This is a genomic window from Wolbachia endosymbiont (group A) of Andrena hattorfiana, assembly GCF_947179565.1.
In the GTDB taxonomy this organism is placed as follows: domain Bacteria; phylum Pseudomonadota; class Alphaproteobacteria; order Rickettsiales; family Anaplasmataceae; genus Wolbachia.
On the sequence record NZ_CAMXBT010000003.1, the window covers coordinates 286,640 to 344,310 of the forward strand.

Below are 57,671 nucleotides of genomic sequence, written 5' to 3' on the forward strand. Positions count from 1 at the left end.
ATGACAAAATTCAGTAAAAAACTTAGGGTATTTTTTGGCTGATTACATAAAATTATAGCGGCTGCATGTCTTTTAAATTTTTTCTACATTCAGCCAAACCGCGCTTAAGCTAAGCGTCAGCACATTATTACAGCGCCAATTTAAAGTATTAGAGGGTCAAAACTCGCACTACGGGATTTTTTTGCCTTTTTTTTTATTTGGTAAATTTCTTAATATTTAGATTAGTTGCAATTTAAGAGACCAGAAATGGTCAGTGCTTGGCACTGTCCTCCTTTGTCATCCCAGTGCCTAGACACTGGGATGACAAGAAAGGGGGCACTGGGATGATAAGAAGAGGCTACTTGAATGACAAGAAAGGGGTACTTGGATGACAAAAAATAGGCACTGGAATTGCAAAGAGTTTGCAAATATTAGTTATTACCTGTAGAATACAGAGAAATTAGTAAGGATTTTAATAGGAATAATATGCCATCTGTTACTTTTGTTTTACCTGATGGGAGTAAGAAAAGCTATGAAGCTGCAGAGGGAGAAACTCTGCTTAATTTAGCCCACAGAAGTGATCCAGATCTGCTTGAAGGTGCATGTGAAGGCTCTCTTGCTTGTTCTACATGCCACGTGATTGTTGATCCAGAATTTTATGATGCTGTAGAAACGCATAATCCCATATCTGATGAGGAAAACGATATGTTAGATCTAGCCTTCGGCTTAACAGAGACATCAAGACTTGGGTGCCAAATAAAAATCACAAAAGATATCGACGGTTTGTGTGTAACCATACCAAGGGGTACAAGAAATATATCATTGGATAAACAGGGGAATAATTAGCTATGCGTAAGATTTTTATCTATATTATCATCTCTTTACTTTTGTTTATTCCTGTAGCGTATAGTGGTTTTTGGTATTTTTCTGCATGTAAGGTAAAAAATCTTTTAGCTGAAATAATACTATACATTAACGGCGAAAAGTTTGATATTTCACATGATTTCAGTGGACTTCCTTCTAACCTAATTTTCCGTGTGACAAACCCAAAATTTTCCAATAAGCAATTAACCATCTCATCTGATGCTTTATTGATAAAAAATAGATTATTTGATAAATCAGTATATATCTACATACCAAGCAATGAAGTCAACATTGTTGTTCATGGTGATGAGAAAAAGAATATAAAATGCCACACAAACGATAGCAGCCACTTTGTTGTTAGACTAAATGATTTACCATCTTCATTGCGATTCAACAGAAATAGTACCGTGATAGACTATATAGATACACTTCGTTACGAAGATTATGGATTAAAATGTGATGTTTCAGAAAATCAGCAAAGTGTTATAACTGAAGTGAATGATAAAAGCAATTACATTCAATTTCACCTCGATAAAGAACCAAGTGGAAATACTAAACTAGGATTTGATTTTTATACTTATCGGTATAAAAATACTGCAAGTCCTGAAAGTTACCTTAGTATCGACACTAAATTTGATTACGAATTTGTAAACCACATCTCAGCTTCCAGAGTTAATTTCAACATAGAGAAATTTTTAATTCAAAGTAATAATTTTTCTCTTGCTGCAGATGGTGGAATGCAAAATTATAATTTGGTTACGTCTTCATTTAAAGACAAAATCAACGTGGCTATATCAAATTATAAAGAATTAATCTCGTTTATGATTGGTGACTCAAAAACTTCAGATGCGTTTGAAAAATTAATGTCTTCCTTATCAGAAAAAACAACTGATGACAGCGTTCAATTTTCAATAAAGTACGATGATGATGTAGGGTCAAGCTTTATTGGAAAGTTATCCACCACTGATTTTATGAACCAACTCAGTAAAATAACCCAATTAACCAAGGATGAGAGCAGTAGTTAGTTTACTTTTCATATTGATATTTCACTCAGGCGTAAACGCTTTTACTCTGGATAATAAACTCAGAGATAAAAGCATGGAAAAACGAGCAACCAGTTTATTTGAAATAATAAGGTGTCCAATATGTTCTGGCGAATCATTGTCTGAATCTGGATCTCAGATTGCGTATGATATGCGAGAAGCAATTCGTAAAAAAATCAATGATGGATACACAGATGAAGAGATAATCTCAGAGTTAAAAAATTCTTACGGCAATTCAATTATAACTACCACACCTAGCACTTACATTTTGTGGTTTATTCCACTCACAACTCTGCTTATTGGGTGTTTTCTAATACAAAGATACATCAATACAACCACTTAAACCTTTTATATATAGCTAAAGTAACTTAGGTTTACCAACAACCGTCATCCCGCTGCTTGTTAGCGGGATCTAGAGATACCGCGGCGGTATGACGTACTGACTTGCATTAGCTATAATTCTTTGGTTTTCACTTTTCTTTTAACCTTGCAATGATATTTTCTTTGCCGATAAAAATTAATAATTTAGCGAGCTCTGGTCCTTTTTCTGTTCCTGTTAAAGCTGAACGCAACTGCATAAATAAGTCTTTTGCCTTTATATCCACTGTCTGTCGAATAGCTTTTACCCACTCTGATAATGTGTTTTTGTTACAATCGCCTTGAGGAAATGCATTGAACGCAATTTTTATAAGCTCCTTATCAAGAATCACAGGCTCTATATCAGATTTGCATATTTTCCACCACTTGGCCACCTCAGAAAACCTTTCTATATTGTTCCTTATAAAATACCAAAACTCTGAGGAGCCCACTCCAATTTGATTTAAACGTTCTTGTACAATTTCAAATGACATTTGTTGCAGCACTTTGCTATTTAGCTTGTATACTTCACTCAAGCTAAATTGTGCAGATGCTGAGCTAAATTTTTTAATATCAAATGAGTCAATTAAAGACTGTATGTCAACATGAGCTTCTATCGGATCAGATGTTCCAAGTTTTGCTAAATAGCTAGTTAGCGCCATTGGTTCAGTCTCATCTTCTCTTATGGACTTGATGTCCAGCCCGCCTTTCCGTTTCGATATCTTGCTATCATCAAAATGTAGTAGAGAAAGGTGAGTAAATATAGGGATTTTCGCTTTTAATGCTTTAATCATTTGGATCTGAACTGCGGTATTAGTTACATGATCTTCCCCACGTACAACATGGGTTACATTAAAGTCAACGTCATCAATAACAGAAGGTAGCATGTATGTATAAATTCCATCTTCTCTTTTTACCACAGGATCGCTGATGTGACTTGTTGCAATATTTATTTCACCTTTAATTTCATTATTCCATTTAACAACTTCATTTCTATCCAATTTAAACCTGAAATGTGGTCTTCGTCCTTCTTGCTCATAATGGATTTTTTCTTGTTCAGTTAGAAGCAATGCACTTCTGTCATAAACAGGAGGAAGTCCTTGTTTTAATTGCAACTTTCGTTTAATTTCTAACTCTTCTCTTGTTTCATAGCATGCATAAATATGCCCTTCTTTTATTAACTGCAAGAACACCTCGTTATAGTGCTCAAAGCGCTCTGATTGCTTAAAACTTGCATCCCAATCGATACCAATCCATTTTAGGTCTTCTATGATATTATTTATATATTTGACATCTGAACGCTGAAGGTCAGTATCATCAAAACGGAGTAGAAATTTTCCATTTTGATTACGTGTGTACATCCAACAAACCAAAGCAGTTCGTACGTTTCCTACGTGGAGATAGCCAGTTGGGCTTGGAGCGAATCTTGTTAGCATTTAAATAGCAATATTGTAAAATAATAACTTATTTACTCTAATTTATTTTAATTTTATATAAATATAAGGCTAAAGCAAGTGAGATCTGCTAATACAATTGAGCAAGAGAAGAATAAGTATGGCTATAGCATTGTGGCACCTTTGATATTTGATGGATTAAGACCATATGATAAATTCAAGAAAATTCACAACTTGACGACAAAGGCTAATGTAGCATTATATTGATATCATGACTAACTTAGAAAAGATGAGAGAAAAACTGCAAGATCAAATAAATTATCATAATGTTTTGTATCACCAAAAAAATAAGCCAGAAATAAGTGATGCTGAATATGATGAACTGAAGAAAAAGTTAGCTGAAATAGAGGCACAATTTCCAGAAATTTATGCAACACAAGATAGTGTTGGTGCTCCACCTGATGAGAGGTTTTCTAAGGTGGAACATCAAGAACCTATGCTTTCTCTTGAGAATGCTTATGATGAACAAGATGTAGAGAAATTTTTGTCTAAAATAAAGAGGTTTTTAATTGAGGACAAAATAGAGATATTATGTGAGCCAAAAATTGATGGGTTGTCGTTTTCTGCAATTTATGAGGATGGGAGATTTGTTAAAGCTGCAACTCGAGGTGACGGTTTTTTTAGGGGAAGATGTCACTCACAATGTTGCAACAATAAAAGGCTTTCCTAAGTTTTTGCAAGGTGTGCAAGGTAGATTGGAAGTAAGAGGTGAAATATACATCAGTAACAGCGACTTTTTGAAGTTAAATGAAAAACGATGAATTTGCCAATCCTCGAAATGCAGCTGCTGGTTCTCTAAAGCAATTGGATGCAAACATTACAGCAAGTAGACCACTTAGATATTTTGCTTATTCTTTGATTGGTGGAGCAGAGAAAAGTCAAAGTGAGATACTAAATAAGCTTGAGGCACTTGGTTTTTGTGTAAATGAGCATCAGTCCTTAACGAGTAGTTTGGATGGAATGCTGAAGTTCTATAACGAGGTCTATAATTGTCGCTATAACTTGGATTATGATATTGATGGAATAGGTCTATAAAGTAAATGATTTGGTACTACAAAATCGTCTAGGGAATACTCACAAAGCACCGCGCTCAGCACTTGCATACAAGTTTTCTGCGGTTTATGCAAAAACAAAGTTAAATAAGATATTTATACAGGTGGGCAGAACAGGGGTTTTAACTCCAGTTGCAGATTTAGTGCCAGTCAATATTGGTGGGGTGCTAGTTAGTAGAGCAAGTCTGCATAACCAAGATGAGATAAAACGTAAAGACATAAGAGAGGGAGATATTGTAACAATCAAAAGGGCAGGAGATGTAATTCCCCAGGTCATTGAAGTGAACAGAGATTCTCGTCTTCCAAATACACCTGAATTTGTGTTTCCTGGAATATGCCCTGAATGTGGTAGTAAAGTACGTCAGGTTGAGAGAGAGGCGGCAGTAAGATGTTCTGAGGAATTTGCCTGTAAAGCTCAAATAATAGAAAAACTAAAGCATTTTGTATCGAAAGATGCATTTGACATTGTTGGCCTTGGTGATAAGCAGATAGAGTTTTTTTACGACCTTGGTCTGATAAAACAAATCCATGATATTTTTACTTTAGAAGAAAATTGGATGAATTTAATCTGGAAGGACAGTCTGGCTGGGGCGAGAAATCTATAGCTAATTTGTTAAATTCTATACAAAGCAGAAGGGTAATAACTCTAGATAGGTTTATATTTTCTTTAGGTATTAGATTTACTGGCCAAGTTGCAGCAGAATTGCTTGCAGATTATTATGTTTCTTATGATAATTGGTATAATTCGATGATTGAACTGTCATCAGATAATACTGAGCTAGTCGGTATAGACGGCATAGGAAAAAAAAGGGGCTGAATCTTTGGAATCATTTTTTTCTAAGGAACATAACATCAAAATGTTAAATGATCTTACTGCTTGTCTTCAAATTCTTCCTGTGAGCTCCAACTCTAGTGACTCTGTTTTAAATAATAAAATTATAGTGTTTACTGGTAAGCTACTTGCTATGAGTAGAGGAGAGGCAAAAGTAAGAGCCAAAACTCTAGGAGCAAAGGTCAGCTCACATCTTTCTGCTAAAACTGACTACCTAATTGCAGGAGAAAAACCAGGATCCAAATATAAAAAGGCAGTGGAATTAGGTGTAGAAATTTTAGATGAAGACCAGTGGCATAAAGTGATAAGTTCGGGAGTGTTCAAATGACACTTGGATTGTATATTAAATCAAAGTTGCAAGACTATAATGAGCAAGTTGTTAATTGGATTGATTGGGTAGGGTCATTACCACAAAAAAACTCCTTTCCTTCTCTCCATTTTTTCTGGGTAAGGTCATGGTGCTGGTACAGTTCCTATAGCTGACTCAAGCAACACGTCATACCGCGATTTATTCGCAGTATCTCAGCATAGATTCCGCTAACAAGTAGCGGAATGACGGATTTTTGTTTTTCAAATTATCGGTAAACCTAAGTCACTTTAGCTATAGCTATCTTCAAAAATATGGTTGAATAATTGTTAATAACAGTGTATAATTATTAATATTTTCAAGCATTTTTGCCATGGCTCTTTCAAAATTTCTCGATCCTCGCAATGATTTGTGTTTCAAAAAAATCTTTGGAACGGAAAAAATAAGAATATCCTGATCCACTTTTTGAACGATATTTTAGGGTTTACTGAGATAAATGCAATACAAGAAGTTGAGTTTCTTAGCACTATTATGGATCCCGAAGTTGCCTCTGATAAACAAAGTATTGTTGATGTTCTCTGCAAGGATTCTCACGGAAATAGATATATAGCAGAAATGCAGCTCGCTAGAGACAAGGGCTTCGAAAAACGCGCTCAATTATATGCCGCTAAAGCCTACTCAAGACAATTAGATAAATCTGGCAACTACATTGATTTAAAGAAAGTCTTCTTTATTGCTATATCAAATTGTAACTTACTTCCTGAAGAAGTTGATTATATTTCTACTCACAATATACTTGATATAAAAACTAACGGCCATTACTTAAAAGATTTTCAATTTATCTTTATAGAATTGCCCAAATTTTCAAAAAGTAAAGTAGAGCAGTTAGAAAGTATAGTAGAAAGGTGGTGTTTCTTTTTTAAATACGCAGAAGAAACAACAGAAGAGGACTTAAAAGAGATAGCAGAAAAAGCGCCAATAATAAAGCTAGCATATGATGAATTAGACAAGTTTCGTTGGAATGAAAAAGATTTAGTAGCTTACGAAGAAAGAATAATGGATCTACGGAAAGAAGAAGCCATTCTTGAATACAGACTTGATCTTGCTGAAGAGAAAGGTATACAAAAAGGTATAGAGAAAGGAAAAATTGAAGGGAAAATTGAAGTCGCAAAAGCAATGCTGGCTAATAATGTTGATGTCAACACTATTGTCAAGTTTACTGGCCTTTCTATTAGTGAGATTGAAGAATTAAGTGGAAATCTGTGAACGGTTACGTTTATTTTTTATCCTTATCATCAAGTGTAAATAAGGTTATTGTAGAGATTAAGCCTATTATAACTATTATCAACGAAAATGGGGCAGCTTCTCTAAAGCGCTCATCGCTTACAAGTTCATATATTCTAGTTGATATAGTTTCAAAACTAAATGGTCTTATAATGAGTGTTGCTATGAGCTCCTTGATAGTATCCATAAATACGAGCAAAAATCCCGATAATATACTCTTCTTGATGAGAGGGATATGAACATTCAAACATGTGGAAATAGGCCCATGACCCATGGTATATGCAGTCCACTCAATTTCATTTGGTGTTTTTTTGAGCCCTGATTCTATCGCCTTGAAAGATATAGCAAAAAAACGAAATAAATATGAGTAAACTAATGCGCCAATAGTTCCTACCAAGCTAATTTCCACAATATATTGAGTAATGAAAGAAGATATTCTGCTTAAAAATATTATTATGCTAATTGCGATAATTGCATTTGGAATTGCGTAGCCTAAAGAAATGAGACGTGCTACATTATTGATTACCTTACTTTTACGCGCCGTATATCCAATCATTATTGCAATGCTAATTGAGATTAATGCGGTGATAAATGATAAACTAACGCTATTTGCTATTATATTATAGAACCTTGCTTCGTATATGAAAAACCCCTTCTCTATGCTCCAATATATGAGCGGAATCATTGGCAAAATAAAACCTATTAATATCGGCAATACACACATAAGATAAGCAAAGATCAATGGTATAGTGCCACTTACACTCCGTTTGTTGTAATAATCTGCATTAGTGTTGATTGAAGAGTAAGATATTCCTTTTTTTTGTAGTTTCTTTTCGATAGCTATTAGTGTTGCAACGAAAATCAATTCTGCAACTGCTAAAACAGTAGTTGAATATTTATCATGCAGTAAAAACCAGGTGCGATATATTCCTGTCGTAAAAGTATCGATAGCAAGAAACTGTGGTGTGCCGAAATCCGTAATTACCTCCATTAGTACCAAGGACAACCCAGCTATAATTGATGGACGTATGGAAGGTATGATGACAGAAAACAGGCTCTGTAATGAGGAGAACCCAAGTGTTGATGCAATAGTGACTGAGTTACTAACATTCTTTAGACTTGAGCGGACTAGCATATAAACGTATGGATATAAACTAAATCCCATTACTAATATTCCACCACCTAGGGATTTTATTTCAGGAAACCAATAGTCACCTTTGCTCCACTCTAAAATGTCTCTTAATGAGCTCTGCACCGGACCTGAAAATTCTAGTGTATTTACATAGACGAACGCTACTATATATCCAGGAATCGATATCGGAAAGAACAAAGCAATCTCAAAAATTTTACTTCCAGGAAATGAAAAAAATGTGGTGAGCCATGCTGGAATCACTCCAAATATGAAGGATATCCCCCCCACTCCTATCATCAAAATTAGCGTACTCAGTATATATTCAGGGAAAAGTGTGCTGATTACCCATCCAGAATTTGCTGATTCTGTAAATAGAATCGATATTAACGATAGTATAGGACAGACGAATAATATACTTACTAAAAATAAGAATATATTTTTAAATACTCTCAAAAACATTAATTTGGATCTATATTTGATATTAAAATGTTATATGTAAAAACTGAAGATATCCAGTAATTAACAGCCGTACTATTGAATATCTTTATAATTTTGTATATCATGTTTTTAGTTGATAAGTGAATAATCATGAGCTTCGTCATTGCAACTTTCTATCACTTTGTAGAACTCTCTAATTATTATGACATGAAAGACGAAATAAAAACTGCATGCGACAACATTGAATTAAAGGGTACTATACTCCTTGCAGAAGAGGGTATTAATGCAACCGTATCTGGTGAAAGAAACGTGATTGATAAAATATTCGATTTTCTACGTTCTGATTATAGGCTAAGGGACCTTACATGGAAAGAGAGTGCAGCAGAATATCAACCATTTAGCAAGATGAAGGTAAAATTAAAAAGAGAGATTGTGAATCTTGGTGTAGGCAATCTTGATATTTCCCTTAAGGGTAAATATGTTGATCCAGAGCATTGGGATGATTTTACTTCTCAACCTGACGTTTTAGTAATAGATACACGAAATGAGTATGAAGTGAAATTAGGCAAGTTTAAAAATGCAATCAATCCACATACTCAGCGTTTTCGCGATTTTCCTGAGTGGGCAAAGTCTTTCTCTGAGAGTAAAGACCTGAAAGTAGCTATGTACTGCACTGGTGGGATTAGATGCGAAAAATCAACAGCGTACATGAAAAATCTTGGATTTAACAATGTGTACCACCTGAAAGGCGGCATTCTTTCTTACCTTGAAAAAACTTATAATAAAAATGGTAATTGGGAAGGTGAGTGTTTTGTTTTTGATGATAGAATTACTGTTGATAACTCACTTACTCCAAGCAACACAATAAAATGTATATTCTGCTCAAATCAAGTTTCAACGGACAAGCTGAAGTCAGTTCCACGTGGCCAAGTGGTTTGTTCTGATTGTAAACTTCAGTGTTATAGCTATAATAAGTAAGATCTCTCTACGTCATACCGCCGCAGTATCTCAGCCGCTAACAAGCAGCGGGATGACGAGGTCTTGAGACAGTCTTGTGTTAGCTATAGAAGAAAGCCCCTGTGCTAGTATTTAATACAGATCTTCAATAACTCTTGTGAGGTTGCATATTTTTAACTTCAGTGTTTTCAAGATATGTACTCACAGCATAACCCACCCCAGCTCCGAGTAACGCGCCAACCACAGCAGATGCAATAAACACTGCAACAGAGACGCCAACAGGAGTTAAAGCAGCAGCTCCTAAACAATATGCTGCAACTAGACCAATCACTAAACCAACTGTTGCTCCACAAATATAGTATTTGCCACTACTTTTAAGTTTTTCTTGCAAGTTTGATACCTCATTCTGCAGTTTTATGTTTGCACCTTTATCGCTAGTCTTGCAACTGAGTAAAGTAAGATTTGTAAGTTTAGCTAATTCTTTTGCAGCTTCATTCCTAATCTCGCACCTAACTAAACCGAGTGAAGTAAGATTTTTGAGCTCAGCTAACTCTTTTGCAACTTCAACACTAATCTTGCACTCACTTAAATAAAGTGAAGTAAGATTTTTGAACTCAGCTAACTCTTTTGCAACTTCAACACTAATCTTGCACCTAACTAAACTAAGCAAAGTAAGATTTGTGAACTTAGCTGATTCTCCTGCAGCTTCAACACTAATCTTGCACCCAGTTAAATAAAGTGAAGTAAGATTTTTGAGCTCAGCTAATTCTTTTGCAATTTCAACACTAATCTTGCACTCACTTAAATAAAGTGAAGTAAGATTTGTGAACTTAGCTGATTCTCCTGCAGCTTCAACACTAATCTTGCACCCAGTTAAATAAAGTGAAGTAAGATTTTTGAGTTTGGCTAATTCTTTTGCAACTTCAACACTAATCTTGCACTTAGTTAAATAAAGCCCTGCAGTATTTGGTCTGTCTCTTAAAAGGTCTACTAACTTACTTACATCTATGTAATCTAAATCACGTAAAACTAAAGTGTTACCCCCGTATTTCGAATGTCATTTATTCCACCACATTATTAGAGCATATTTCAACTCTACATAATATTTCAACAAAAGTCTACTTTTTATTCTTAATCAACTCTAAAGCCTTCTTCAAATCTATACTCTCAATATCTGCACTCTTGCCCAAAGCAACGTTCGTTTTACCGCATTTTATATAGAATCCATACCTACCGTTGCAGATGAAAACTTCTTTTCCTTTTTCATTAACCCCGAGAGATTTTAACTCTTTGCGTGAACTGTTTGCAATAATTTGTACAGCTTCGCTCAATTCTGTATTCAGCACCTCTTTAGAGCTTTTTTTAAGAGAAAAATATCTACCATCATAAAAAATATAGTACCCAAATCGTCCAAGGCCTATTTTTATTTCCTTTCCAGTCTCAGGGTGTTCTCCGATTACTTTTGGCAAGGAAAGTAACTGAGTAGCGGTATTCAGATTAATATCATTAACATTTAGATCCTTTGGTATGGAAACTGTTTTTTTCTTTTTGGACTCACTATTAAACTCAAGGTAAAGCCCAAAAGGGCCTTTTTTGATTACCACCTCTTGACCTGTTACATTGTCCACGCCTAAACTTTTTGGATATTCTGAATTGTCGTTACTACCTGTAATTTCCTTTGTATGGTTGCATGCAGGATAGTTAGAACATCCAAGAAACACCCCGGCTTTTCCAAAGTTTAATTTCAATATACCATCGGAACAATCAGGACATTTCTTACCTATTTCTTCTTTTCCTTCCTCTGAACAAAACCAATCGACTACCAAGTCATTAATACCGCTAAAAATCTCATCATGCGTCATTTGCTTGACAGAGTTTACAAGACTAAAGAATGGCACCCAAAAGTAGCCTAGTTCTTTTTTCCAATCTGCACGTCCATTTGAGATTAAATCAAGCTTCTCTTCCATTTGTGCTGTGAAGTCATACTCTACACAACGCTGAAAAAAAGTTTCTAAAAATATGGTAACGATCTTACCACGACTGCTTGGAATAAATCTTTTATTATCCAGTGTAACATACTCACGATCCTGCAATACCGAAATAATTGTCGCATAAGTTGATGGACGGCCTATACCGATTTCCTCCATTTTTTTAACGATACTTGCTTCACTATAACGAGGTGGCGGTTGAGTGAAATGCTGTTTTGGCTCAACTGAAATCAGCTTACACGCTTCCCCTTCCTTCATGGCAGGTAGCAGGCCTTCATTTTCGGCTTCCATGTTATCTTGATAGACTTTATAAAAACCATCAAAGAATATACTTGATCCACTTGCTCGCAGAATCACTTTCTGATCAGTAGAACTAATTTCAACTACCACTTGATCAAGAATCGCCGATTCCATTTGACTTGCAATGGTTCTTTTCCAGATTAAATCGTACAATTTAAATTGCTCTGGCGTTAAGTAATCCTTAATACTACCCGGCGTTCTATTGATATCAGTTGGACGAATTGCTTCATGTGCTTCTTGAGCATTTTTGACCTTTTTTACATATTTACGAGGAGACTGTGGTAAATATTTATCACCATATAACGACTTAATTGACCCTCTAATTGAGTTTATAGCCTCATCTGCAATATGAAACCCATCTGTACGCATGTAAGTTATCAACCCTACAGTTTCACCACCAATATCGATACCTTCATATAAATTTTGCGCTATGCGCATAACATTTTTCACATAAAAATACAGCTTATTCACTGCATCTTGCTGTAGAGTAGAGGTAATAAATGGAGGAAGCGGATTTCTCTTAACTTGCTTGCGTTCTACTGTGCTTACAGCATATTGCCTTGATTCAATCTCCCTGACTAAATTCTTTGCCTCTTCTTCATTCTTAATATCAAATTTTTCTAGCTTTTTATTGTCATAGTGGCTTAGCATAGCAAAAAAAGCCTCATCTTTGCTATTTTGCATTTCTGCCTTTATGCTCCAATACTCCTGTGTTATAAACTTACTGATTTCATCTTCCCGTTCGCATATAAGCTTTAATGCAACAGACTGCACTCGCCCTGCAGACTTGCTCCCCGACAATTTCGTCCATAACAGTGGTGACAAACTAAATCCAACTAGATAATCCAAAGCTCTGCGTGTTTGCTGTGCGCACACTAAGTCCATATTAATTTCACGTGGATTCTTTATTGCTTCTTGAACTGCTCTCTTTGTTATCTCATTAAAGACTACTCTATAAATGTTGTTTTCATTACTGATTGCTTTCCTTTCCTTTAGTGCCTCTATCACATTCCAAGCTATTGCTTCCCCTTCTCTGTCTGGGTCTGTTGCAAGATATATATCTGATGCTTTACTCGCTGCTTTTACTAACTCTTTTATATACTTTTCTGCTTTTTCAATGGTTTCATACTTTATAGCAAAATCATTATCCGGATCGACAGAACCGTTTTTTGCTGGAAGATCCCTCACATGTCCAAAGGATGCAGCTACTTTGAACTCTTTACTTAAATATTTGCCTATTGTCTTTGCTTTCGCAGGTGACTCAACTATTAATAATGCCATATTGTTAATTATTTTAGTATTTAAAGATAATATGTTGAGAAATATACGATGAAAAGTAAAAAAATATTTTAATAGGTCTTGTGAATTTTACAGAGTAGGTTGTTCATGGTTTCCAAAAAACCCTTGGACCTTGCTATTTTCAAGTGAATTTGAAGGTCTATTACAATAGTATATGATTGCAGCAGCAACCAGACAACAAGCTCCAACTGCTATTCCCACTGCTATAGCTAACCCAAGAAAGGTTTACCTGAAGGATAGAATAGGTTATAATGGCATATTAAAGAGATAAAAAATGCCAAGCCCGTATAGTGAAGACCTCAGAGAACGAGTTCTCAAAGCAGCTGATGAAAAAACAATGACGATAAAAAGAATTAGTGAAATATTTAAACTGAATATAAAAACAATATATTTATGGAGGAAAAGGAAAAAAGAAACAGGAAACATAAATCCATCTTCAGGCTATCAAAAAGGTAACTGAGCCTCACCGGTGGCAGGGGTGGTTAATCTGGGTCACGAGGTCTTCTTCCTACACTCCATGTAAGAGCAGAAAGTGCCTCAAAGAAGTACCAACCTGCCACCTATCCACTCTGAGAAGTTATTATCTTCTCTTGCTTTCAACCAAGTAATACTTATTCATATCATCTGGGTAAGGTCAGTTTATAAAACTTAATTTGTACGCTTTACTCACCCCTAGTAATTCTGATATAGTTACTTTAGTTAAAGTCTATAAAAGTTTATAAATGGCAACCTTAAGTGTAAGAGAAGCTTTATTCACAGCGATCAGAGAAGAAATGCAAAACGACCCTGACGTGTTGATCATCGGTGAAGAAGTTGCAGAGTATGATGGTGCCTATAAAGTAACAAAAGGATTACTGAAAGAGTTTGGAGAAAATAGAGTGGTTGATACGCCTATCACCGAACATGGATTTGCTGGCCTTGCTGTTGGAGCAGCATTCGCTGGATTAAAGCCAATTGTCGAATTTATGACTTTTAATTTTTCTATGCAGGCTATCGACCAAATCGTGAATTCTGCAGCAAAAACAAATTATATGTCAGGTGGACAACTTGGATGCCCCATAGTATTTCGTGGGCCAAATGGTGCTGCAGCAAGAGTTGCTGCACAACACTCTCAATGCTTTGCATCTTGGTATTCGCATATACCGGGATTAAAAGTGATAGCACCTTACTTTGCCTCCGATTGCAGAGGTCTGCTTAAAGCTGCAATTCGTGACCTGAGTCCGGTAATATTTCTAGAAAACGAAATAGCTTACGGACATGAACATGAAGTTTCTGACTCTGAGCTGTCAAATAAAGATTATCTACTTGAGATAGGCAAGGCTGCTGTTATACGGGAAGGAAAGGATGTAACTATCACTACTTTCTCACTGAAATTAATGGATGCTTTAAACGCAGCAGATTTACTTTCAGGTGAAGGTATAGAAGCTGAAATTATTGACCTCAGAACCTTAAGACCACTTGACACTCAAACTGTTATTAACTCTATTCAGAAGACTAATAGGTTAGTTAGTGTAGAAGAAGGATGGCCATTTGCAGGAATAGGAGCAGAGCTGTCAGCCGTTGTTATGGAACAAGGATTTGACTACCTTGATGCTCCAGTTATGCGCGTAACTGGCAAGGACATCCCCTTACCTTATGCTGCAAACCTAGAAAAAAAAGCATTACCGCAAGTGGAAGATATAGTTGAAGCCGTGCATCAGGTCTGCTTTAGAAAAAAATAACCCTATTGGTTCTTTTTTGTGTCTCCTGTTCCACATTGGTCCATCAAGGAAGTATTTCCAGTGCTGCCTATACCACCCATTACTTTTGTCACAATAGTTTTAGCACCGAAAAATACAGCACAAAATATACCGAGTGCAAAAAGAGCTGGCCATGGCATTCTACCAAATATCGCAAGCAAAGGCTGCACCTATTATCACTACGGTCATAAGCGGTCCGCCTATTCCCCAAACGTAGCCAATAATATTACATATTACTTGAGCAGTTGTATCAGCATTAGTGTCAGCGGCAGCACTCCCAACATGAGAAAAAGAAATAAATAATACTATAAAAAGAATATTAAAAACTTTCCTAGGGTTCATCCCTATACCTTAAATTTAGATATTGCAATTATACCTAAAATACTATAATTTTTAGTAAAGCTAGCATAAAGATTGAATAACAAACGGTGCCACAAAAGTAGTTGACACACAACTGCACGAACATTGTAATATGGTACAACGTTACAACGATGTCATGAAAGTAGCTGACACATAACTGTACGAACATTGAGATATAAGAGTAATTGTACCAAGAAAAAAGATGTCATCCGAGTAGCTTGACTACTTGGATCCAGGAAAAAGGAGGGTGTTATGCAAATAGCTGGCACTGGTTTCCATCCAAGAAGGTTGTAAGTTGGAAATGTGATATAAAAAGAAGCAAGAAGAAAGATAACTCTATAAAAATGTGGTTATCGCCAGGCTTGAGCAACCGTAAGACGGTAGTATTATAACATACGTAGATATCAAGGTACTCAAGCCTATCCTTCGAGACGTTTGAATAGTTGTTTGGGACATATATATGCACCCGTTTACAATCTTAAATTTTAACTTAAACTCTCGAGGTTCTTTATGGTTACATCTTATCAAAATTTTATTGGCATTGATATCGGAAAACTTGAATTTTTTACTGCAGTTAATGAACAAAAAGGTGTCATCAAATTTGACAATAGTTGTGTTGGTTGGAAACAACTCTACCAAAAATTTTCAAATATCTTGCCCAACTCCATGGTAATTTTAGAAGCTACAGGAGGTTATGAGCTTGGCTTATTGTATTTTCTTATTGATAGAAACATTGCTGTGCATCGTGCTAATACTCGTCAAGTTAAAAACTTCATTCTATCTCATGGAACTTTGGCAAAGACCGACAGTCTTGATGCAAAAGCGCTTGCCCAATATGGTTCTGAGCGTTGTGGACATTTGCAGCTATTTACACCTATCTCAAAAGAACAAACCACCTTGTTTGCACTTTGTCAGCGTCGTGACGATATTACGAAAATGCTTGTTCAAGAGAAGAATAGGCTAAAAACTCCTGGAAATGATTACATTAAGGAAAGTTGTCAACAAGCTATTGAATTCCTCAACAACCAGGTAGAAAAGCTTGATCAAGCTATACAAAAAATAGTCAATGAAAATCCTGAATTGCAACGATGCCAAAAAATTCTTGAAACAGTCCCTGGAATAGGTAGAAAAACCTCTCAATGTTTATTGTGTCTCATACCGGAACTTGGTTCTTTAAATAAAAGGCAAATTGCAAGCCTTGCAGGTGTTGCGCCTCATCCTAAGGAAAGTGGTAAAGCTATTGGCTACCGAAGGATTATAGGTGGAAGAAGTAACGTTCGTTCAAAGCTTTTTACAGCTGCCATGGCTGCTACAAGGTCCAAATCTGCACTTAGTGCCTTTTATTCTAAGCTTATTGAAAGTGGTAAGAAGAAGATGGTGGCTATAACAGCTCTAATGCGTAAAATAATAGTGATTGCTAATGCAAGGCTTAAAGAAGCAGTTAATTTGCATATTTAAAAATTTACATAGCAATAACTGAAATTGGTTAATGAATATGCGCTTTTAATGTGTGTGGACGCGCATATTCATTAACCAATTTCAGTTATTGCTGTGGTGGCTGTTTGATACAAAATTCTGTTTCTATAACAAATGGGTTTTTATTGCCCATATGAAGTTGCAAAATTACAAATAAAAAATTTTTAAAAAAACATAGTTGTAAGTTGTACAATAGTATTTATGCAGCACTAAAAGCTAACTCTGATTTAAGGAAATATGTTACTAACATTTATGACTACTTACCTAAACAGGTCACCATTCCTTACCTGAGATTGCATGTAGTGAATTATAATAATCTGCACATGCTGTCCAATTTTGCTACAAAGGCAAGATTTTCATGCGACATATATACCCATCATGTAGGCAGTATGTTTGCCATTATAAGGCATATTAACTTGATACTTAAGAGTATTAAATATTCTGATAATGAAACTATTTTGGAAAGTAATTGTGCTATGAGTCAGCACGATGAAATTTTACATTCAACAATTAATTTTGATATTTTAATGAAAGGAGGCGATAATGAGCAAATTACAGCTAAAAATTAAAGATCATGACAATAATTTTATTGTGTTAAATAATATACGAAACCTAAGGTTTACTTTGCGTAATAACAGAGAAGAGGTGAAAGATATTTCTTCTTTTGGCTGGAGAAAAGTGCTCGATTGTGCTGGAAGCAGACACATTACGATAAAAATTAATGGAATTTTAGACTCTGTATTAGCTGATGAATTATTACGTAATTCTGCTATATTAAACTCTAATAATGATTATGAAATTAATTTTAACACTAAAGAAAAGATCAGATTACGGTGTTCAGTTGAACTGTATGAGAGATATTATGACCCCGCTGCTTTTGACAGTTTTACTGTAATTTTAGCGAGTGCTGAAGTTATAAACGCTTTTCATTAATGTCAATTTAATTTTTTCATATACAATAGTAACTGGTGAGAATTTCAACTAAATTAAAAAAAATCATGAACGACGAAAACCTTTTCGAGGAAGACGGTGGTAATATTGAAGAAAATAACAATGACAGAAGAGAGAGAAGTTTAGAAAATGAAAATCAAGAAGAACAATACAAAGAGGAAGATAAGCAATACATAATACAGTATATTCAAGACTATTTAAAAGTTTTTGAGGATATTCTAAATCAGATCGACGAAGGAATTGATAATTCGGATAGTTACGAAAGGACTATGCAAATAAAGCGAAGCATAGACAGGCTCATAGAGACTTTATATAGTCAGGCTGCGTCTGAAGATATTGATGCAGAATTTGAAACCACAAAGCATACTCGCGATAAATCAGAATCTATGAAAAGGGTTAGAGAGAAAAGAAGGAAGCAAGCAATAGAAGAAGTATTAAGTAGCATGTTTGCCCAGCAACAAAAGGAGCTAATGAACGCTAAACACTTAAGTCATGGACATGAAACAGCACATGATGATGAAGCAAAAAAACGAGTGAAGTCTTCAATCAGGGGAGTGTTGTTTTCGGTGATTGCTCATAGGATGGATCCAAGAAGGAGAGCAGGAGAAACTGCTGACGATAATGAAAAGCAAGCTCATATATATGGCAGGGAAGCAGTTAGTGGAGCTTTAGGTGCATTGTTAAAAACATTTTTAACAGCAGTTACTGCCGTTGTGCGCGAAATTGCTAAGCCACTTCAGCATATCAGCAAACAGGAAACATCTTTTGCAAAACAAGTTGAAGAAAGCAGAAACGCAGACTCACAAAAAGGTCGATCTGTGTAGACTTTTCCTTGTAATAATCTTTCGATTCTACTGTCTGTTAATTCATAATTAGGGTTATATAGCTAACTGAAAAAAGGTTACCCCAGAAGGTATAAAATGGCTTTAGATAAGGTAGAATGATGCCAAAGTGAGGATCTGAGGGAACGTGTTTTGAAAGTAGTAGACGAGAAAAAAATGACTATGGAGAAGATAAGCAAGAGAAAAGATAATTGAAAAATTTGGCAATATGTGCAAAGACAAAGATACTCGCCGGATTTAAATCCAATTGAAAAGTTATGGTTTGCCATCAAGCATGCCATAAGAAAAGCTCTGCAGAACTTTTGGCCCGATATCAATTCGGCTATTGATTTTAGCACTCGGGGAAACCTTACTTGGGTTAGCTATAGTTTGCTTGCTCACAAGCAAACTTTCCTGGATCCCAGTGTCAGCTACTCGGATGACATCCTCCCTAGTGAATATTGCTCTTAATTTGTAACTAACCTAAGCTATAAATGTTAAGAAATTTACCAAATAAAAAAAAAGCAAAAGAAGCCCTAGTCATTGTCTATTTTCAGTATTGGCGTTTTTTAAGTCTTAAACACTACAATTTAGCTGCTTTTAAATGCAACTAACCTTAGCTTTAATATTTAAGAAATTTACCAGGCAGAAAAAAAAGGCAAAGAACCCCCGTGGTGCGAGTTTTGACCCTATAATAATTTAAACTGGCGCTGTAATAATGTGCTAACGCTTAAAATAAGCGCGATTTGGCTGAATGTAGAAAAAATTTAAAAGACATGCAGCCGCTATAATTTTATGTAATCCGCCAAAAAATACCCTAAGTTTTTTACTGAATTTTGTCATTGAGCCTGCAGGTCAAAAACAAGTTTTGAGTCATAAATACCCTTGTTGTCGTAATAAGGGGGCTGGCGGAGTTTGTCAAGGAAGTTTTTTGTTTCCACTGAATGACAGTTGTGGTTTGGGAGGTAGTACAAGAAATCTGTTATTTTAATTGTGTGAAATTTAGTTTTGTGTTTCATAATATTATACAATCAAATTGATAAAAGCTGTATTATCTCCTTGCAGCATTAAGTGTATATTTTTTGCTATTTTTTCCACTAAGGGAGTAACGTTATCAAAATTTGAAAATTTTGATAATACATAATCTGCTAAGCTTTTTTCATCTTCAGGTCTACCCACTCCAAATCTCAAGCGCCAATAATCATTACCAATAAAACTATCTATGGATTTAAGTCCATTATGTCCAGCAGAGCTACCACCTTTCTTTATTTTTATTCTTCCAATTTCCAAATCAGCGTCATCGTGTATGACAACGATATTATCTAGCGATAATTTGTAAAAGTTTCGTATTTTTGCAACAGGGATGCCTGAATTATTCATAAATGAATAAGGCTTTATTAACATGATTTTATTATCATTAATTATGCCAGAGGTTATTAGATAATCGGCTTTTTTAGAAAACGACTGGAAATTCCAATATTTGTAAATCTTATCAACTACGATGAAGCCGATATTATGATGAGTTAACTCATATTGACCACCAGGGTTACCAAGTCCAACTATCAGATGCACTATTACTCTGTTTCTGCTTGAGGTTCTTCAACTTCACTATCGGCAGCAGAAATTGTAACAATAGTAAAATTTTCTTCTTCATGAGCTACAAACTTAACACCTTCTGGTAATTTTACATCGTTGATATGTATAGATTGGCCAATCATTTTACCAGATAAATCAACTTCTATAACCTGAGGTATTTTATCAGGAGAGCATTTAACAGTAATAGAACGACACAAAACATTAAGCACTCCACCTAACTTGACCCCTGGAGCTTTACTTTCATTCACAAATGATAGAGGTATGTCTATTTTAATTTCGCTGCCTTTGTCAACAAATTGAAAATCAACATGTTGCACAGTATCCTTTACTACATGCAATTGGATATCGCGAACAATAGCATATTCCTTTTTGCCCGAAATATTCAGCTCTATCAAATGTGCAGAAAGAGAGCCTGATTTATATTGCTTCGTGAATTCCTTTGCAAACAATGTTAAATTTACATTATCATGACCCTTTCCATATATGATTCCAGGGATGTTTCCTTTCTTCCTTAGAGAATGCATCGCTTTTGTTTTTGTTATATCACGTAACTCTGCATTAATTGTTACTATTTCTTGTTGCGTCATCGATTACTCCTATTCAGCTAATCCTTTTAATATAATTTAATAATAATATAACATAAAAATATTTATTTCAAACTTCATTCTTTCATACTAATTGTTTGTGAAAGGATTTATTTAGATGTATATTTAAGCTTATTTAACAAGAACTATGGGCATTGATGATAAAGTAGTTTTTAGGATTTATAAACCAACAAAAACTGCAACACAATCTGGTTTAGGTAATACAAATCTCTGGCACCTAAAAATTGAATCTGGTTCTTACTACATTGAACCTTTAATGGGGTGGGTTGGCTCAAAAGATCCAAAAAAACAGATTGTATTAAAGTTTGATTCTCTTGAAAAAGCAGTATTCTACGCAAAAAAACGCAACGTTAAATACGTAATTGAAATGCAAAAAAATGTTAAGAGGCTGCCAAAATCTTACGCAAGCAATTTCATACTAAAGTAAGGTTTATTGTGGTGTGCTTATCTGTAAAAGATAAAGCTTAGTATAACCAATTTAACTCTGGGTTTTAAGTTGTGCTAACACACTGCGGCCATTTAAAGAGTCAAGATTTTTAACCTGGCTAGCAAGTATTAAAGAGTTATTTTTTAGGTATTTCTTTACAAGGCTTGCAAGTCTTTTTGGATTATTCAAATAGCTCCACTCTGCTTGTAAAACTTTTATATCACTTTGTACTAAACTAATTTCACTTTTTATTTTTATTAGCTCTCTATTTAATGACTGAACATGTAGTTTTATCTTAAATAGTCCTACAATGCTAAGAAAAAACATAACTATTGAGATGATGCAGAAAGTTCTCATGAAAACTTCTGTATAGCTCTTAGTTTTGCTGAGCGTGAACACGGATTTGCACTTACTTCTTCTATACTTGCTTTGATCACTTTTTTATTTAGAAGAGAGAATGTCTTATAATCAGTAGATCTTGGCTCACATAGATCTTTAAAAAAAGTTTTGACTATACGATCTTCCAAAGAATGAAAGGTGACAACAATTAATTTGCCATTCTCATTTAAAATTTCAGATGCAGCTTTAATGCCCCTCTCAAGTTCTCCCAGCTCATCGTTTACCCATATTCTGATTGCCTGAAATGTTCTGGTTGCAGGATCAATTTTGCTTTTTCCACGGAACACTACAGAACGTACAATGTTCGCAAGCTCAAATGTAGTTTTGATAGTTTTCTTCTTCCGTGCATTTACTATTGCTCTTGCGATTTTGCGAGAATGATGCTCTCCTCCGTAGTTATATATAGTATTTGCAATTTCTTCTTCGCGTAAAGCGTTAACAAACGTTGAAGCGTTTATATAAGAAGAGTTATCCATGCTCATATCGAGTGGACCATCATGTAAAAATGAGAACCCTCTATCTCCGTTATCAAGCTGCATAGATGAAACTCCGATGTCAAAAACCACCCCATCCACTCCGTTTGATGTCATTCCAGCGCGTGACCAGTTATTTTTTCCAGTATCAAGTACTGGGATGACAGGAGATGGCTCAACGCTGCTTAGTATACTTTTAATATTACTAAACTTCTCAATGAATAGTTTTATTCTATCGGGATATCTAACGCTTAAATCATCATAAAACTTAGTTACCGTTTCATCTCTATCAATTGCATATACCTTGCAATCAGCTGACTCCAATATTGCTTTGCTATACCCTCCAGCTCCAAATGTGGCGTCCACGTATATACCACCATCCTGCGGTGATAGTAGTGATAGCATCTCTTTTAACAAAACTGGAGTGTGTGTCATAGTGCTCCATCAAAAGACTCTGTGCATACAAATAAAAATAACTTCCCACTAAAACATGATATTTCATGGAAATATATAGGCAATAATATAAAAATACTTGAATATAGTCAATGATATAAAAATATTAAGATTTAATAAGATACTATTATTAATATAATGTTCAAATTTTTCTATTATATAAAAAAAGTAATGTATATTACTAAATACTAAACAAACTATAGAAAATTATGCAGCAAATAACAAAAGTAATATTTTCAAGTTTGATTTGTAACACTTTATTGTGGTATGACCACATGCTTTTTGGCCACTTAATAAACATAATAGGTGGTGTGTTTTTTCCATCGGATGATCAACTAACCAGCGTATTGAAGGCTTTTGGAGTGTTTGCAGTGGGTTTCTTAATGAGACCAGTCGGCGCTGCTATATTTGGTCACATTGGTGATAAGCATGGCAGAAGAGTTGCCTTATTGCTCTCGATTATATTAATGACTTTATCAACTGTATTAATTGCTTTTGTTCCAGGTTATCAAAGCATTGGAATACTAGCGTCAATGCTGGTAGTTTGTTTAAGATTATTGCAGGGTATATCCCTTGGAGGAGAAGCAGGAAATGCACCATTTTTAATAGAACACGCTCCTAAAAACAAAAAAGGATTTTTTGGCAGCATTGAAGTATTAAGCGCAATTTTTGGTTCAGTATTAAGCCTGATAGCAGTACTCATATGCAAAAAAGTATCTGATTTTGAATCTTGGGGGTGGAGATTACCTTTCATTTTCAGTTTAGCAATGGGATTAATCAGCATATATATGAGATATATACTTGATGAAAGCCCAGAGTATAAAAGACAGAAAAATCCATCTAAACTGCCATTAAAAGAGTTATTGAATAGCTATAAAAAACCTTTATAGCTTTTGTAATAGTGAGTTATCCAGTTTTCTCAATGTTATGTAGTGGCAATTACTTACTCACTTTTACGGCACATATTCTTTTTATAATTCCAATAGCTGCATCGCTTGGTCCTTTCAGTGCATTTATGTGTGAATTATTTCCAACAAAGGTTCGGTACAGCGGATTTGGCTTGTCAAGAAATATAGCTGCTGGATTTTTTGGTGGCCTTGCACCATTTATATGCACAACAATTATCAAAGTTACAGGACAAGAGACTTCAGCTAGTTTTTACATGATTTTCTGTGCATTAATTGGGCTGGTTGCTATATCGCAAATTAAGGATTAGCTTTCTTCAAGATCCAAGTATAGTTGCAGTATAGCAGAGTTTAAAAAAATCTAATTATATGGTGGGAAGTGCCAATTTTTAGGTGATAATGTGAATATTTCAGCACCATCTTTAGTTACTCCGAGCGTATGTTCAAATTGAGCAGAAAGTGAAAGATCGCGTGTTGTCACTGTCCAGTCATCGAGTTTACTGAGCAGAGTCTCATGTTTTCCAGCATTAATCATTGGCTCTATTGTAAAAAACATACCTTCCTTCAAGATGAGATTTTCATCTTGATCATAGAAATGCACTACATTTGGTGGAGCATGAAAGACTTTTCCTATACCATGTCCGCAGTAGCTGCGTACGATAGAATATCCAAAATCTCTAATATATTTCTCTATAGCAAGCCCTATTTCATTTAACTTATTGCCGGGTTTAACTTGTTTAATTGCTTCCATCAATGCATGATAAGTAGCGTCACACAAACGTTTTGCTTTTATTGATGGCTTACCAACCCAAAACATGCGACTTGTATCACCATGCCAACCATTTAAAATCACCGTGACATCAATATTTAAAATATCTCCATCTTTAAGCGGTTTATCATCGGGAACACCATGGCACACAACTGCATTTTTTGAAGTGCAAATCGATTTTGGATACCCCCTATAGTTTAGTGGTGCTGGAATTGCACCTGCATTAATTATAAAATCATGACATAGATCATTTAACTCATTAGTTGTCACCCCTACCTTTACGTACGGTGCAATGAAATCAAGAGTTTCAGCAGCAAGCCTGCCAGCCTTACGCATAAATTCAAAATCTTCTTGTGAGTGTATAGTTATGTTTATATTTTCCATGTCTTATTGTAATTGGTACGCTTACTTGCAAGTACATAAATGTAATAACTCTACGTATTATGAAAATAAGCCCTATGGATCCTAGTGTCAAGTCATTTGTATGAAAGGTGGTCAAGCAAGAAGTCTATTTAATAATCTGAACTATATAACTACTATCTCAGGATAATCTGAAGGTTTTTTGTGATAGTAATCGATGATCTTAGAATTCACCTCAATGTAAGTATTGTAGATACGATTCTCAAAACCACCTCTCTCTTGTTTTTTAGAGATACGCTTTTCTTCAATTTGTTCTATAGATAGTCCACTTTCTTTGCCTAATGCATGTATGACCTCAAGTAAATCAGCTAACTCTTCAAGGTTTTCATCTGAGGTTTTAGAGGCAATAACTTCCTTTGCTTCTTCTAAAAGTTTATCTTTGAGACGTTCAATGTATTCATCTTTTTCCATCACCCTCTCATAAACAATAATTCCATGGGAACGTATAATTTCAGTTGTATGATCACGAACAAGTTTATTAATTTTGAAACAATGTTTTTTATTCATAATGTTTCCTTTGATAGATATAAGAATTTCATTCAGTAAAATTAAACTGTAACTTTTGATTTAACCCAATGGTACAACTTACTTATTTTACCATCTTGACCGAGCATTCCAGAGTTATTCTTATAAAAAGTGTCAACTATTAGCTTTATAGAACCTATAGCAGCAGAAAATACAGGATTTTTATCATATTCGCCATCAAGACCGCTACAAGACTCAGGGCACCCAATTCGAACTTGCTTATTGAATATATAGCCTGCAATTTCCTTCATGCTTGTGAGTTGACTAGTTCCACCTGTGATCACTACTTTATTAATTGGATCTTTCTGCTCTTGAAATTGCTCTCTTACCATTTCAAGTATTTCTTCAACTCTTGGTCTTATGGTGTTAATAAGCTCAGATTTGAATACTTGAGTAGGTTCATCATTTTCACTATTTTGGACTGTAATATATTCGTTCTCATCTATTGAAGTTACGATAGTGCTACCATACAGTATTTTTATATACTCTGCACGTTCTATGCTTGTGCATAGCCCGTAAGCAATATCTCGAGTGATATGAACGCCACCAATTGGAACGCTGCTTGCATACACAAGTTTCCCTCTTTTGAAAATTCCAATTGCAGTGCACCCACCGCCTATATCAACAATAGCAGTCCCGAGCTCTTTTTCATCTTCACTCAGACAGGCAAGACCTGCAGAATATGCAGAAGCAATACAACCTGCCATATTTAATCCACCATTATTGGTAATACAGTTTTCAATATTGGTAAGCGCTGGACGCGAAGCAGTGACAACATTAACATTAGCAGATAGTCTTTTTCCGTACAATCCACCAACTTCTTTTATGTCAGTCATGTCATCTAAGTGATATTTCAGTGGTATATTGTGAATGATAACATTTTCTTCAATATATTTCTCAAACGTCTGAAAAACTACACGTTTTATATCCCGGTCAGAAATTTCATGATTAGCTGCAATAATTTCATTATGTATATTAAAAGATGAGATGCCACATCCAGCAATGTTCACATATATCTGGTCTATAGTTTCCTCTGACACTTGCTCAGCTAAACCTATAGTTGATGAGATGGAGTAATTTGCGTGTTTTACATTAGTTATCGACCCACCGTTTACACCTTCTGCAATCTTATAGCCCGTTCCTGTCACTTTATAGCTGAAGTTGCCATTTATTTTAATGATTAGACAAATAATCTTTGTTGTACCTATGTCTAAAACAGCAAAAACGTTTCTCTTTGGTTTTGCTATTACTGCAGAGTACATTAGTTAACCTTAATTACGCAATTTCATTTAAATTGTAGCTTTCTTTAATAATTTATATTTCTATTATAGATATAGCAACATTTTAATATACACTAAATTCTGGACAAAAGGAAAAGCAAAACATAGAATTATAATTTTTATGTCCATTTTACCAATTGTAATTGCCCCTGATGAAAGACTAATCACACGTGCCAGTGAAGTAACAGATATAAACGATAAAATTAAAGAATTAGTAAACTACATGTTCGAAACTGTGTACGATGCAGAAGGTCTTGGCCTTGCTGCAGTGCAAGTTGGAGTGCTGAGGAGAGTTTTTGTTATGGATATTCAGCTCTCTCGAGCTGAAGACGAGCCAGTAGGGTATGAATCGACTGGCAAATTTTACATGATTAACCCTGAAATTACGGAATTATCCGATGAACAAGTAATTCTCAAAGAAGGGTGCCTTTCAATTCCAGAGCAAAGTTATGAAATTAAGCGTCCAAAATATTTGACTGTGAAATATAAGGATTTAAATAATGAGGAACAGACGCTAAAAGCTTGCGGCTGGCTCGCAAGGTGTATTCAGCATGAGCTAGATCACTTAAATGGCATATTATATATTAGACATTTATCTAAATTAAAGTATGATATGGCCATGAAAAAAGCACAAAAGGTTAAAAAGCATTATGAGCAATGAAGACCTAGAATTATTAAAATTTTACCATGAAGTGGGCGTTGATTGCACACTAACAGAGGGTGAAGAGGAAAAAAAGTTGGAGAGCAAAGAGGGTGTTCAACCCTCTGTTATCCAAACTGGGACCCAGAAGAAAGATGCAGATACGCGCTGGGGTGACACTAAAGATGGAGAAGACATGTTTCCAAGTGATTGGATAATTGAAGCAAGGAAACTTGCAAGTAAATGTAGTAGTGTGGATGAACTAAGAAGTGCAGTTGAATCATTTGAAGGTTGTGAGATAAAAAAAACTGCAACTAATACTGTTTTTTCCGATGGTAATCCAAACGCAAAAATTATGCTCGTTGGTGAAGCTCCAGGAGCAAATGAAGACCTTCAAGGCATACCATTTTGTGGTGCAAGTGGAATGTTGCTCGATAAAATGTTAAATGCAATCAATCTTGATCGCACTAAGGTATACATAAGCAATACCGTATTTTGGCGTCCACCTGGCAATAGAAAGCCAACCGACCTAGAGCTTGATATGTGCAGACCATTTGTTGAGAAGCATGTTGCACTGGTTTCACCGCAAATTCTAATTTTGGTCGGAGGAATTGCGTGTTATAGCCTTCTTGACAGCACAAAAACTATATCGAATTTGCGTGGTAGATTTCATACGTACACTAACCAATATTTATCTCACTCAATCACTACAGCTGCTATATTTCACCCAGCTTACCTACTGCGTCAGCCAATGCAAAAACGTTTAGCCTGGGAGGATTTAAAGAAGATTAGGGAGTATCTTAATAATACCAATAACTGTACGAATACTTAACACCACTGGTATCGAGAAGTAGCCCGCAGAAACGAAAAAACTTACTTGACAAGTTTCGCCAGCCCCCTTATCATGACGTGTATAACAATGTTACAAAAAATAATATCATAGGGTTCTCTCTACTTTTTCTGGGTAAGGTCAGAATTTCCTCTTAAGCCTTTAGCTCCTCAAATACTTCACTTGCTCTATTTAAAACAGAATCAGGAAAACCAGCAAGTTTTGCTACATGTATTCCATATGACTCATCTGCAATGCCTTCAATTACTTCATGTAGAAAGATAACCTCTCCGTTCCACTCTCTTATTTTTACACAAAAACATTTCACGTTCTTCAAGTATTTGCTTACTTTAGTTAATTCATGATAATGAGTTGCAAAAATGGCGCGGCACTTATTTACATTGTGAATATGTTCAATCACCGCCTGAGCAATAGATAAGCCATCATACACTCCTGTGCCCCTACCAATTTCATCAAGTATCACCAAGGAACGATCTGTTGCCTGATTTACTATCGTTGCTGTTTCGATCATCTCTACCATGAAGGTAGAATAACCAGCTGTTATATTATCTGTTGCACCAACCCTGCTAAATATTTTGTCAATCACTCCAATATGCGCACTCTCTGCTGGCACAAATGACCCCATGTGAGCTAAAACTGCAATGAGAGCGTTTTGCCTCAAGAAAGTGCTTTTTCCAGCCATATTAGGACCAGTAATTAGATGTATACCAGCTAAATTGATGCTATTTGCAATGAATTTATCGTTAACTTCAACCACTGGATGTCTTCCATTGCGGATATTAAACTCTTTACTGTCATCGATAATGGGTTTTACGTAATTATTTTGCACTGCAAGCTCCGCAAAAGTGGCTCTAATATCAAGTTTTGCCAAAGCATTTGCAGCAAGAGCAATTTTTTCAGATTCTTTAGCGACTTCACTACACAGTTCACTAAAAATTTCCACTTCTAAGCCGATTGCAGCATCACGTGCCGTAAGAATTTTATTTTCTAGTTCTTTCAATTCATTAGTAGTGTAGCGCATGCTATTTGCTAAGCTTTGCCTATGAATAAATATGTCCGAAGTTATTTTGTGATTTGCTGACACTTCAACGTAATAACCAAGTATATTGTTGTGTAATATTTTGAGTGCGGCAATGCCAGTTAGGTCGCGATAAGACTCACGGAGCTTAGTTACCAACTTGTTACTGTTATTCAATATATAAGATAACTCAGATAATTCTGAGTTGTATTTTGGATTGATAAATCCTCCTTCTTTCACGGAACTGAGGTTATTATCAAGTATAGCGCTGTTTAGAAGCTCGAATAGATCTTTATGATTACCAAGACTTTTATGTATTGTGCTTAGTTCACTCTCGTCTGATTTTACTGTCATTCCAGCGCGTGACGCTGGAATCTGCATCTGGATTCCAGTGTCAGCTACTTGGATGACATATTGTTGTGGGAGAGATCCATTTTCACCTGATTCAATTTTACATAAGAACTCAGATAACTCTAAAGTTTTTCCTAGGCCTATTTTTAATAGGTTCATATCCTTTGGTGAACCACGTCCTAGTATTAAGCGCGATAAAGACCTCTCAATATCCGGAATGTTAAATAATATCTCTCGTATTTTTCTGCGTGGCTCATGATTATTTACAAAAAATTGAGCAGTGCTGAGCCTCAAATTGATTGCCTTGGAGCAAGCAAGTGGTGAAGCGAGCATTTGTTTGAGCAGGCGTCCACCAGAGGCTGTAACTGTGTGATCAATAACTGAAATTAGTGAACCTTTCTTTTCACCAAATTGAGTTGAAAACAACTCAAGATTTCTCCTTGCTGAAGCATCAATAAGCATGAAATTTTGTTGCTTATAGGTTTTTGGGAATTCAAGCCTTGGAATGGAGCCCCTTTGTGTTACTCTGACATATTCAAGCAGTGCACCGCACGCCATGATTTCTACTTTGCTGAAATTTCCTATACTCCCAAGTTCCCTGATTTTATAAAACTCGCATAACGTTCTGTGAGATTTACTATACTCAAAAAAACTCTGTGCGTGTTGTGTAATTGATATTTTATAATTTTTTAAAATCGATCTAATTTTTTCGTCCTCAGTGAATTTTTCAGAAATTAATAATTCTCTTGGTGATATACGCAATAAATCACTATCTAGAGCTTTCAAATTCGTTAAAGTGTGAAAAAATTTTCCCGTTGATAATTCAAGCCAACTAATAGCATATTCGTCATTTTGTTCAACTATGGATGCGAGATAATTATTGCTTTTATCCTCCAGTAGCGAATCTTCTATAATTGTACCTGGAGTTACAACTCGTACTACATCACGTTTTACTATAGATTTATAGCCCCTCTTTTTTGCTTCATCAGCAGTTTCTAATTGGTCACAGATTGCTACTTTGAATCCTAAATCTATTAGCTTGTGTAGGTAAGATTCGCTACTGTGTGCTGGCACTCCACACATTGGTATTTCTTGCCCATTTGAATTGCCCCTCTTGGTTAGCACTATATTCAGCAATTTCGCAGCTTTAATAGCATCATCGAAAAACAACTCATAAAAATCTCCTAGCCTATAAAATAGCAGATGATCCTTGTATTGAGCTTTCAGGTTCAAATATTGCTCCATCACAGGAGTGTTTCTTTCTTTCACAAAGCTCATAATATTTTTTAATATATTGTATTGGTAATAAATTCAATGTTATTATAGATTATATTGCACATGTGAATAACATAAATTTTAGATAGGTGTATAGAGGGGCGTTGAGCAAAATTTAAAACAATTAAATTTCTTGGATCCAAGTAGTCAGGACACTTGGATGACACCCTCCTTGTATGTATTATAGCTAAAGTGACTTACGACAATTTGAAAAACAAAAATTCGTCGTTCCGCTACTCGTTAGCGGAATCTATACCGCGAATGAATCCATAGCTGTATGAACATTCATTTTTGAAGGTAAATTGCACAGCAAATGGTGTCATTCCAGTGCTTGACACTGGAATCCAGCTTCTATGCAACCTCATCAAAAACATTCATTTAGTGTAAGATCAGCTACTTTCCATGCTAGTTTGCTTGTGAACAAGCAAACTTTTCTGGATCCCAGTGTCAAGCACTGGGATGACATCATAGGGGCGCTGGGATGACACCCTCCTGCTAGACAATGTTCGTACAGTTGTAGAATGAATCGCGGTATGACGTGTTGCTTGGTTCAGCTATATGTAAGTTATAGCCTTTCTTTATCATTTTTATCATTTGCGGCAGTTGCACCATCAACAGATATTTCAGAGCTAACAGTGCTAATAGTTTTTTCTATCGCTTTAGCCTGTTCATAGTCTTGACTCAAAAAATACATGGCCAGCCCAACAGCTATACTAGCAACAAGAACAGATGCTATCATTACACCTAGTATCATACCACCAGAAAGACTTACTGCAACACACACACCAGCTCCAAGTACAACACCAAGAAAACCACTAATCATTATGCCAGGTACCAAACTGCCTATCATAGCGCTTTCTTTTTTCGTATTAGCTTGTTCTTTCATACTTTTAATAAGCACTTCTTTTGTTTCTCCTTGAGCTAAATCTAAAGGAATTTTATTATCCGCGTTTTGTATCAAAGGATTTGCACTATATGTAACAAGAAGGGTGATTATTTCTTCAGTTTTATTACCTATAACTGCATGATGTAGTAATGTATTTCCCTTTTCATCTTTAAAGTTTATATGAGTACGAAGTTCCTCATCTAGATTTCTTATTGGGTTGTTTTTTGCATATATCCTAGGTTTTATTGCTCTATCTAAACATTGTATCACTTGTTCTAGTGATTGCTCGCCAGGATTTTGTATAAAATGAAGCAGAATTTCGTGTACTATCGCTTCCTTTGTAGTTTTTGGGCATCGTAAAGCACATGCAAATGTGTCTTTATTAATAGTTATTTCTTTGTTTTGTTTAAGGAAATCTTTTAACTTTCCAACTCTATTTATACTGTGATTTTCGCTAGCAATTATCGATTGTAAAGTTTTTCTGTTATCGTTACCAGTCATGCTATCCTCCTTGGTTTGATTGCATTACTCATTAATAAATAATATAATAAATCCTGCTAAAAGTCAAGCAATTAATTAATAAGTTAATATAATCCTCCAAAAGGAGCTCCTTACTTTTTGTTCAGCATGTCCATTGGATCAGACTCTTTAAGCTTGCTGTTTGCTGAATTTATTCATCACAATAGCTATAATGTGCTATCGAAGTTCTCTGTCATCTTAGTTGGTTCTTCTAGAATATTCAAAATATCAGTTGCACAATAAACCCAATCTCTCTTTCCTTGAGAAGTTTGTGAAACGATGCCTAAATCTTCAAGCTTTACGATTGCTCTTTGGGCTGTTGTAAATACGACACCTAAGTTTTCAACCACTTTCCTTATAGTAAAGTAAGGGTTTACAGCGAGATACCTTACAATACCACTCGCAACTCCTTCAGTTTTAAAACTAACTTCAGTTTGCCAATTTGCAATCAAAATGTTAATTCGTTCTGCTCTTGACAATGCATCCAATGATTGCAGTACTACACCATTTAAGAAATAAGAGAACCAATCATGCCACGTGCCTCTGTTGCTTATATTGTAAAGTTGGTCATAATACTCACTTCTTGTAGCTTCAAAAAATGCACTTAAGTATAATAGGGGTGATGATAATAATTTTCTTTCGATCAGAAGTAACGTTATTAATAAACGTCCAATACGTCCATTACCGTCCAAGCATGGGTGAATCGCTTTAAATTGATAATGACATAGAGCTATATGTATAAGTGGGGGTAATGTTCTATCATGTAAAAATTTTTCAAAAGAGTCCAAGCAACCCATCAATTCACCTGGCATTGGTGGCACATATTTTGCTGTGTCTATTGTACATCCTGGGCTTCCAATCCAATTTTGCACTCGGCGAAATTCTCCTGGAGTTGCGTGAGAACCTCTTACACCTTGCATAAGTTTTCCGTGAATTTCTTTAACCAACTGAAGCGACAGTGGAAAAGATTGTAAACGTTTTAGTCCATAATCGAGCGCTGATATATAATTGCGTACTTCTTGTAAATCATCGGGATTGCGATCTACATTAGCACCTGCTTCTTGAGCCAAAATTTCACCAAGAGTTGCTTGAGTTCCCTCGATTCTACTTGAAAGAACTGCTTCACGTGCTATAAAGGGTCGTATGAGAAGATGAGGGTTAGGCAATTTAGCTCCTTCCCTGGATAACATACCCAAAATATGATCTGCTCTGGAAAGACTATTAACTAAATAATTGTCCCATTCAAATTTTGGTGGCAAGGGGTTAGGTATAAATGCCTGATAACCAGCGAATGCTCTAACAACTTTGCCTGATGGTGATCCTTTAATATACATTCATTCAACCTAGTACACTATTTTTATGGTATATATTATTTTCAAATAAAGTCAAAAATGAAAATAAGGCTTTATCTTATTTGCGTGCATGAAAATAAGAAACTCTCTTATTATTGATTTTACTCAAAAACGAAAATAGAAGAAGCTGCTGAACTTTATATTAGCAGTTATTCTGTTTTTCTGGAGAGCTGCTATAAAACTTCTGAATGAAGTCACTTAATTTTTACACATCTATTGTAGAGTAAGAAGAGCCAAATTTGGGACAAAAATGCTAGCTGATGCTTGGACTTTACTGACACTTACACTACTTGAAACTATACTTAGTGTAGATAATTTAATCTCTATTTCTCTAGCAATAGATAAGGTACCAAATGTGCTGAGAGAAAGAGTGCGCCTTATGGGCCTTGGATTAGCGCTATTAATGCGTTTTGTAATACTATTTTTTACATCATCTATATTGTCAATGCAAAAACCTATATTTCACACTGCATCGCTAAATATTTCAGCAAGGGATTTACTTATGATCGCAGGGGGATTATTCCTTATTGTTAAAAGCTCTATGGAGTTATGGGATGACATCTTTGTATGTAAGAAAAATAAAAAGAAAGCAAACGTTAAATCAAAATTTTTTTTAGTTGTGCTACAAATTATATTAATAGATTTAGTTTTTTCAGTTGATTCGATATTAACTGCTATAGCATTAACTTATAACATGATAATAATTGCCACAGCGTTTACATTTTCCATGCTAGCAATGCTGTTTTTATCAAGTTATACCGCCCAGTTAATCAAATCTAACCCAGGCTTAAAAGTAATTGCTATCTTATTTATTTTACTTGTCGGTGTGTACCTCATACTTCATGGATTTCATATAGAATTACCAAAAGGATATTTGTATTCTTCATTTATGTTTGCACTGCTTGTGGAAGTTATAAGCAAAATAAAGAAAACGTAGTGTGTAGATATAGCCTCACTCAAGCGAGATTTTCCTGTGGATTTAAGGTAATAAGAGGAAGTAGTAATGTTTTTTCGGGGTGAAAGTAACCTCTTGCATACATATTAAAATCTAAGAAAGTTAGTTTTTGTGCTACAATGGTTCTTTATTGAAAATAGCGTTGATGGATATCACTACTAGCTTATTAGGGGATATTAGTAATTTAATAGATAGAGCAAAGAATCATCTTGCTACACATTTCAATTCTACTCTAGTATTGTTAAATTGGGAAATTGGCTTCAGAATTGGTCAAGATATCTTAAAGCACAAACGTGCAGACTATGGCAAACGAATCATCTCCCAACTTGCAAAAGAACTTCAGATTAAATATGGACGTGGGTTTGATAGAGCTTCATTGTTTCGGATGGTGCAAATATAGGAATGGGGAGAAATTGATAAAACATGCATCCAGTTTGTCTGAGTGGCAAAAAAATGTTGTTGAGTTCTTATCTAGTCGTAGAAAGTGTCGGTTATTTGGATGGGAGTTTGGTCCAATTTTACTTGATGAGTTATATAGGATAAGGGATTATCGCACAGACTATATAAGAGTTGGAACTTTTTTCACTCCTATAGTTGCTTTTTCTGCTGGGCTTGTTTCATTTGTATCAACACGCAGGGTAAATCTTGCTGCAGTAGTAACTTCTAGCCTAATAGTACTAGGGATTATAACTACACTTGCCGTTGACTATCAAATGACAAAAAGAAAGGCTGGGGTGGTAAAGGAAAGAAACTACAAAACAATTCAAGTAGCAAACTCTTCGATGGAAGTAGAGAATGGGAACCGTAGCCGTCGTTCTATCGATTAACCTTATTTAAAACCACTTTTGTTCCAGATTCGAGGTTGGTTTGTAAACATAATGAGTCGATTATCTTTTCAAAGCGTTTCCAACAAGCAGACTCTATTATCAGCGCCTTTAGTAAATAAAGAATTTGTAAAAGGAATTGACGATAAAACTAAAGTGGTGCCAGACATTAGAAGCATTTCAGCACAATCTGATATAAATGGAAGAATACTATTAGCTGATATGTTGCTGGCCAAGAGAGGTAAAAGACAAATGTATACTTCTTCAGCAGATAAACAGATTTCTTTGCAAGAGGCACAAGGCTATTCATTAAATATCGTAGATAAGTTTGAAGCAGAACTAAAACAAGCAGCTTTTCGTTGTGGTATATCGGTACAACAATTAAAAATTAATTTTCAAGAAGTACAATCAAGTGTACTTAAGAAAGTCATAGCGGGAAACTATCATGAAATCTCAGGTATGCTGTACTCATATGCAGAAAAAGCTTGTCCAGCATTAGAGCAAAAGGAGAAATTCTCAATGTCTTTTTAAAGGTAAAATCGAGAAAATGTTGCAGAAAGAAATGATGCCTTTACTGGACAAAGCAAATGTTGATCCTTCATCAGTAAGTACTAATAAAGCTGTAGCTCTATCTGGTCCTAGAATCAATTTAAATAACGTATCAATTACAACTAATTCTACTGAATTGATCAGATAGAGCCTGAGTGAAGGAAGGAGCAGGTGTTTGCATTTTTTGTGGCTACTTGCTCCTACTGTTTCTCTAACTAATGTTGATTGATTAGAAAGTCTGTTTGATTTCGTCAAGGGAAAGTCTGGTGATTTCAGCTATAACATCTATAGAGACAACGGCCTTAAGTGAATTTTTTGCCACTGCTATTTTAGCTTTCATTTCACCTTTTTCTTCGCCGATTAGGATGCTTTTTTCATGTCCGATTTGGATGGCTTCTCTATTTATGAGCTGTATTAGCTGTGGTATTACGTCGCAGGATTTCCTATTATCCAATCTGGTGCTCCTCTGCCATTTTCCCACTTAGCAAATCTCATCTTTTCCTTGAGATAATATCTCCTATAAGCTTCCACAGAACTGCTGCATTTATACTGATCCGGCAGTGCTTGTATAAAAGCTTGCATATCAGTTGATCGAAAAATGAGTAAATCCTTATTACTATCACACCAATTTATTACTTCCTCTGATTTATGCTTTCTTTTGTATCGCCAAGTGTACTCTTTACATAATTCTCTTCCGTACTCTATCAACCAACAAAAATTCCCTTTCGATTGCCTAGCCCACAAAGAACAAGGATGATTGTTGTGAGTCAGTTTATATAGGACTTCTATATTCTGATTTATGATACTGACAAAAGGATTTGGCACTTTCAATGCTGTTGAAAAAACATTACTCAATAATTGAGCAGTTTCTAATGGCATTTTTACTATATGCTTATCACATAACATTTGAGCCGCAATTGCTGGGTTTTCATCTAGTATAAAGATGTTCATCTAGACACCCAAAGATAGAATTAGCTTAAGTCTTTGACTTCGTTAACTGTAAGACCAGTAGTTTGAGCTATAATATCAATAGAAACCCCTGCTTTAAGTAGATTCTTTGCAACTGCTATTTTAGCTTGCTTTTCACCCTCTTTTCTGCCTTTTTCATGACCGATTAGGATTGTATATTAAATCAAAGTCGCAAGACTATAATGAGCAAGGAGTGATACTGTCAATTGGATTGATTGATAGAAATCGTAGGCATCTCAGTACACTCCTAGCTTTAAAAAATGGAGTACGAACGGTAGGAGGATCTAAAAGATCGAATCACAATCCTGTACAGCATTTACATTATTATTTGATTATATTTATAGGTACAAAAATGGCTAGAACAGTTTTTGTGGGTATTGATGTTTCAAAAGAAACACTTGATATCTCAATCAACAATAAACATCAGCGTATAGAAAATGCAGAGAGAGCTATATCTGAGTTTATAAAGTCGAAAATGGCTAACGTATTTGTTAAGTTATGTGTAGTAGAATCCACAGGAGGTTATGAGAAACTTGTAATAAAATTGTTACAAGAACATAACATAGCTGTTCACAGAGCTCACCCAAATCGGGTATGCATTTGCAAAAGCCTGCAACCACTTTGCAAAAACAGATAAATTAGATGCAAAATTACTAGAAAAATATGCTGAATTTATCACAAAAAATGACGAAGTAATAGAATACATAGTTTCACAAAAGCAAGAAGAACTAAAAGAGCTAAGAGCAGTTGAGCGCAATCTAAACGATGAAGTTCATGCAAATAAGTGTCGTTTGCATAAGGTTACAGGAAAAGCCAGGGAATATATAGAAAAACAGATAGAATTTGCAAAAAAACAATTAGAGCAAATTAGGCAAGACATAGAAGATATAATAAACTCTGATCCTGATTTGAAGGAAAAAAGCAAACTGCTAACTAGCTATAAAGGTGTTGGACGGAAAACCGCAAGTATCCTACTCATAGAGGTACCTGAACTTGGTAGGTTAGATAATAAGGAAATAGCTTGTCTAGTTGGAGTTGCACCAAAAACTAGTGAAAGCGGAAGGAAAGTGAGCAAGGCCCAAGTCATAGGTGGCAGATTTTATGCTCGAAAAGCATTATACATGTCTGCTGTGGTTGCAATGCGTCATAATAAAAAAATGAAAGTATTTTACCAGCGTTTAGTTGACTCTGGCAAAGTCGCTTTAGTTGCTGTAATGAGAAAAATCATCATTTGTTTAAATGCTATGATAAAAAACAATAATTTTTATCTTGATGTTTAAGACGGTAGATTCCTTCTTGTCTACCTTCTTGTTTAGCATCATCGAGTTTTTGAGCGAGTACAGCCTGTTCATCACGAATACGCTTGATCTCTTGTTCATAGGCAATAAATTCTTTTTCAGACCAGTTGAACCTATTTAGTTCTTCATAAGCTCTTTTAATTATTAGATCACTTCCTATTATTCTTTCTAGCTCTTCTTCACTAGTTTCATCTGCATATCTAAAGAAGTAGATCCATTTCTCAACAATACTTGAAAGCTGATCCTCTTTGGTTTTTGGAAATTTAGGCAACTCAATAAAGATAAAGTAGAAATCTTTTAGGTCATGTTCATTAGTATCTTCATCGCGAATAGTGTGTTTTGATTTATACTCAGACTTATCAGGAAATAAAATACAATCTGCTATAGCAATAAAGATAATTTCCTTAAGGTCATGGTATTGACCGCCCTTGTCAGCCTGTCTTGAATAGGCTTTGGCAGCATAGTATTGGGCACGTTTTTCAAATCCTTTAGTTTTAGCGACCTGCATCTCAATTATGCATTGCACTCCTGTGGAATCCCTACACAACACATCAACAATGCTTTGCTTTTTAGAGGCAATATCAGGGTCTTGAATAGTACTTAAAAACTCTATATCCTGTATTGCATTTTTGCCAGTAAAGCCCAGAATATCGTTGAGGAAGTGAATGAGGATATCTTTATTCTTTTCAGTACCAAAGATACGGCGAAAGGCGACATCATTTTTGGGATCGAGAAACTTCGAAAGAGCCATAACGAACTAACCTAAAAAGCATTGATAATTATACATAATTCTGAAAAAATATTCAACTTCTTTATTTTTAGTTTATTTTTTTAAGTTTTGAATGCGTTGATGAAAAAAATGTCTCCCATAGGTGGCTTTAGAATACTACTACGCACCTTAGAGGTCCTTTTGTAGATCTTTTTATAAGCCACGCTATAAAATACCTAAAAACCCTGGCAAATGAATTCATGAATTTAGTAGCTATAAAGAGCTTTAAAAATACTTATTTTTGGTGTGAGAGACTAACCTGGCGATGAAATTAAGTAGTTATGCCCCCAAAATTGAAGTTATACATATAAAGGCCATTCTGAACTGGTCTAAGTGTTTCTTTTATGGTGAAAAAGCCATTCTTTCTCAGTTAAAATTTTAACACCTAGTTCTAAAGCTTTTTTATACTTTGACCCAGGTTTTTCACCGACAACCAAGAAGTCCGTTTTAGGCGATACATTTGAACTCACAATCGCGCCTAAAGATTCCATTAGTGCTTGCGCTTCATTTCTTTCCATTTTTGAAAGTTTTCCAGTAAAAACTACTGTTTTGCCATTAAAAATGGAATTGCTAGTATTAGCAACCACAGGCAGAATATTTAACTGAGCAGCAAGGTCATTTACCATTTCAATATTATCCTTTCCAGAGAAGAAAGATATTAATGAATCTATAATCTTTTCTCCTACACCTATTATGCTCATTAATTCTTCTTCATCAGCAGAATACCAATTTTCATATGAGCTATAATGTTTTGCTAGTAATTTTGCTACGTGTGGTCCGACCAATTTAATTCCCAAAGAAGATATAAATTTTTCAAGAGTTATGGTTTTTCTGCTATTGATAGAATCCAGTAAATTAGATATTGATTTTTCACCCCATCCCTCTTGTTCACTTAAGTTGAAATTTTTGAGTTTTTCTTCGAGAGCAAAAATGTCAGATATTTTCCTTATCAAACCAAGGTCATAAAGGAACTCCACTTGGTTACTGCCAAAACCTTTAATGTCAAGAACTTCCACAAAATATTTTAACTTTCCTATTCGCTGTGCTTGGCAACCGTTTTCTCCGGAACATCTAGCTGTAGCTTCATCTTTAAATATATCTACTGCACTTCCGCATTCCGGGCAAGTATCAGGAAATATAAACTTTGGTGTATTACGAGAACGAGACTTTTTATCCACTTCTACAATGCGGGAAATAACATCTCCAGCTCGTTCTACTACTACGATATCACCTTCCCTTATGTCTTTGCGCTTAATTTCATCTTTATTATACAGATTTGCTCTAGTAATGATCACCCCTCCTATATTTATCGGAACTAATTCTGCAATTGGTGTCAGCACACCTGTTCTGCCTATTTGTACTGATATTTTTTTTATTTTAGTTTTTCCTTGAGCTGCAGGAAGTTTGTGTGCTATAGCCCCGCGTGGTGCTTTGTTGGTATTTCCTAATCTATCATGTAATTTCAAATCATTAACCTTGTAGACTACGCCATCGATATCATAGCCTAAATTATGACGATTACTATAGATTTGATTGTAGAACTCCAACATTTCATCTGCATTGTTTGCTAAAAATTTATACTCATTAACACAGAATCCTAGCTCTTTTAACTTGTTTAATACTTCAAATTGAGTCTTTTCTGCTCCACCAATTAAAGAATAGGCAAAGTACCTGAGTACTTTCGCCGAAGTATTTATCGAGTACGCATTTTAAATCAGGCTTTGGTTCTTATTTTACAATAATTAACATAATGATAATAAATTATTAAATGGTAAACTACTATATTTATTCTTCAACTTATTATACAATGGATGCACTAGCTGAAGGTTCAACATTACTACCCTCAAGTAAACTTGAAGGCCTATTACAACTAGCTGGAGGTTCAACTAAATTTGAAGGTCTATTACAGTAATATATGATTGTAGCTGCAACTAGACAACAAGCTCCAACTGCTATTCCTACCATTAGCATTTCCAAGTAAACTGCAATAGCTATCCCTTTAGCAACTCCGGTTATTGCTAACATAGCAGCAGCTATCACAGGCAACTTACTTTTTGCATTTTGTGGAGCAGGGTTGTTTTTGTCTGGATAACTAGGCTCTGTGGACAAAATTTTAGAGAAGCCATACAAGAGCTCCAACAAAATTGAGAAAACCCATAAAAACCTCAGCAGTTTTATCAAATCTGGAAAAAATGCGCCTAAAATTTTTAATTTTACCAAAAAAATACTCAATCAAATGACGTTCTTTGTAGATATGCTCATCGTAATACCTTTGCACTTTTCGATTCCGTTTTGGCGGAATAACTACTGTACATCCCTTGTCTTCAAGACTTATAACAAAGGCATTGCTATCGTAGCCCTTGTCAGCTACTACAGTAGAGTTATAGATACTTTCGGTTAACACTTGTGCCTGCGTAATTTCATTTCTTTGACCAGGAGTCAGAGTAAATTTAAGTGAATTTCCAAGTGCATCGACAAGCGCATGTATTTTAGTTGTAAAGCCACCTTTGCTCCTCCCTAAAGCTTCTTGATCCTTGGAGTTTTTTGTATATCCAGATGAACATGGATGGGCTCGGATGATCGTACCGTCGATTATAGCAACTTCTAAATCAGGCTCTTGTTTAATATATTCAAGCAATTTTTTCTAGACATCTCTTTCACACCATCTTTTAAATCGCTTATGTATACTCCTGTAATTACCATAAGTTTTTGGTAAAAGTCTCCATTGGCAACCACTTCGCACTATGTACCACACTGCCTCTATGAATATTCTTAAACGTTTTTCATCTTTGCTGTGCATTCCTTTTACGCTTTTTATGAACTCTAAAATTTGTTTCCAATTTTCCTCTTTGATGTAATATTGCATATGGTAGTTTCTCCATTTTTTACCTATTAGGCTAAACTACCATCTTTTTCTCTCTTTTCATATTTTTTGTCCACAGAGCCTAGGTTGTTTGCTGTTACCTTGAACATTATTTACTCGGTTAGAGTCTTTACTAGCTACTAAAGGTACCCCTGTTGGTATTAGTTTTGGTTGTGTATCTTTTTTACCACTATTCTTATCTAAACTTTTAGGTGCAGCTAGTTGAACAGATGGTGCAGTACCATCTTTATTAATAAATTGTTGAACAGTAGCTTATAACTGAATTTCACTTGAATCACTATGATTATCATTACTAATAACGGAAGCTGCTACATCATCTCCAACTGATATATCTTGAGCAGTTTGTGCAGCAAGTTCTTCTGATTTCTTGGGAACTATAGGAATTGCTTGTTGAACAGGAATTTGTTTATCCTCACCATCGCTACTGATAATAGAGGTTGATTGATCATTTATAGTAGTGCTACCGACTTCTACATCATCACTTTGAATATAGAAACAGAATCACTTGGTTGTTGATCGTTGCCATGAGTATTATTTTCTTGTTTTAAGGCTGGTGTTTAACAGTAGAAAAATTAGTAATAGCATTGACAGTTCTACTATTAGATTCACCTCTTGTAAACAAGTCCATAAGTGCTTTTGCTATTTTTTGAAGTCCTCCTTGACTTGCTTTACTCATATCATTAAAACCCAAGGATACGGAACTACCAGTGGAGGTAGAAACTACGACTTGTGATATCCCAGCGTTAAGAAACTTCTGTACTATCTCACTAATATTACCAGCAATAAACTCTACTGAAAGCCCAGTAGCATTCTTTTTATAAAACTTGTTAAAATTTTAGCACCACCATGAGGAACAACCTGTTGAGTACCCAAAGTTGCAACACGCAAATCTCCTGCATTTCCTGTTTTGGTAATGACATCTCCCATACCGTACCTGTACTTGCTACAAGCTCTTTTTCATTACTTGGTACAAGTATTTGTTCAGGAATTCCTGGAGTGTTACTGCTACCAGCTTTTTCAGCATTCATTTGCTGATTCTCATCACTCTGCACTGCGATTTGTACATTATTATTGCTATGATCACCTAAAGATGAATTCGTTGAAGAAACTTCAGCTATTGTTAACGTTGAGATAGCTGCGGTAAAAGAAGAACCTCCATTAAGTTTATTACTCTTTTTCTCTTTCTTCATAAGTGCCAAGCTTACTGGATAGTTATCAATTAAGGTTTTCAATAGCCTCAGACTAATGGTGTTTCCACTGAGATAATTATTGTTAACAAAAAAAGCAATACCATGAAGGTTAACTTTTAACCCTTCACCTCTTCCATGTCTAGGTAAAGATAGCATCATGGCAAACAAGTTATCAAGTGTGTGAAAGGTTATAAACCCGTCTTTACCAGGTTTAGAATCCTCATAAATTACTACTTTCTGTTTATTACTAGATCCAGAATATTTCATCATTTCAGAAAGTGAAGCATCTTTATGTTTGTTCTTTACTTGTTTGAAATATTGCTCATCACCATTTGAATGGGTATTTGGAATGAGGTAACTTGGTACAGTGGATACATTATACAATACTGTAACAAGGTAAGAAAGATAATAGTATATAGATACACTATTATCAGACTTAAATTGGTCAGGTTCAAGATTTGCAATAAGATTGCGATACACGTCCAATGGATGAGCATAAAGTGAAGAACTACTACTTATTCTTAATTGTTCACCCACGTGTTTATAACCCATAGAACCAAGTGGTAATGAAGGTATTAAATCTGATTGATTAACTACTCTAATAGTTTTCTTTCCAAGGCGCTCTTCATAAACCTCAGCAGCAGCAGAATCGAAAACCCTTGGAGAAGCAAAAGTTGCAACATGCAAATCTTCTGCACCCTCTCTTACACTTAAACATAGAGCAGCTATGGTGGCAATAGCACCTCCCATACTATGACCTGCAAGGTTAATTTTAAAATCTTTAATTTCTAACTTTTGATCATTAGCATACCCTCTTAGTATCTCATAAACACTGCCCCAAGAATCCTTAAATAAAGAATAAAAACCTGAGTGGATCTTTCCACCTTCAGGCAAAAGCTCAGGTGCATAAATTAAAGGTATTCTAATATCTGTAATATAGTCAAAGAGATTACGACTACCGCGGTAAACTATAGTTATTTCCTTATCTTTTATAAAAACATAACCAGCATGTCGATATGGTTGTTCATTATCACGCATATTATAGAATTGAATTATTTTATAACCTTCTTCCTTAAGTTTAGCTGGAACTCTATAAGATCTTTCCTCTAACTCAGAAAACTTTTTATTATTAAGGTTATAATCACTAACATAATAGCCTACCTTAACAAAATTGATGATTTCTAATAACTTCTCTTGGCTAAATCCTGCAATTTCAGTTTTATTTGGTCCTAAAATACCTGGCCTTTGCTCTTCTTGAATATCAATTATTTCAAATTCATCTTGTTCTAGATTTGAATCATCTCCATTAAGTTCCTCATTAAACTGACCGGCAACATTATTATCTACACTTATAGAAGTATGACAAGCGTTTTGATATCTTTGTTGGATGGTTAAAAACTCCACTCCTGAATTTTCAGCGAGTTTCAATATAAAATTTGTGTGCACATTTTGAATAATTGAGGAATGTTTTTCACGTATAACATTATCTAAAATAGTAATAGACGGATTTTCAGCAACAAATGACTTAGGACCTTCACCAATATTTGCAGTAAGAGACTCAATAACTGCATTATCAGCATCTGCAAAACATTCTTTAATATCACCTAATAAACTTTTACCATCAGTTTTGTAGTTATTTAATTCTTGAGGAACGGTAAATGTTACTTTGCCATTTTCATACTCTACTTTACCATCTTGAGACTTAAGCGTGAATTCTAGTGAGCTATTTGACTCACATATTTTTGCTTCTGGATCGTTAGAATTGATTACATTTATAACTTCATGATGTTCAATATCTACAGAATTTGTGCTATTAAAATGAATGCTCATTGTTCTTTTATCAATTATTGGTGTTAAATTATACTGAGCAAGTATAGGCTGAATTTGACCATACATCGCAAACTCATGCCCCGCTTGATTACAACTAGTAATTAATTCTTCCAGTATGTGATCGTTTGGAACTTCTGCTTTAGCATGCTTGAACATTTCTGTGAAGACTTGCTTTGCAAATAGACGGTAATCCTCCTTTCCATTTGAAACTAAGTTATTGTACTTATTATACAATCCGCTAACATAATCTTCTCCTATTGTCTGCTTATTAATTATAAAATTCATCCTTTTCAGATCAAGGTATGCTTGTTTACCAGAATTTACACTGGGATCATTTTTATCAGCTTTTGCCTGATCAAGCAAAAATTGTGTCAGCTTATATTCTAATGTAGTTGTAGAGCCTTGATCAGATTGACTTTCAACACCTGAACCTCCAGAATGGCGACGATCTTTAGTTCCAATTGTTTCTCCGCTTAAATCAACCCAACTTGAATCCAGGGAATCATCACGAGCCATATCTTAAGCCTCTATTAATAATTAATCAAGTATAGCATAAAAAACTATTTTCCCAAGTAAACCTTTTAACCCCAATTCTGTATGGTCCCAGAGAGTGATGAATTGTAAATAAATTAGGAGTACTGGTTACATATAAATTCATAAGGTTTTGAGAGTTTTAAGTCTTTTTGTATAGTCTTGGTTGCACTTTTATGCAGCTTAACATAAGTAAATTTGATCTATAGCAACAAACAAATGCTTATTTTAACTTATTTCTGTTGGCGTTTTATAGTAGTAATTGATGTTAAACCGTTCTAAAATTGGTAGCTTGCTCTGAAGAAACACTATAGTTGTTTAAGGTGGGTTTGATATATTTAGAAAAATTATCTATAAGATTAATATTCAATTTATTTATATTGAAATATACGATTTTATAAAATGACTATTTATGGAAGAACATGGTGGGGTAAGAAGTGGCTTCAATGCCTTGGTGGAGTTGACTGCGATAATCGATTACAACGTGGTAGAACCTATGCCAATGATGGGAGAGTCTCTGGTATTAAAATTAATAGTAATGTAATCGTAGCTAAAGTTTATGGTTCGGGTCAATCATATAGAGTTGAAGTTATACTAAGAGAATTCAATGCTTCAGAGAATCATACCATTCATCAAATTATAAAAACTTCACCAGCTATATTATCTCGGTTAATAAACAGACGGTTACCGAGCAGCTTACTTGATAAACTCAATGATTCTGGCATTAAGTTGTTTCCCTCAAAATGGAAAGAAATAAAAACAATCAGTTTGTTTGATAAACTCAATAATTTTTACACTAAATTGTTTTCTTTAAAATGGAGAGAAGTAAGAACGATCAATTTGCTTGATAAGCTCAATGATCTTGGTACGAAATTGTTTACTTCAGAGCGGAAAGAAATAAATGCAAGATGCAATTGTCCTGATAGGGCTGTACCTTGTAAGCATATTGCTGCTGTAATTTATCTTATTGCTAAAGAGATTGATAGAAATCCTTTATTGGCTTTTAATATTCGTAATTGTAACTTACTAGCATTCATCGATGATTTTTGGGATGGAAAATTAGGAGATGTTCAAAAAATCTTAACGCTTGATGATGTATTTAAAACATGCGATCAAGCAACTTCCAATCAAGTAATTTTAGATAACATTGACTTATCAACTATTCCTGACCTTGCTAATTGTGTTTGCAGTATTTTGACGAATAATCCGCTTTTTTTTGAGAAAAACTTTTGCCATACCTTGCAAACAGCTTATAAGCATTGGTAAAGATATCCCACAGGAAATCAGTCTTTTACAGAAGAAGAACTGTTTATTGAGAAATGGGTGCATATCGAACATTGGCAAACATTTTAACTATTTATTGATGATCGTTATCAACTGATTCAGGTAAACAATGGTATAAGTAAGTTATTTGCAACCGATAAAAATTTACCAAAAAATGTAGCACAATTTTTAAACGACATTCCTAATTCGTTACTTCACAGGCTTAATCCTGAACTTCGCTTCATGCATATGATTTCACAGTTTGCACATATGCTGATGGAAAAGTCAGCGCTAATACCACAAGTATTACAAAACAAAAGAGAAGAAATTATAATGAGATGGATTCCTGCGTTGTCTAATGAATCAGTTAAGGAAATTCATAGCAAGATATCATCTATTTGTCCGCCTCTATTGGTGCAGTACAAGGGACGTGCTATAGAACCAGAGGAACAGGTAAATGTTGCTACTTCTCTCATCCTTTTAGGATATATAACAAACAATTTTCCTGTATCACTTGATGAATATAAATATGTGAACATCTTTAGACTGTTTTTCACTGGCAAGTATCAAAAGTTTCATGGACTAATCGACAAAGAAAAATCGCAAATAATTAATGTCTGGTTGTCACACCTTTACTTAGCAGGTAAACCATACAAATTTCATTTAATTATACGGGATCATTACGACAGATTTGAACTTGACATACAGATATCTCTGGACGGTACAGAGCCACCGATGAAATTAGATAAGGCACTTCCTAATCAAAATAAAGAATTAAGACTGAGTATTTTATCTGACCTTGCATTTTTGCTTGAGCATATACCAGAATTAGAAAAATCAATCAACAGTAATCGTACATTATTTCTATACTTAGATCGTTTCTCATCAGTGTTTACAGACACTTTGCCGATATTAAGAACGATTGGCATTGTAGCTATTTTACCAGAATCCTTGTAAAAAGTCTTCAAACCGCAATTAAGTCTTAACTTGTCTACTAAAGATGAAATAAAAGAAGAAGATGATGATAATCACGAAATCTTCATGATGTTTGAGGACATATTAAAGTTTGATTGGAGAGTAGCAATAGGTGATAAGAAGTTTAGTATTTCAGAGTTTAAGAGGCTACTAAAAAACTCTCGTAAACTTGTGCGTATTATGGATCAGTATGTACTTCTAGATGACAAACAAGTAGGAGGTTTACTAAAGAAACTTGATAAGCTACCTAATTCTCTCAATCGAGCAGAACTCATGCAAGCTGTTTTAACAGGTGAGTTGGATGAAACTAAAGTAGCATTTGACCAGCAGCTTACAAGCTTGTTTAAAAAACTTAACACTTATACACCTGTAACTACGCCAAACAATCTGACAGCACAATTGCGCCCATATCAAGAACGCGGATTTAGCTGGCTTGTACAGAACATAGAAAGTGGGTTTGGTAGCATAATTGCTGATGATATGGGTCTTGGTAAGACTATACAAGTTATTGCAGCTATTTTATATTGTAAAAATACAGGATTTTTAAATCGGGATAGAGTTTTGATAGTAGCTCCAACAAGCATATTAAGTAATTGGCAACGAGAGATGGAACGTTTTGCACCAGAATTAAAGCTTTTCATCTATCACGGACAAAATCGAGGATTAGCAAGTGATTATGATGTGGCTCTAACATCTTATGGTATTGCACGTAGCGATAAGAGAGAACTTGACAAAGTTGGATGGTTTTTGCTCGTAATTGATGAAGCACAAAATATTAAGAACCGTGACGCTGACCAAACCAGAGCAATTAAAGCTATAAAAGCAAAATGTAGAATAGCTATGAGTGGTACACCTGTTGAGAATAGACTGCTAGAGTATTGGAGTATTTTTGATTTTACCAATAGATCTTACCTAGGTAGTGCTACCCAGTTTAAGGACCAACTTTGCAATACCAATTGAGAAAGAGAGAGATAAATCTTGCCTAGAAAGGTTCATGAAAATAACTAGCCCTTTTATGTTACGTAGACTTAAGAGCGATAAAAGCATTATTCAGGATTTACCAGATAAAATTGAGAGTAATTGTTATTGTTTTCTCACTCCAGAGCAAGCGGCTCTTTACCAAGAAGTTGTTGATGCGAATATGGGAAAAAATAGAAAAAAGTGAAGGAATTGAACGTAAGGGACTAATCTTTAAACTTATCAATGCTTTAAAGCAAATTTGTAACCATCTATCACAGTTTGGCAAGAAAAAGCGTGCGAGTATTGAATAATCCGGTAAAATGCAGATGCTTGAGGAAATATTGATTAGTATTGGTGAAGTTGCAGAAAAATCATTGATATTTACTCAATACACTGAAATGGGTGAAATTATATCTAAATTGCTTGAAGAAAGGTTTGAGTCAAAAGTGCCATTTTTACATGGAGGACTGTCCCGTAAAGCACGAGACGAAATGGTTAATGACTTTCAAAACTTATTCCAGTCCAACATTCTTATAGTGTCTTTAAAAGCTGGAGGAACAGGACTTAATTTAACAGCAGCAAACCATGTAATACATTACGATTTGTGGTGGAATCCAGCAGTGGAAGCACAAGCAACAGATCGGGCCTATCGTATCGGGCAAGAACGTAATGTTATAGTGTATAGGCTACTTTCAACAGGTACATTTTAAGAGCGTATTGATGAGATGATTCAAAGCAAGAAGGAATTGGCAAACCTAACTATAAGTAGTGGCGAGAGTTGGATTACAGAATTTAACAATGACCGGTTAAGAGATTTAGTTAATATAAAAAATGCACTATAATATATCTGAGTTATTTAATGTAAAGAACCAGATAACTACCGCTCAATAGTTCAAAATGGAGACAAAGAGCAAAATTTATTGTCTCCAACGGAAAAGCTTCTTTTGTAGTAGTCAAAAAAAGCAGAGATATAGGGCTCTCTCAAGGGAGGGGACAATTTTTCACCCCCCTTAAAATTAAAACCAAAAAGATACAGTTTTACATAGCACATTTTCGTTGTAAATAAAGAGCTATTAGCCCATTTCAATTGTCTCTACTGCAACCCAATTCTTTAAAGCGTTTTAGAGGATTGTTATAGCGTTATTAGTGATTTGGATAGAAGAGATAGCACCTTTATCAAAAACCCATGTAACCTCTTTAAAATCCCGACAAACAGTTATTTCCAAAATGGAAACAACTCAAATAGCGAAGACTTCTGTTGTAAAAAACGTAATTAGCTGCCTTAAAATTATTTTAACTTTTTTTCACATTTTTTGGACGAATTTCTGAGAATTTACGTATATATATTACATGCATATATTTGCTGTCTCTAGATGAAAATTTCCAGTTATGTCAATCCTAACACTCGACCTCGGCAAGCAAACCGGCTGGGCAATTCTTACAGATGGAGTAATCCAAAGTGGCAGTGAGAGTTTTCACTCTAGCCGTTTCAGCGGAGGTGGCATGTGCTTTTTAAGTTTTAGTAATTGGCTTAATTCCTTGAAAGACATTTCTACAGTGTACTTTGAGGAGGTAAGGAGACACCTTGGAACTGATGCTGCGCATTGTTATGGTGGTTTCTTTGCTGTTTTAGCTGCTTGGTGTGAAAAGCATCATATACCTTATCAAGGTGTACCTGTCAAGACGATAAAACGTTTTATCACCGGTAAAGGCAATGCAAGTGTGGCAAAGTAGTGTTGACGGCAGGGGTTGATGTGCAAAAAGATCGGTTAGAAGTAGTAGCATGGGGAAAAACCCGAGAAAGTTGGTCAATAGACTACCAGGTATTTGAAGGAGATCCGGGAGGGGAAGAAGTATGGGGAAAACTTTCGGAGCTATTAAATCATCATTTTATCGGTGAAAATGGGCTTGAATACATGATAAGCATGATGGCGGTAGATGCTGGGTATGCAACACAAGAGGTATATAACTGGGTAAGAAGTCACCAAGGCTCTGGGAGAGTAATGGCAGTAAAAGGGGCAAACAAAGCGCTAGTGCCACTGAGCAGCCCAAGTAGAGTAGATGTAACAGTTAGCGGACAAAAGCTAAAGAGAGGAATGAAGCTGTGGCCAGTTGGGGTATCGATATTAAAGTCAGAGCTTTTTCAGCTACTTAATGTTTTAACAGAAGGGGCGCCGGGGTATTGTCATTTTCCAGAGTATACACCTGAGTATTTTAAACAGCTAACCGCAGAGCAACTAATTACCAAAGTAGTAAAAGGATATACCAAACAAGAGTGGCAAAAGATAAGAGACCGAAATGAAGTACTAGATTGCAGAGTTTATGCAAGAGCTGCGTCTATTGCCCTGGGAATAGATAGATGGCCAGAAAGTAAATGGGAGAGTTTAGCAGGTGAAAAAGCTAAAAAGTCAAAAAGAGTGAGAAAGAGCAAGTGGCTAAGCGAGAAAAATGTACAGTGAAGAATATTTAACACAAGTAGAAGAAGCGATAAAGAAGCTACAGAGCGGGGAAAGGGTTGTCTCAATTGCATATGGTGACCATGTAGTTCGGTACGGGGAAGTTCAAATAAAGGATTTATTGGAGCTCAGGCAACGAATCAAAGCAGAGTTAAAAGTTGCAGGTGTGAAGCCAAAAAGAAAAATTGTTATTTCAACGAATAAAGGGATCATATAATGATAAAAATCGTTGAAAGGAACACTATGACAAAAATTATAGGAAAAGAATATACAGAATTTTTAGAGCAGTTGAAAGGTTATATTGCTACTAATCGTTACAAAGCAGCACTTGCGGTTAATAGTAAGCTTATTTTGCTTTATCATTATACTGGTACAGAAATCTTAAAACGGCAAAAAGAATATGGCTGGGGAGCGAAAGTTATTGAACAACTAAGTAAAGATTTGCGAGATGCTTTTCCTGATATGAAGGGGTTTAGCATTCAAAATCTAAAGTATATGAGAAGGTTTGCGGAAGAATATAGCGAAAACGAAATTGGTCAACAAGCTGTTGACCAATTACCTTGGGGTCACAATATCGTAATAATGTACGAAATTAAAAACAAAGAAGAAAGATTTTGGTATGCTAAAAAGTCGCGTGAACACGGCTGGTCTCGCAATATCTTGTCGATGCAAATTGAAACAAATTTGTATAAACGTGAAGGTAAAGCAATAACAAACTTTAGGAATAAGCTTACATCGCCTCAATCAGATTTAGCACAGCAAACGCTTAAAAATCCTTACGTATTTGATTTTTTGAGTCTTGGTAAAAAAGCGCATGAAAGGGAAGTAGAAAAAGCTCTTGTAGCTCACATAGAACGTTTCCTTTTAGAACTTGGTGAAGGGTTTGCATTTTTAGGAAGGCAGTACCATTTACAGGTTGAAGATAGAGATTTCTATTTGGATTTGCTCTTTTACCACGTTAAGCTTCGTTGCTATATTGTAATTGAACTAAAAGCAGGGAAATTTAAGCCAGAATACACTGGAAAGATGAATTTTTACCTTTCAGCAGTTGATGATTTATTAAGACAGCCAGGTGATAATCCATCAATTGGTCTTATCCTATATCGCTCTAAAGTTGGAGTTGTAGCCGAGTATGCATTACGTGACATGAACAAGCCAATAGGGTTAGCAGAGTATCAAATCACTGAAAATCTACCAGAAGAGGTAAAAACAGCTCTGCCAACAATAGAAGAGTTAGAAGCTGAATTATCGAAAGTTTCAGATAAGGAAAAGTGATGCTACTAAAATCATTCAAGCAATTATTCCGCAAACCACCAAAGTCTAAAGGTTCAGCATGGGATGCATCAGGTTCAGAAAGGAGATTATTGCACTTTCAACCAGAGTCAGGAAGCATAAACAACTTGCTGTCTCAAAGCCTTGAACACCTGCGTAGTCGTTCACGTGACATGGTAAGAAAGAACTCCTATGCGGCAAACATCATCGATACGATAGTGAGTAATTGCGTTGGAACAGGAATAAAACCGCAATCAAAAGCTAAAGATGCAGAGTTTCGGAAAAAAGTGCAAGAATTATGGCTGAGATGGACAGATGAACCAACAGGACCAGAGCCTGCGATGATAATGTTTTTCATTTTTACTTCATATGAACCACTTAACGCTAGGCTTACCACAATATGAGATATAATGCAAACAGTTTTTTTATTTAGAAATAGACTACTGTGGTGATTGCTGTGCTGCTACAAAACGCTCATGTTCTACTCTTGCCATTTTAGTACTGGGTTTAAACCGCTTCATATGTGATACGACCAGCTGCAAGTGCTGCTACTGTAACTATAGCCGCTGCACCTATTATACGTGTTGCATCTGGTGTAATGTTGCCAGTTGTGAAAAGTGTTATTGCTGCTACAGCACCCAGTAACAGTGTTGAATAACGAACAAATAGATCTTTATTGTATGCTTGTTTTAACTTCATTAAGTACCCAGTTTCACGAGGACGGTCTTGTGTGAAACCCCAATCAACACGGCTTTGCCAAGCTTGCCTTTCATACACATAATGGTCTATTGGAGTTGCACCATTGTTATCCTCTATCCAAGGGTCTGCTCCAAGTTCTACTAAGGCTAATATTGTTTTCTCTGAACCTAAATGTGCAGCTACATGTAATGGAGTCTGTCCAAGATTATCTATTATATCGATTTTTGCTCCTTTTGCTGCCAGAAACTTAATTGTGTCCACTCGAAATAGTGAAGCAGCTTTATGTAGAGGGGTATCTCCTTGTGCGTTTTGGGCATTGACATCTGCACCATTATCTATCAGAAATTCTGCTATATCTTTATCACCTGCACTGGCAGCATAATGTAAAGGAGTAGATCCCATAGAATAAGGAGGGTCACTTTTACTTTTTGCATTAACATTTGCTCCGTTTGCTACTAGTAACCTCACTATATTTATGTTTCCTGCGTAATGTAGAGGAGTATTCTCATCTTTATTACCTGCATTAACATTTGCTCCTTTTTCTATAAGTAGCTCTATCACTTCTACATTGCCTTTTTTAACAGCAAGGTGTAAAGGAGTTTCTCCACTCGCTTCAGTTTTTGCATTGATACTTGCTCCATTTTCTAATAAGAACTGTACCATCTCTTTGCAATCATTTTCAACAGCTTCATGCAAAGAATTATGTCCACGCTCATTTTGGATATCAATATTTGCACCTCTGTCTTTTAGATACTTTACTATATTAAAATATTTACACCCAGCAGCCACATGCAGTAATACACTACCTTCCTTAAAATCATGGTCTAATGAAAACCCACTTTCTTGCCATGATTTATATTCTTTTTCGCATAGCTTATATTTGTGTTTGCAAGTATCCCATTGTGAGTACAGCTCATCCATTCTCCTTTCAAACTCTTGTTTTATCTTTTCAACTATATTAGTTGAGTCTAAGTTTTGATCATTATTTAACGTTTCTAATATTTCATATAGCAGACCCATAGTGTTCCCCCTCTTAAATCTTGTGACTAAATAATATATTATGACTATCCTGTAGAAGAGAGTCAATTAAAAAGCATTTGAGGCAAAACTTTCTACAAATTAAATTATGTAAAAAAATGTTTGCACATTATGTAATTGTTCAATATAAATGGCATTAATTGTCAAGATAAGGTGTTTTATGCAAGCTGCAGAGCAAAAAACAGAACAGCAAATATTATCAAAAGAACTAAGAGAGGATAAAAGGCTACAGTTAACAAATATAACAGAAGAGCAAAAAGCTGCGGTAATAAAGCAACTTGAAACACGAGGCGTTATCATCCGCAAAGGGGTTTAGAGCTACCAAACATCTTAATCATTCGCAAAGGGCTTAAAAGCCAACAAACATCTACAGCATTAAAGGGGAAAAAACATGCAAAATCCATTTACAAATCCAGCATTTAGTATGATGGAATTAACTAAAGTAATAAACAAATTGCCGATAAATTATGGTCGAACAGAAAGTTTAAATTTATTTCCAAGTAGATCGGTAAGGTTTCGACATATTACGATAGAAGAACACCACGGAGTTTTAACTTTATCACCAACACAAGTCCCATGAGCACCAGCAACAGTAGGGAAAAGAGGAAAAAGGAAAATAAGGACGTTTACGATTCCACATATTCCCCATGATGATGTAGTGTTACCAGAGGAAGTGCAAGGGATAAGGGCATTTGGGTCAGAGAATAAATGTACAAAGATTATGGAACGTAGTCGTAGAGGAAAACTCCATGCAGCAAAAAAAGGTCGTGTCAGTGTAATAGGTATTGCGCCTTTTGGTTATGATCGTATAGAGCATGTAGATAGAGAGAAGACAAAATTTGAAATAAATGAAGAGGAAGCAAAAATAGTGCGAGACCTGTTTGAGTGGGTAGGTCAAGAAAGAATAAGTATAAAAGAAACAGTACGACGACTAAAAGAGAGGTGTACTGCTTCCCCAAGGGGCAAGGGAGTGTGGAACGTATGTACAATCCATAGAATATTAAGAAATCAAGCATACAAAGGAGAAGCGGCATTTGGTAAGTCGAAGGTAGGGCCAATAAGAAAAGCAGTGAGGGTAAGATGGAAAGTGCGCAAAAGGAACTATTCTGTTTATCGTACTGATGAGGAGAATTGGATAAAAATAACAATACCAAGGATAATTGAAGAGGAATTATTCGATATAGTACAAAAACAACTTGATGAAAATAGAAAGAGATCAAGAATACAACGAAGTGGAAGAAGGCACCTATTACAAGGACTAATGGTATGTCAGTGTTGCAAATATGCCTACTATGCAGCAAAAAACGCTAAGGGAGGAAGGAGCTACTATTGTTGTACTGTTACAGATGCAAGCCGTTTTGGCGGGACTAGAGTATGTAGCAACAAATCAATACGCATGGAGATACTAGAACCAGTTATATGGGAAGAAATGAAGAAGGTATTGAAAGACACGGATAAAGTTGCAAAAGAACATCAACTTATGCTTTTAGAACATAAAAATAAGCAACCAAATGATGAGATTGAAAAAGAAATAAGCAAATTAGAACAAGGTATCAAGACTAAATTATGTCTATGTTCGAGAACGCATAACTCAGGAGGAATATGATCTAGGCTCTGTGGACAAAAAATATGAAAAGAGAGAAAAAGATGGTAGTTTAGCCTAATAGGTAAAAAATGGAGAAACTACCATATGCAATATTACATCAAAGAGGAAAATTGGAAACAAATTTTAGAGTTCATAAAAAGCGTAAAAGGAATGCACAGCAAAGATGAAAAACGTTTAAGAATATTCATAGAGGCAGTGTGGTACATAGTGCGAAGTGGTTGCCAATGGAGACTTTTACCAAAAACTTATGGTAATTACAGGAGTATACATAAGCGATTTAAAAGATGGTGTGAAAGAGATGTCTAGAAAAAATTGCTTGAATATATTAAACAAGAGCCTGATTTAGAAGTTGCTATAATCGACGGTACGATCATCCGAGCCCATCCATGTTCATCTGGATATACAAAAAACTCCAAGGATCAAGAAGCTTTAGGGAGGAGCAAAGGTGGCTTTACAACTAAAATACATGCGCTTGTCGATGCACTTGGAAATTCACTTAAATTTACTCTGACTCCTGGTCAAAGAAATGAAATTACGCAGGCACAAGTGTTAACCGAAAGTATCTATAACTCTACTGTAGTAGCTGACAAGGGCTACGATAGCAATGCCTTTGTTATAAGTCTTGAAGACAAGGGATGTACAGTAGTTATTCCGCCAAAACGGAATCGAAAAGTGCAAAGGTATTACGATGAGCATATCTACAAAGAACGTCATTTGATTGAGTATTTTTTTGGTAAAATTAAAAATTTTAGGCGCATTTTTTCCAGATTTGATAAAACTGCTGAGGTTTTTATGGGTTTTCTCAATTTTGTTGGAGCTCTTGTATGGCTTCTCTAAAATTTTGTCCACAGAGCCTAGGGATTATCCTATTGAATTCTATAATATTTTTTGCCACATTGTCTACAGTGCCCAGACACTGGGATCTAGCTAAGTTAGTGAGTGTAAAAGTAGCCAACCTTACGTTAAAACACAACGTTCTTGATGAGATTGCATAAAAACTGGATTCCTTACATCATAGAGACACTGCCATTATAGAGTGAACCAGTGTCTGGGCACTGGGATGACAAAAAAGGGGCGACTCGGATGACACCTTGACAATCGTCATCCCGCTACTTGTTAGCGGATGAGATACCGCGGCGGTATGACGGTTAAGTAGGGTGTCATTCCAGTGCTTGACACAGTTGTCTAAGTGAGGAAAGTCACCAGTGGTTATATTATTGCTATATTTCTCACTTACCCAATAAACTTAGATTTTACACTAAACTGTGCTGCCACTAACTTTGCAACCGGTACTCTATAGGGTGAGCATGAAACATAATCCACCCCTGATTCGATGAGAAACTCTATAGATTTTGGATCTGCTCCATGCTCTCCACATATACCTAGTTTTATTTCTTTTCGGGTTTTTTTGCCTCTTTCAATGGCTATCTTGATTAACTCCCCTACCCCTTCGATGTCCAGCACTTCAAATGGATCATTGTCAAATATATTGCTTTCCTTATAAGAATCGAGGAAATTAACTGAATCATCTCTTGAAAGTCCCATGGTTGTTTGCGTTAAATCATTAGTGCCAAAACTAAAAAACTCTGCATGTTTTGCTAACTTATCAGCAATCAGTGCTGCTCTTGGTAGTTCTATCATCGTTCCAATTGAATAAGCCTTGTCTGATGTCATTCCAGCGCGTGACGCTGGAATCTGCGTCTGGATTCCAACTGAGATGACAGAGGATTCTTTCTTTGCTAGCTCGCATATCAGAATAAATTCTTTCTCATTCATTATAAAAGGGATCATGATCTCAGGCTTGATTTCTACACTTTTTTCCTTTTTTAGCTCATTTGCAGCATTAAGTATTGCCCTAATCTGCATGCTATATATTTCAGGATGAGAAATGGCAAGTCTACAACCTCGATGGCCAAGCATTGGGTTCTTTTCTGACAACTGTGCTATTTTATTTTTTACTGATTCAACTGACTTACTAAGTGATTTGGCGATTTTTTCTATAGTAGACTGATTATTGGGTAAAAATTCATGTAAGGGTGGATCAAGCAACCGTATAGTGACTTCCCTACCCTCCATAATAGAAAATATTTCTTTGAAATCAGACTTTTGCATTTCTTCCAGTTTAATGAGCGCATTTGCCCTTTCATTTTCATCGTCAGCTATTATCAACTTTTGAATGAATTCGATTCTATCACTAGCAAAAAACATATGTTCTGTGCGACATAAG

At 35.4% G+C, this 57,671-nt stretch carries 56 protein-coding genes and 14 pseudogenes (1 of these 70 cut by a window edge); 42 read left to right on the forward strand and 28 right to left on the reverse strand.

Translation table 11 applies throughout. The features are described 5' to 3' along the window. The first annotated feature begins 465 nt into the window (after window positions 1-465). Genes OM966_RS06440 through OM966_RS06450 form a run of 3 tightly spaced genes read left to right on the forward strand, consistent with a single transcriptional unit; the run spans window position 466 to window position 2,229 of the window. Window positions 466-825, forward strand: coding sequence for a ferredoxin family 2Fe-2S iron-sulfur cluster binding protein (locus tag OM966_RS06440; protein ID WP_064125547.1), 360 nt, complete (start codon window positions 466-468; stop codon window positions 823-825). Window positions 826-827: 2 nt separating this feature from the next. Further along, window positions 828-1,868, forward strand: a complete 1,041-nt coding sequence (locus OM966_RS06445) for a hypothetical protein (RefSeq protein ID WP_264329274.1) — start codon at window positions 828-830, stop codon at window positions 1,866-1,868. After that, on the forward strand, window positions 1,852-2,229 hold the full coding sequence (locus tag OM966_RS06450) for a cytochrome c-type biogenesis protein (protein ID WP_264329275.1): 378 nt from the start codon (window positions 1,852-1,854) through the stop codon (window positions 2,227-2,229). Before OM966_RS06445 ends, OM966_RS06450 begins: the two co-directional genes overlap by 17 nt. Before the next feature lie 127 nt (window positions 2,230-2,356). Here the strand turns inward: OM966_RS06450 and gltX are convergent, their stop codons facing one another. Continuing rightward, complete coding sequence (gene gltX / locus OM966_RS06455; protein ID WP_264329276.1) at window positions 2,357-3,679, reverse strand: glutamate--tRNA ligase; 1,323 nt, start codon at window positions 3,677-3,679, stop codon at window positions 2,357-2,359. A gap of 78 nt (window positions 3,680-3,757) precedes the next feature. On the opposite strand from gltX, the gene OM966_RS06460 reads away from it, so the two are divergent. The 7 genes and pseudogenes from OM966_RS06460 (at window position 3,758) to OM966_RS06470 (ending at window position 7,154) form a co-directional block, all read left to right on the forward strand. Then, window positions 3,758-3,904 (forward strand): hypothetical protein, encoded by a 147-nt coding sequence (locus OM966_RS06460; RefSeq protein WP_264329277.1) that lies wholly within the window; start codon window positions 3,758-3,760, stop codon window positions 3,902-3,904. 4 nt (window positions 3,905-3,908) lie between these two features. Further along, window positions 3,909-4,367, forward strand: a complete 459-nt coding sequence (locus OM966_RS07410; RefSeq protein WP_405197150.1) for a DNA ligase LigA-related protein — start codon at window positions 3,909-3,911, stop codon at window positions 4,365-4,367. Further along, a pseudogene (locus tag OM966_RS07415) lies at window positions 4,276-4,732 on the forward strand (hypothetical protein). Before OM966_RS07410 ends, OM966_RS07415 begins: the two are co-directional and overlap by 92 nt. A 10-nt stretch (window positions 4,733-4,742) precedes the next feature. Further along, the gene (locus OM966_RS07420; protein WP_405197151.1) at window positions 4,743-5,354 is read left to right on the forward strand and encodes an NAD-dependent DNA ligase; all 612 of its coding nucleotides are present in this window, start codon (window positions 4,743-4,745) and stop codon (window positions 5,352-5,354) included. A gap of 5 nt (window positions 5,355-5,359) precedes the next feature. After that, a complete protein-coding gene (locus OM966_RS07425) occupies window positions 5,360-5,566 on the forward strand; it encodes a helix-hairpin-helix domain-containing protein (RefSeq protein WP_405197152.1) in 207 nt (68 codons plus the stop codon). A gap of 4 nt (window positions 5,567-5,570) precedes the next feature. Further along, a complete protein-coding gene (locus OM966_RS07430; RefSeq protein WP_405197153.1) occupies window positions 5,571-5,909 on the forward strand; it encodes a BRCT domain-containing protein in 339 nt (112 codons plus the stop codon). A gap of 352 nt (window positions 5,910-6,261) precedes the next feature. Then, window positions 6,262-7,154, forward strand: a pseudogene (locus OM966_RS06470) (Rpn family recombination-promoting nuclease/putative transposase). A gap of 10 nt (window positions 7,155-7,164) precedes the next feature. Here OM966_RS06470 and OM966_RS06475 read toward each other — a convergent pair. Then, entirely contained in the window at window positions 7,165-8,763 is a 1,599-nt protein-coding gene (locus tag OM966_RS06475) for an ABC transporter permease (RefSeq protein WP_264329278.1), read from the reverse strand. 129 nt (window positions 8,764-8,892) lie between these two features. Between OM966_RS06475 and trhO the strand changes: the two genes are divergently transcribed. Then, the gene (gene trhO, locus OM966_RS06480; protein ID WP_264329279.1) at window positions 8,893-9,720 is read left to right on the forward strand and encodes an oxygen-dependent tRNA uridine(34) hydroxylase TrhO; all 828 of its coding nucleotides are present in this window, start codon (window positions 8,893-8,895) and stop codon (window positions 9,718-9,720) included. 124 nt (window positions 9,721-9,844) lie between these two features. Here the strand turns inward: trhO and OM966_RS06485 are convergent, their stop codons facing one another. The 3 genes from OM966_RS06485 to OM966_RS07615 form a co-directional block, all read right to left on the reverse strand. Next, window positions 9,845-10,369 (reverse strand): hypothetical protein, encoded by a 525-nt coding sequence (locus tag OM966_RS06485; RefSeq protein WP_264329280.1) that lies wholly within the window; start codon window positions 10,367-10,369, stop codon window positions 9,845-9,847. A gap of 448 nt (window positions 10,370-10,817) precedes the next feature. Beyond that, on the reverse strand, window positions 10,818-13,268 hold the full coding sequence (topA, locus tag OM966_RS06490; RefSeq protein WP_264329281.1) for a type I DNA topoisomerase: 2,451 nt from the start codon (window positions 13,266-13,268) through the stop codon (window positions 10,818-10,820). A gap of 87 nt (window positions 13,269-13,355) precedes the next feature. After that, the gene (locus OM966_RS07615) at window positions 13,356-13,487 is read right to left on the reverse strand and encodes a TomO hydrophobic C-terminal domain-containing protein (RefSeq protein ID WP_458694306.1); all 132 of its coding nucleotides are present in this window, start codon (window positions 13,485-13,487) and stop codon (window positions 13,356-13,358) included. Window positions 13,488-13,560: 73 nt separating this feature from the next. Between OM966_RS07615 and OM966_RS06495 the strand changes: the two genes are divergently transcribed. Then, window positions 13,561-13,746, forward strand: a complete 186-nt coding sequence (locus tag OM966_RS06495; protein ID WP_264329282.1) for an IS630 transposase-related protein — start codon at window positions 13,561-13,563, stop codon at window positions 13,744-13,746. A gap of 262 nt (window positions 13,747-14,008) precedes the next feature. Next, window positions 14,009-15,007, forward strand: a complete 999-nt coding sequence (locus OM966_RS06500) for a pyruvate dehydrogenase complex E1 component subunit beta (RefSeq protein WP_264329283.1) — start codon at window positions 14,009-14,011, stop codon at window positions 15,005-15,007. A 2-nt stretch (window positions 15,008-15,009) separates the two neighbouring features. Here OM966_RS06500 and OM966_RS06505 read toward each other — a convergent pair. After that, window positions 15,010-15,367 (reverse strand): annotated as a pseudogene (locus OM966_RS06505) (TrbC/VirB2 family protein). Between the two features lie 236 nt (window positions 15,368-15,603). Here OM966_RS06505 and OM966_RS06510 point away from each other — a divergent pair. From OM966_RS06510 to OM966_RS06530, 5 genes are all read left to right on the forward strand, one after another. Next, complete coding sequence (locus OM966_RS06510; protein WP_264329284.1) at window positions 15,604-15,777, forward strand: hypothetical protein; 174 nt, start codon at window positions 15,604-15,606, stop codon at window positions 15,775-15,777. A 118-nt stretch (window positions 15,778-15,895) separates the two neighbouring features. Then, window positions 15,896-16,843: an IS110 family transposase gene (locus OM966_RS06515; RefSeq protein ID WP_264328356.1), complete on the forward strand. Its 948-nt coding sequence runs from the start codon at window positions 15,896-15,898 to the stop codon at window positions 16,841-16,843. Between the two features lie 164 nt (window positions 16,844-17,007). Further along, the gene (gp17, locus tag OM966_RS06520) at window positions 17,008-17,430 is read left to right on the forward strand and encodes a tail completion protein gp17 (RefSeq protein WP_319605112.1); all 423 of its coding nucleotides are present in this window, start codon (window positions 17,008-17,010) and stop codon (window positions 17,428-17,430) included. Beyond that, the gene (locus tag OM966_RS06525; protein ID WP_264329286.1) at window positions 17,405-17,794 is read left to right on the forward strand and encodes a phage tail protein; all 390 of its coding nucleotides are present in this window, start codon (window positions 17,405-17,407) and stop codon (window positions 17,792-17,794) included. Before gp17 ends, OM966_RS06525 begins: the two co-directional genes overlap by 26 nt. A gap of 65 nt (window positions 17,795-17,859) precedes the next feature. Further along, on the forward strand, window positions 17,860-18,636 hold the full coding sequence (locus tag OM966_RS06530) for a hypothetical protein (protein ID WP_264329287.1): 777 nt from the start codon (window positions 17,860-17,862) through the stop codon (window positions 18,634-18,636). A gap of 1,020 nt (window positions 18,637-19,656) precedes the next feature. Here OM966_RS06530 and pth read toward each other — a convergent pair. Both pth and OM966_RS06540 read right to left on the reverse strand, forming a co-directional pair. Continuing rightward, window positions 19,657-20,205 (reverse strand): aminoacyl-tRNA hydrolase, encoded by a 549-nt coding sequence (gene pth, locus OM966_RS06535; protein WP_253309378.1) that lies wholly within the window; start codon window positions 20,203-20,205, stop codon window positions 19,657-19,659. Between the two features lie 2 nt (window positions 20,206-20,207). Further along, a complete protein-coding gene (locus OM966_RS06540) occupies window positions 20,208-20,816 on the reverse strand; it encodes a 50S ribosomal protein L25/general stress protein Ctc (protein WP_264329288.1) in 609 nt (202 codons plus the stop codon). Window positions 20,817-20,961: 145 nt separating this feature from the next. On the opposite strand from OM966_RS06540, the gene OM966_RS06545 reads away from it, so the two are divergent. Beyond that, window positions 20,962-21,261: an ETC complex I subunit gene (locus OM966_RS06545; protein WP_264329289.1), complete on the forward strand. Its 300-nt coding sequence runs from the start codon at window positions 20,962-20,964 to the stop codon at window positions 21,259-21,261. Between the two features lie 51 nt (window positions 21,262-21,312). Here the strand turns inward: OM966_RS06545 and ftsL are convergent, their stop codons facing one another. Continuing rightward, complete coding sequence (ftsL, locus tag OM966_RS06550) at window positions 21,313-21,618, reverse strand: cell division protein FtsL (RefSeq protein WP_096617865.1); 306 nt, start codon at window positions 21,616-21,618, stop codon at window positions 21,313-21,315. After that, the gene (gene rsmH, locus OM966_RS06555) at window positions 21,615-22,568 is read right to left on the reverse strand and encodes a 16S rRNA (cytosine(1402)-N(4))-methyltransferase RsmH (protein ID WP_264329290.1); all 954 of its coding nucleotides are present in this window, start codon (window positions 22,566-22,568) and stop codon (window positions 21,615-21,617) included. Before rsmH ends, ftsL begins: the two co-directional genes overlap by 4 nt. Before the next feature lie 227 nt (window positions 22,569-22,795). Between rsmH and OM966_RS06560 the strand changes: the two are divergent. Next, a pseudogene (locus OM966_RS06560) lies at window positions 22,796-23,802 on the forward strand (MFS transporter). Window positions 23,803-23,852: 50 nt separating this feature from the next. Here the strand turns inward: OM966_RS06560 and map are convergent. The 3 genes from map to ftsA form a co-directional block, all read right to left on the reverse strand. Next, entirely contained in the window at window positions 23,853-24,635 is a 783-nt protein-coding gene (gene map / locus OM966_RS06565) for a type I methionyl aminopeptidase (protein WP_264329401.1), read from the reverse strand. Window positions 24,636-24,785: 150 nt separating this feature from the next. After that, a complete protein-coding gene (locus OM966_RS06570; protein ID WP_264329291.1) occupies window positions 24,786-25,187 on the reverse strand; it encodes a nucleoside triphosphate pyrophosphohydrolase in 402 nt (133 codons plus the stop codon). A 41-nt stretch (window positions 25,188-25,228) separates the two neighbouring features. Beyond that, window positions 25,229-26,467, reverse strand: a complete 1,239-nt coding sequence (gene ftsA / locus OM966_RS06575; RefSeq protein WP_264329292.1) for a cell division protein FtsA — start codon at window positions 26,465-26,467, stop codon at window positions 25,229-25,231. A 139-nt stretch (window positions 26,468-26,606) separates the two neighbouring features. On the opposite strand from ftsA, the gene def reads away from it, so the two are divergent. Both def and OM966_RS06585 read left to right on the forward strand, forming a co-directional pair. Continuing rightward, complete coding sequence (def, locus tag OM966_RS06580; protein ID WP_264329293.1) at window positions 26,607-27,146, forward strand: peptide deformylase; 540 nt, start codon at window positions 26,607-26,609, stop codon at window positions 27,144-27,146. Beyond that, a complete protein-coding gene (locus OM966_RS06585) occupies window positions 27,136-27,957 on the forward strand; it encodes a uracil-DNA glycosylase (RefSeq protein WP_264329294.1) in 822 nt (273 codons plus the stop codon). Before def ends, OM966_RS06585 begins: the two co-directional genes overlap by 11 nt. 151 nt (window positions 27,958-28,108) lie before the next feature. On the opposite strand, the gene mutS is transcribed toward OM966_RS06585, so the two are convergent. The 4 genes from mutS to OM966_RS06605 all read right to left on the reverse strand — a co-directional run bounded on the left by mutS (window position 28,109) and on the right by OM966_RS06605 (window position 33,358). Then, entirely contained in the window at window positions 28,109-30,622 is a 2,514-nt protein-coding gene (mutS, locus tag OM966_RS06590) for a DNA mismatch repair protein MutS (protein WP_264329295.1), read from the reverse strand. Between the two features lie 230 nt (window positions 30,623-30,852). Further along, window positions 30,853-30,987: a hypothetical protein gene (locus OM966_RS06595; RefSeq protein ID WP_264329296.1), complete on the reverse strand. Its 135-nt coding sequence runs from the start codon at window positions 30,985-30,987 to the stop codon at window positions 30,853-30,855. Window positions 30,988-31,184: 197 nt separating this feature from the next. Further along, on the reverse strand, window positions 31,185-32,006 hold the full coding sequence (locus OM966_RS06600) for an ankyrin repeat domain-containing protein (protein ID WP_264329297.1): 822 nt from the start codon (window positions 32,004-32,006) through the stop codon (window positions 31,185-31,187). 185 nt (window positions 32,007-32,191) lie between these two features. Then, window positions 32,192-33,358 (reverse strand): Fic family protein, encoded by a 1,167-nt coding sequence (locus tag OM966_RS06605; protein WP_264329298.1) that lies wholly within the window; start codon window positions 33,356-33,358, stop codon window positions 32,192-32,194. A gap of 268 nt (window positions 33,359-33,626) precedes the next feature. Here OM966_RS06605 and OM966_RS06610 point away from each other — a divergent pair, with 268 nt between their 5' ends. The 5 genes from OM966_RS06610 (at window position 33,627) to OM966_RS06630 (ending at window position 35,852) form a co-directional block, all read left to right on the forward strand. Then, on the forward strand, window positions 33,627-34,313 hold the full coding sequence (locus OM966_RS06610) for a TerC family protein (protein WP_264329299.1): 687 nt from the start codon (window positions 33,627-33,629) through the stop codon (window positions 34,311-34,313). Between the two features lie 127 nt (window positions 34,314-34,440). After that, window positions 34,441-34,731: a DUF1016 N-terminal domain-containing protein gene (locus OM966_RS06615; RefSeq protein WP_264329300.1), complete on the forward strand. Its 291-nt coding sequence runs from the start codon at window positions 34,441-34,443 to the stop codon at window positions 34,729-34,731. A 13-nt stretch (window positions 34,732-34,744) separates the two neighbouring features. Further along, entirely contained in the window at window positions 34,745-35,158 is a 414-nt protein-coding gene (locus OM966_RS06620) for a hypothetical protein (RefSeq protein ID WP_264329301.1), read from the forward strand. A gap of 51 nt (window positions 35,159-35,209) precedes the next feature. Next, window positions 35,210-35,686, forward strand: a complete 477-nt coding sequence (locus OM966_RS06625) for a latrotoxin-related protein (RefSeq protein WP_264329302.1) — start codon at window positions 35,210-35,212, stop codon at window positions 35,684-35,686. Between the two features lie 16 nt (window positions 35,687-35,702). Then, a complete protein-coding gene (locus OM966_RS06630; protein WP_264329303.1) occupies window positions 35,703-35,852 on the forward strand; it encodes a hypothetical protein in 150 nt (49 codons plus the stop codon). 81 nt (window positions 35,853-35,933) lie between these two features. Here OM966_RS06630 and OM966_RS06635 read toward each other — a convergent pair. The 3 genes and pseudogenes from OM966_RS06635 to OM966_RS06645 all read right to left on the reverse strand — a co-directional run. Then, window positions 35,934-36,104 (reverse strand): annotated as a pseudogene (locus OM966_RS06635) (Rpn family recombination-promoting nuclease/putative transposase); the annotation flags it as partial. Window positions 36,105-36,130: 26 nt separating this feature from the next. Continuing rightward, a complete protein-coding gene (locus OM966_RS06640) occupies window positions 36,131-36,655 on the reverse strand; it encodes a pyrimidine dimer DNA glycosylase/endonuclease V (RefSeq protein ID WP_264329304.1) in 525 nt (174 codons plus the stop codon). 20 nt (window positions 36,656-36,675) lie between these two features. After that, window positions 36,676-36,825, reverse strand: a pseudogene (locus OM966_RS06645) (Rpn family recombination-promoting nuclease/putative transposase); the annotation flags it as partial. Window positions 36,826-37,025: 200 nt separating this feature from the next. Between OM966_RS06645 and OM966_RS07620 the strand changes: the two are divergent. Next, window positions 37,026-37,953: pseudogene (locus tag OM966_RS07620) on the forward strand (IS110 family RNA-guided transposase). Here the strand turns inward: OM966_RS07620 and OM966_RS06660 are convergent. From OM966_RS06660 to OM966_RS06685, 6 genes and pseudogenes are all read right to left on the reverse strand, one after another. Continuing rightward, entirely contained in the window at window positions 37,916-38,722 is an 807-nt protein-coding gene (locus tag OM966_RS06660; RefSeq protein ID WP_264329157.1) for an Rpn family recombination-promoting nuclease/putative transposase, read from the reverse strand. The pseudogene OM966_RS07620 and the gene OM966_RS06660 sit on opposite strands and share 38 nt — an antisense overlap. 347 nt (window positions 38,723-39,069) lie before the next feature. Continuing rightward, window positions 39,070-40,437 carry an NAD-dependent DNA ligase LigA gene (gene ligA, locus OM966_RS06665; protein ID WP_264329402.1) on the reverse strand — a complete coding sequence of 456 codons (1,368 nt, stop codon included), beginning with the start codon at window positions 40,435-40,437 and terminating at the stop codon, window positions 39,070-39,072. Window positions 40,438-40,540: 103 nt separating this feature from the next. Further along, window positions 40,541-40,882, reverse strand: coding sequence for a TomO hydrophobic C-terminal domain-containing protein (locus tag OM966_RS06670; protein ID WP_264329305.1), 342 nt, complete (start codon window positions 40,880-40,882; stop codon window positions 40,541-40,543). Further along, window positions 40,854-41,606, reverse strand: a pseudogene (locus OM966_RS06675) (IS5 family transposase). Before OM966_RS06675 ends, OM966_RS06670 begins: the two are co-directional and overlap by 29 nt. Window positions 41,607-42,168: 562 nt before the next feature. Further along, on the reverse strand, window positions 42,169-42,300 hold the full coding sequence (locus OM966_RS06680; RefSeq protein ID WP_264329306.1) for a hypothetical protein: 132 nt from the start codon (window positions 42,298-42,300) through the stop codon (window positions 42,169-42,171). A gap of 151 nt (window positions 42,301-42,451) precedes the next feature. Next, the gene (locus OM966_RS06685; protein ID WP_264329307.1) at window positions 42,452-45,160 is read right to left on the reverse strand and encodes a lipase family protein; all 2,709 of its coding nucleotides are present in this window, start codon (window positions 45,158-45,160) and stop codon (window positions 42,452-42,454) included. A gap of 417 nt (window positions 45,161-45,577) precedes the next feature. Between OM966_RS06685 and OM966_RS06690 the strand changes: the two genes are divergently transcribed. The 10 genes and pseudogenes from OM966_RS06690 to OM966_RS06735 all read left to right on the forward strand — a co-directional run. Next, entirely contained in the window at window positions 45,578-46,441 is an 864-nt protein-coding gene (locus OM966_RS06690; protein ID WP_264329308.1) for an SWIM zinc finger family protein, read from the forward strand. 246 nt (window positions 46,442-46,687) lie between these two features. Then, entirely contained in the window at window positions 46,688-47,395 is a 708-nt protein-coding gene (locus tag OM966_RS06695; protein ID WP_264329309.1) for a hypothetical protein, read from the forward strand. Between the two features lie 30 nt (window positions 47,396-47,425). After that, the gene (locus OM966_RS06700) at window positions 47,426-48,373 is read left to right on the forward strand and encodes an SNF2-related protein (protein WP_264329310.1); all 948 of its coding nucleotides are present in this window, start codon (window positions 47,426-47,428) and stop codon (window positions 48,371-48,373) included. 34 nt (window positions 48,374-48,407) lie between these two features. After that, window positions 48,408-48,578 carry an SNF2-related protein gene (locus OM966_RS06705; RefSeq protein ID WP_405197154.1) on the forward strand — a complete coding sequence of 57 codons (171 nt, stop codon included), beginning with the start codon at window positions 48,408-48,410 and terminating at the stop codon, window positions 48,576-48,578. Between the two features lie 121 nt (window positions 48,579-48,699). After that, a complete protein-coding gene (locus tag OM966_RS06710; protein WP_264329312.1) occupies window positions 48,700-49,083 on the forward strand; it encodes a DEAD/DEAH box helicase in 384 nt (127 codons plus the stop codon). 679 nt (window positions 49,084-49,762) lie between these two features. Then, a pseudogene (locus OM966_RS06715) lies at window positions 49,763-50,095 on the forward strand (Holliday junction resolvase); the annotation flags it as partial. 5 nt (window positions 50,096-50,100) lie between these two features. Beyond that, window positions 50,101-50,832, forward strand: a pseudogene (locus tag OM966_RS06720) (terminase gpA endonuclease subunit); the annotation flags it as partial. After that, window positions 50,822-51,046, forward strand: coding sequence for a gpW family protein (locus tag OM966_RS06725; protein ID WP_264329313.1), 225 nt, complete (start codon window positions 50,822-50,824; stop codon window positions 51,044-51,046). The pseudogene OM966_RS06720 and the gene OM966_RS06725, both read left to right, overlap by 11 nt. Before the next feature lie 26 nt (window positions 51,047-51,072). Continuing rightward, entirely contained in the window at window positions 51,073-52,104 is a 1,032-nt protein-coding gene (locus tag OM966_RS06730; protein ID WP_264329314.1) for a PDDEXK nuclease domain-containing protein, read from the forward strand. Beyond that, window positions 52,104-52,421 (forward strand): annotated as a pseudogene (locus tag OM966_RS06735) (phage portal protein); the annotation flags it as partial. The gene OM966_RS06730 and the pseudogene OM966_RS06735, both read left to right, overlap by 1 nt. A 187-nt stretch (window positions 52,422-52,608) precedes the next feature. Here the strand turns inward: OM966_RS06735 and OM966_RS06740 are convergent. Continuing rightward, complete coding sequence (locus OM966_RS06740; RefSeq protein WP_264329315.1) at window positions 52,609-53,820, reverse strand: ankyrin repeat domain-containing protein; 1,212 nt, start codon at window positions 53,818-53,820, stop codon at window positions 52,609-52,611. 256 nt (window positions 53,821-54,076) lie between these two features. Here OM966_RS06740 and OM966_RS06745 point away from each other — a divergent pair. The 4 genes and pseudogenes from OM966_RS06745 to OM966_RS06760 all read left to right on the forward strand — a co-directional run. Further along, a pseudogene (locus tag OM966_RS06745) lies at window positions 54,077-54,154 on the forward strand (head decoration protein); the annotation flags it as partial. A gap of 75 nt (window positions 54,155-54,229) precedes the next feature. Continuing rightward, window positions 54,230-54,547: pseudogene (locus OM966_RS06750) on the forward strand (major capsid protein); the annotation flags it as partial. A gap of 12 nt (window positions 54,548-54,559) precedes the next feature. Then, window positions 54,560-55,444, forward strand: coding sequence for a recombinase family protein (locus OM966_RS06755; RefSeq protein WP_264329403.1), 885 nt, complete (start codon window positions 54,560-54,562; stop codon window positions 55,442-55,444). A gap of 84 nt (window positions 55,445-55,528) precedes the next feature. After that, window positions 55,529-56,281 (forward strand): annotated as a pseudogene (locus OM966_RS06760) (IS5 family transposase). 396 nt (window positions 56,282-56,677) lie between these two features. On the opposite strand, the gene ppdK reads toward OM966_RS06760, so the two are convergent. Continuing rightward, window positions 56,678-57,671 carry the end of a pyruvate, phosphate dikinase gene (gene ppdK / locus OM966_RS06765; protein ID WP_264329404.1) on the reverse strand. Its footprint extends 1,688 nt past the window's final position, so 994 of the gene's 2,682 nt are visible here — the last part of the coding sequence; the start codon falls outside the window, past its right edge — the gene reads right to left on this strand; its stop codon occupies window positions 56,678-56,680.

Excerpts from the sequence above, each read along its gene's own strand:
- OM966_RS06440 (WP_064125547.1), top strand. The coding sequence starts at position 466 with ATGCCATCTGTTACTTTTGTTTTACCTGATGGGAGTAAGAAAAGCTAT.
- OM966_RS06445 (WP_264329274.1), top strand. The coding sequence starts at position 828 with ATGCGTAAGATTTTTATCTATATTATCATCTCTTTACTTTTGTTTATT.
- OM966_RS06450 (WP_264329275.1), top strand. The coding sequence starts at position 1,852 with ATGAGAGCAGTAGTTAGTTTACTTTTCATATTGATATTTCACTCAGGC.
- gltX (WP_264329276.1), bottom strand. The coding sequence starts at position 3,679 with ATGCTAACAAGATTCGCTCCAAGCCCAACTGGCTATCTCCACGTAGGA.
- OM966_RS07410 (WP_405197150.1), top strand. The coding sequence starts at position 3,909 with ATGACTAACTTAGAAAAGATGAGAGAAAAACTGCAAGATCAAATAAAT.
- OM966_RS06475 (WP_264329278.1), bottom strand. The coding sequence starts at position 8,763 with ATGTTTTTGAGAGTATTTAAAAATATATTCTTATTTTTAGTAAGTATA.
- trhO (WP_264329279.1), top strand. The coding sequence starts at position 8,893 with ATGAGCTTCGTCATTGCAACTTTCTATCACTTTGTAGAACTCTCTAAT.
- topA (WP_264329281.1), bottom strand. The coding sequence starts at position 13,268 with ATGGCATTATTAATAGTTGAGTCACCTGCGAAAGCAAAGACAATAGGC.
- OM966_RS06495 (WP_264329282.1), top strand. The coding sequence starts at position 13,561 with ATGCCAAGCCCGTATAGTGAAGACCTCAGAGAACGAGTTCTCAAAGCA.
- OM966_RS06500 (WP_264329283.1), top strand. The coding sequence starts at position 14,009 with ATGGCAACCTTAAGTGTAAGAGAAGCTTTATTCACAGCGATCAGAGAA.
- OM966_RS06515 (WP_264328356.1), top strand. The coding sequence starts at position 15,896 with ATGGTTACATCTTATCAAAATTTTATTGGCATTGATATCGGAAAACTT.
- OM966_RS06525 (WP_264329286.1), top strand. The coding sequence starts at position 17,405 with ATGAGCAAATTACAGCTAAAAATTAAAGATCATGACAATAATTTTATT.
- OM966_RS06530 (WP_264329287.1), top strand. The coding sequence starts at position 17,860 with ATGAACGACGAAAACCTTTTCGAGGAAGACGGTGGTAATATTGAAGAA.
- OM966_RS06540 (WP_264329288.1), bottom strand. The coding sequence starts at position 20,816 with ATGACGCAACAAGAAATAGTAACAATTAATGCAGAGTTACGTGATATA.
- OM966_RS06545 (WP_264329289.1), top strand. The coding sequence starts at position 20,962 with ATGGGCATTGATGATAAAGTAGTTTTTAGGATTTATAAACCAACAAAA.
- ftsL (WP_096617865.1), bottom strand. The coding sequence starts at position 21,618 with ATGAGAACTTTCTGCATCATCTCAATAGTTATGTTTTTTCTTAGCATT.
- rsmH (WP_264329290.1), bottom strand. The coding sequence starts at position 22,568 with ATGACACACACTCCAGTTTTGTTAAAAGAGATGCTATCACTACTATCA.
- OM966_RS06570 (WP_264329291.1), bottom strand. The coding sequence starts at position 25,187 with ATGAATAAAAAACATTGTTTCAAAATTAATAAACTTGTTCGTGATCAT.
- ftsA (WP_264329292.1), bottom strand. The coding sequence starts at position 26,467 with ATGTACTCTGCAGTAATAGCAAAACCAAAGAGAAACGTTTTTGCTGTT.
- def (WP_264329293.1), top strand. The coding sequence starts at position 26,607 with ATGTCCATTTTACCAATTGTAATTGCCCCTGATGAAAGACTAATCACA.
- OM966_RS06585 (WP_264329294.1), top strand. The coding sequence starts at position 27,136 with ATGAGCAATGAAGACCTAGAATTATTAAAATTTTACCATGAAGTGGGC.
- mutS (WP_264329295.1), bottom strand. The coding sequence starts at position 30,622 with ATGAGCTTTGTGAAAGAAAGAAACACTCCTGTGATGGAGCAATATTTG.
- OM966_RS06600 (WP_264329297.1), bottom strand. The coding sequence starts at position 32,006 with ATGACTGGTAACGATAACAGAAAAACTTTACAATCGATAATTGCTAGC.
- OM966_RS06605 (WP_264329298.1), bottom strand. The coding sequence starts at position 33,358 with ATGTATATTAAAGGATCACCATCAGGCAAAGTTGTTAGAGCATTCGCT.
- OM966_RS06610 (WP_264329299.1), top strand. The coding sequence starts at position 33,627 with ATGCTAGCTGATGCTTGGACTTTACTGACACTTACACTACTTGAAACT.
- OM966_RS06625 (WP_264329302.1), top strand. The coding sequence starts at position 35,210 with ATGAGTCGATTATCTTTTCAAAGCGTTTCCAACAAGCAGACTCTATTA.
- OM966_RS06630 (WP_264329303.1), top strand. The coding sequence starts at position 35,703 with ATGTTGCAGAAAGAAATGATGCCTTTACTGGACAAAGCAAATGTTGAT.
- OM966_RS06640 (WP_264329304.1), bottom strand. The coding sequence starts at position 36,655 with ATGAACATCTTTATACTAGATGAAAACCCAGCAATTGCGGCTCAAATG.
- OM966_RS06660 (WP_264329157.1), bottom strand. The coding sequence starts at position 38,722 with ATGGCTCTTTCGAAGTTTCTCGATCCCAAAAATGATGTCGCCTTTCGC.
- OM966_RS06680 (WP_264329306.1), bottom strand. The coding sequence starts at position 42,300 with ATGAGTAAAGCAAGTCAAGGAGGACTTCAAAAAATAGCAAAAGCACTT.
- OM966_RS06685 (WP_264329307.1), bottom strand. The coding sequence starts at position 45,160 with ATGGCTCGTGATGATTCCCTGGATTCAAGTTGGGTTGATTTAAGCGGA.
- OM966_RS06690 (WP_264329308.1), top strand. The coding sequence starts at position 45,578 with ATGACTATTTATGGAAGAACATGGTGGGGTAAGAAGTGGCTTCAATGC.
- OM966_RS06695 (WP_264329309.1), top strand. The coding sequence starts at position 46,688 with ATGATTTCACAGTTTGCACATATGCTGATGGAAAAGTCAGCGCTAATA.
- OM966_RS06705 (WP_405197154.1), top strand. The coding sequence starts at position 48,408 with ATGAAAATAACTAGCCCTTTTATGTTACGTAGACTTAAGAGCGATAAA.
- OM966_RS06710 (WP_264329312.1), top strand. The coding sequence starts at position 48,700 with ATGCTTGAGGAAATATTGATTAGTATTGGTGAAGTTGCAGAAAAATCA.
- OM966_RS06725 (WP_264329313.1), top strand. The coding sequence starts at position 50,822 with ATGTACAGTGAAGAATATTTAACACAAGTAGAAGAAGCGATAAAGAAG.
- OM966_RS06730 (WP_264329314.1), top strand. The coding sequence starts at position 51,073 with ATGACAAAAATTATAGGAAAAGAATATACAGAATTTTTAGAGCAGTTG.
- OM966_RS06740 (WP_264329315.1), bottom strand. The coding sequence starts at position 53,820 with ATGGGTCTGCTATATGAAATATTAGAAACGTTAAATAATGATCAAAAC.
- OM966_RS06755 (WP_264329403.1), top strand. The coding sequence starts at position 54,560 with ATGGAACGTAGTCGTAGAGGAAAACTCCATGCAGCAAAAAAAGGTCGT.